This is a genomic window from Saprospiraceae bacterium (genome assembly GCA_026129545.1).
In the GTDB taxonomy this organism is placed as follows: Bacteria; Bacteroidota; Bacteroidia; order Chitinophagales; family Saprospiraceae; genus M3007.
Genome location: JAHCHX010000001.1, coordinates 3,543,358 through 3,601,028, shown reverse-complemented (window position 1 = coordinate 3,601,028; position 57,671 = coordinate 3,543,358). Strand labels below are relative to the sequence as shown.

General features: G+C 54.5%; 49 protein-coding genes and 1 riboswitch (2 of these 50 only partly in view). Of the genes, 26 read left to right on the top strand and 23 right to left on the bottom strand.

Going from position 1 to position 57,671, the window contains the following annotated elements; translation table 11 throughout:
• Positions 1-794: the end of a sodium:solute symporter gene (locus KIS77_14045; protein ID MCW5923462.1), read on the top strand. The gene continues 958 nt to the left of window position 1, outside the view; 794 of the gene's 1,752 nt are visible here — the last part of the coding sequence; the start codon falls outside the window, past its left edge; it ends in the stop codon at positions 792-794.
• Between the two features lie 710 nt (positions 795-1,504).
• Positions 1,505-2,197, top strand: a complete 693-nt coding sequence (locus KIS77_14040; GenBank protein MCW5923461.1) for an NAD-dependent deacylase — start codon at positions 1,505-1,507, stop codon at positions 2,195-2,197.
• Here the strand turns inward: KIS77_14040 and KIS77_14035 are convergent.
• Positions 2,194-5,001 carry a TonB-dependent receptor gene (locus KIS77_14035; protein MCW5923460.1) on the bottom strand — a complete coding sequence of 936 codons (2,808 nt, stop codon included), beginning with the start codon at positions 4,999-5,001 and terminating at the stop codon, positions 2,194-2,196. The two genes, KIS77_14040 and KIS77_14035, sit on opposite strands and share 4 nt — an antisense overlap.
• Positions 5,002-5,070: 69 nt before the next feature.
• Between KIS77_14035 and KIS77_14030 the strand changes: the two genes are divergently transcribed.
• Positions 5,071-6,168, top strand: a complete 1,098-nt coding sequence (locus KIS77_14030; GenBank protein MCW5923459.1) for a 3-dehydroquinate synthase — start codon at positions 5,071-5,073, stop codon at positions 6,166-6,168.
• A gap of 176 nt (positions 6,169-6,344) precedes the next feature.
• Positions 6,345-6,950 carry a riboflavin synthase gene (locus KIS77_14025; GenBank protein MCW5923458.1) on the top strand — a complete coding sequence of 202 codons (606 nt, stop codon included), beginning with the start codon at positions 6,345-6,347 and terminating at the stop codon, positions 6,948-6,950.
• Between the two features lie 36 nt (positions 6,951-6,986).
• Here KIS77_14025 and KIS77_14020 read toward each other — a convergent pair whose 3' ends face one another.
• The 8 genes from KIS77_14020 to KIS77_13985 form a co-directional block, all read right to left on the bottom strand.
• Entirely contained in the window at positions 6,987-7,967 is a 981-nt protein-coding gene (locus KIS77_14020; protein MCW5923457.1) for a hypothetical protein, read from the bottom strand.
• A gap of 60 nt (positions 7,968-8,027) precedes the next feature.
• Complete coding sequence (locus KIS77_14015) at positions 8,028-8,540, bottom strand: GNAT family N-acetyltransferase (protein MCW5923456.1); 513 nt, start codon at positions 8,538-8,540, stop codon at positions 8,028-8,030.
• A 23-nt stretch (positions 8,541-8,563) separates the two neighbouring features.
• On the bottom strand, positions 8,564-9,136 hold the full coding sequence (locus tag KIS77_14010; protein ID MCW5923455.1) for a D-sedoheptulose 7-phosphate isomerase: 573 nt from the start codon (positions 9,134-9,136) through the stop codon (positions 8,564-8,566).
• Positions 9,137-9,192: 56 nt separating this feature from the next.
• Positions 9,193-10,338 (bottom strand): hypothetical protein, encoded by a 1,146-nt coding sequence (locus KIS77_14005; GenBank protein MCW5923454.1) that lies wholly within the window; start codon positions 10,336-10,338, stop codon positions 9,193-9,195.
• A 134-nt stretch (positions 10,339-10,472) separates the two neighbouring features.
• On the bottom strand, positions 10,473-11,558 hold the full coding sequence (locus KIS77_14000) for an acyltransferase family protein (protein ID MCW5923453.1): 1,086 nt from the start codon (positions 11,556-11,558) through the stop codon (positions 10,473-10,475).
• 12 nt (positions 11,559-11,570) lie between these two features.
• On the bottom strand, positions 11,571-12,452 hold the full coding sequence (locus tag KIS77_13995) for a PhzF family phenazine biosynthesis protein (GenBank protein ID MCW5923452.1): 882 nt from the start codon (positions 12,450-12,452) through the stop codon (positions 11,571-11,573).
• A complete protein-coding gene (locus KIS77_13990; protein ID MCW5923451.1) occupies positions 12,403-13,173 on the bottom strand; it encodes an MBL fold metallo-hydrolase in 771 nt (256 codons plus the stop codon). Before KIS77_13990 ends, KIS77_13995 begins: the two co-directional genes overlap by 50 nt.
• 33 nt (positions 13,174-13,206) lie before the next feature.
• Positions 13,207-13,371 carry a hypothetical protein gene (locus tag KIS77_13985; GenBank protein MCW5923450.1) on the bottom strand — a complete coding sequence of 55 codons (165 nt, stop codon included), beginning with the start codon at positions 13,369-13,371 and terminating at the stop codon, positions 13,207-13,209.
• 40 nt (positions 13,372-13,411) lie between these two features.
• Between KIS77_13985 and KIS77_13980 the strand changes: the two genes are divergently transcribed.
• Positions 13,412-13,690: a hypothetical protein gene (locus tag KIS77_13980; GenBank protein ID MCW5923449.1), complete on the top strand. Its 279-nt coding sequence runs from the start codon at positions 13,412-13,414 to the stop codon at positions 13,688-13,690.
• A 77-nt stretch (positions 13,691-13,767) separates the two neighbouring features.
• Here KIS77_13980 and KIS77_13975 read toward each other — a convergent pair whose 3' ends face one another.
• Both KIS77_13975 and KIS77_13970 read right to left on the bottom strand, forming a co-directional pair.
• Positions 13,768-14,760: a GNAT family N-acetyltransferase gene (locus tag KIS77_13975; GenBank protein ID MCW5923448.1), complete on the bottom strand. Its 993-nt coding sequence runs from the start codon at positions 14,758-14,760 to the stop codon at positions 13,768-13,770.
• A 73-nt stretch (positions 14,761-14,833) separates the two neighbouring features.
• Entirely contained in the window at positions 14,834-15,970 is a 1,137-nt protein-coding gene (locus KIS77_13970) for an ATP-binding protein (GenBank protein MCW5923447.1), read from the bottom strand.
• Between the two features lie 286 nt (positions 15,971-16,256).
• Between KIS77_13970 and KIS77_13965 the strand changes: the two genes are divergently transcribed.
• Together KIS77_13965 and lptC are read left to right on the top strand one after the other, a co-directional pair.
• Complete coding sequence (locus tag KIS77_13965) at positions 16,257-16,763, top strand: hypothetical protein (protein ID MCW5923446.1); 507 nt, start codon at positions 16,257-16,259, stop codon at positions 16,761-16,763.
• Complete coding sequence (lptC, locus tag KIS77_13960; GenBank protein MCW5923445.1) at positions 16,763-17,326, top strand: LPS export ABC transporter periplasmic protein LptC; 564 nt, start codon at positions 16,763-16,765, stop codon at positions 17,324-17,326. Before KIS77_13965 ends, lptC begins: the two co-directional genes overlap by 1 nt.
• A gap of 173 nt (positions 17,327-17,499) precedes the next feature.
• Here the strand turns inward: lptC and KIS77_13955 are convergent, their stop codons facing one another.
• On the bottom strand, positions 17,500-18,945 hold the full coding sequence (locus KIS77_13955; protein MCW5923444.1) for an HD domain-containing protein: 1,446 nt from the start codon (positions 18,943-18,945) through the stop codon (positions 17,500-17,502).
• Positions 18,946-19,045: 100 nt separating this feature from the next.
• Positions 19,046-20,362, bottom strand: coding sequence for a 30S ribosomal protein S12 methylthiotransferase RimO (gene rimO / locus KIS77_13950; protein ID MCW5923443.1), 1,317 nt, complete (start codon positions 20,360-20,362; stop codon positions 19,046-19,048).
• Between the two features lie 147 nt (positions 20,363-20,509).
• Here rimO and KIS77_13945 point away from each other — a divergent pair, with 147 nt between their 5' ends.
• The 4 genes from KIS77_13945 to KIS77_13930 all read left to right on the top strand — a co-directional run bounded on the left by KIS77_13945 (position 20,510) and on the right by KIS77_13930 (position 25,153).
• The gene (locus KIS77_13945; protein ID MCW5923442.1) at positions 20,510-20,995 is read left to right on the top strand and encodes a very short patch repair endonuclease; all 486 of its coding nucleotides are present in this window, start codon (positions 20,510-20,512) and stop codon (positions 20,993-20,995) included.
• 207 nt (positions 20,996-21,202) lie between these two features.
• The gene (locus tag KIS77_13940; GenBank protein MCW5923441.1) at positions 21,203-21,763 is read left to right on the top strand and encodes a DinB family protein; all 561 of its coding nucleotides are present in this window, start codon (positions 21,203-21,205) and stop codon (positions 21,761-21,763) included.
• Positions 21,764-21,843: 80 nt separating this feature from the next.
• Positions 21,844-22,040: riboswitch (cobalamin riboswitch) on the top strand.
• A gap of 99 nt (positions 22,041-22,139) precedes the next feature.
• Entirely contained in the window at positions 22,140-24,170 is a 2,031-nt protein-coding gene (locus tag KIS77_13935) for a TonB-dependent receptor (GenBank protein MCW5923440.1), read from the top strand.
• A gap of 11 nt (positions 24,171-24,181) precedes the next feature.
• The gene (locus KIS77_13930; protein ID MCW5923439.1) at positions 24,182-25,153 is read left to right on the top strand and encodes a DUF4465 domain-containing protein; all 972 of its coding nucleotides are present in this window, start codon (positions 24,182-24,184) and stop codon (positions 25,151-25,153) included.
• 179 nt (positions 25,154-25,332) lie between these two features.
• Here the strand turns inward: KIS77_13930 and KIS77_13925 are convergent, their stop codons facing one another.
• Genes KIS77_13925 through KIS77_13905 form a run of 5 tightly spaced genes read right to left on the bottom strand, consistent with a single transcriptional unit; the run spans position 25,333 to position 30,478 of the window.
• On the bottom strand, positions 25,333-25,488 hold the full coding sequence (locus KIS77_13925; protein ID MCW5923438.1) for a hypothetical protein: 156 nt from the start codon (positions 25,486-25,488) through the stop codon (positions 25,333-25,335).
• Entirely contained in the window at positions 25,485-26,642 is a 1,158-nt protein-coding gene (locus tag KIS77_13920; GenBank protein MCW5923437.1) for an outer membrane beta-barrel protein, read from the bottom strand. The genes KIS77_13925 and KIS77_13920 overlap by 4 nt, the downstream gene beginning before the upstream one ends.
• A gap of 21 nt (positions 26,643-26,663) precedes the next feature.
• Complete coding sequence (locus tag KIS77_13915) at positions 26,664-28,613, bottom strand: KUP/HAK/KT family potassium transporter (protein MCW5923436.1); 1,950 nt, start codon at positions 28,611-28,613, stop codon at positions 26,664-26,666.
• A 48-nt stretch (positions 28,614-28,661) separates the two neighbouring features.
• The gene (locus KIS77_13910; GenBank protein ID MCW5923435.1) at positions 28,662-29,348 is read right to left on the bottom strand and encodes a response regulator; all 687 of its coding nucleotides are present in this window, start codon (positions 29,346-29,348) and stop codon (positions 28,662-28,664) included.
• Positions 29,345-30,478, bottom strand: a complete 1,134-nt coding sequence (locus tag KIS77_13905; protein ID MCW5923434.1) for a PAS domain-containing sensor histidine kinase — start codon at positions 30,476-30,478, stop codon at positions 29,345-29,347. The genes KIS77_13910 and KIS77_13905 overlap by 4 nt, the downstream gene beginning before the upstream one ends.
• A gap of 141 nt (positions 30,479-30,619) precedes the next feature.
• Between KIS77_13905 and KIS77_13900 the strand changes: the two genes are divergently transcribed.
• Both KIS77_13900 and KIS77_13895 read left to right on the top strand, forming a co-directional pair.
• Positions 30,620-30,919, top strand: coding sequence for a hypothetical protein (locus KIS77_13900; protein MCW5923433.1), 300 nt, complete (start codon positions 30,620-30,622; stop codon positions 30,917-30,919).
• Positions 30,920-31,061: 142 nt separating this feature from the next.
• On the top strand, positions 31,062-32,063 hold the full coding sequence (locus KIS77_13895; GenBank protein MCW5923432.1) for a Gfo/Idh/MocA family oxidoreductase: 1,002 nt from the start codon (positions 31,062-31,064) through the stop codon (positions 32,061-32,063).
• 18 nt (positions 32,064-32,081) lie between these two features.
• On the opposite strand, the gene KIS77_13890 is transcribed toward KIS77_13895, so the two are convergent.
• On the bottom strand, positions 32,082-34,820 hold the full coding sequence (locus tag KIS77_13890; protein ID MCW5923431.1) for a gliding motility-associated C-terminal domain-containing protein: 2,739 nt from the start codon (positions 34,818-34,820) through the stop codon (positions 32,082-32,084).
• A 286-nt stretch (positions 34,821-35,106) separates the two neighbouring features.
• On the opposite strand from KIS77_13890, the gene KIS77_13885 reads away from it, so the two are divergent.
• The 4 genes from KIS77_13885 (at position 35,107) to KIS77_13870 (ending at position 37,737) form a co-directional block, all read left to right on the top strand.
• Complete coding sequence (locus tag KIS77_13885) at positions 35,107-35,853, top strand: CDP-alcohol phosphatidyltransferase family protein (GenBank protein MCW5923430.1); 747 nt, start codon at positions 35,107-35,109, stop codon at positions 35,851-35,853.
• Positions 35,854-35,912: 59 nt separating this feature from the next.
• The gene (gene purS, locus KIS77_13880) at positions 35,913-36,164 is read left to right on the top strand and encodes a phosphoribosylformylglycinamidine synthase subunit PurS (GenBank protein MCW5923429.1); all 252 of its coding nucleotides are present in this window, start codon (positions 35,913-35,915) and stop codon (positions 36,162-36,164) included.
• 19 nt (positions 36,165-36,183) lie between these two features.
• Positions 36,184-36,849: a 16S rRNA (cytidine(1402)-2'-O)-methyltransferase gene (gene rsmI, locus KIS77_13875; protein ID MCW5923428.1), complete on the top strand. Its 666-nt coding sequence runs from the start codon at positions 36,184-36,186 to the stop codon at positions 36,847-36,849.
• Between the two features lie 168 nt (positions 36,850-37,017).
• Positions 37,018-37,737 carry a pyridoxine 5'-phosphate synthase gene (locus KIS77_13870; protein ID MCW5923427.1) on the top strand — a complete coding sequence of 240 codons (720 nt, stop codon included), beginning with the start codon at positions 37,018-37,020 and terminating at the stop codon, positions 37,735-37,737.
• 45 nt (positions 37,738-37,782) lie between these two features.
• Here the strand turns inward: KIS77_13870 and KIS77_13865 are convergent, their stop codons facing one another.
• Positions 37,783-38,544, bottom strand: a complete 762-nt coding sequence (locus KIS77_13865) for an RluA family pseudouridine synthase (protein MCW5923426.1) — start codon at positions 38,542-38,544, stop codon at positions 37,783-37,785.
• Here KIS77_13865 and KIS77_13860 point away from each other — a divergent pair.
• The 3 genes from KIS77_13860 to KIS77_13850 are packed head-to-tail and all read left to right on the top strand — an operon-like array spanning position 38,543 to position 45,604.
• Positions 38,543-40,510, top strand: a complete 1,968-nt coding sequence (locus KIS77_13860) for a glycoside hydrolase family 97 protein (GenBank protein ID MCW5923425.1) — start codon at positions 38,543-38,545, stop codon at positions 40,508-40,510. The two genes, KIS77_13865 and KIS77_13860, sit on opposite strands and share 2 nt — an antisense overlap.
• 17 nt (positions 40,511-40,527) lie before the next feature.
• The gene (locus tag KIS77_13855) at positions 40,528-43,449 is read left to right on the top strand and encodes a DEAD/DEAH box helicase (protein ID MCW5923424.1); all 2,922 of its coding nucleotides are present in this window, start codon (positions 40,528-40,530) and stop codon (positions 43,447-43,449) included.
• Between the two features lie 58 nt (positions 43,450-43,507).
• On the top strand, positions 43,508-45,604 hold the full coding sequence (locus KIS77_13850) for a tetratricopeptide repeat protein (GenBank protein ID MCW5923423.1): 2,097 nt from the start codon (positions 43,508-43,510) through the stop codon (positions 45,602-45,604).
• 14 nt (positions 45,605-45,618) lie between these two features.
• Here the strand turns inward: KIS77_13850 and KIS77_13845 are convergent, their stop codons facing one another.
• Positions 45,619-46,242 carry a DUF4294 domain-containing protein gene (locus KIS77_13845; GenBank protein ID MCW5923422.1) on the bottom strand — a complete coding sequence of 208 codons (624 nt, stop codon included), beginning with the start codon at positions 46,240-46,242 and terminating at the stop codon, positions 45,619-45,621.
• Positions 46,243-46,490: 248 nt separating this feature from the next.
• Here KIS77_13845 and KIS77_13840 point away from each other — a divergent pair, with 248 nt between their 5' ends.
• Both KIS77_13840 and KIS77_13835 read left to right on the top strand, forming a co-directional pair.
• Complete coding sequence (locus tag KIS77_13840; protein ID MCW5923421.1) at positions 46,491-48,269, top strand: T9SS type A sorting domain-containing protein; 1,779 nt, start codon at positions 46,491-46,493, stop codon at positions 48,267-48,269.
• Between the two features lie 193 nt (positions 48,270-48,462).
• Complete coding sequence (locus KIS77_13835) at positions 48,463-49,527, top strand: undecaprenyl/decaprenyl-phosphate alpha-N-acetylglucosaminyl 1-phosphate transferase (GenBank protein ID MCW5923420.1); 1,065 nt, start codon at positions 48,463-48,465, stop codon at positions 49,525-49,527.
• Positions 49,528-49,536: 9 nt separating this feature from the next.
• On the opposite strand, the gene upp is transcribed toward KIS77_13835, so the two are convergent.
• Positions 49,537-50,184, bottom strand: coding sequence for a uracil phosphoribosyltransferase (gene upp, locus KIS77_13830; GenBank protein ID MCW5923419.1), 648 nt, complete (start codon positions 50,182-50,184; stop codon positions 49,537-49,539).
• 262 nt (positions 50,185-50,446) lie between these two features.
• Here upp and KIS77_13825 point away from each other — a divergent pair, with 262 nt between their 5' ends.
• The 4 genes from KIS77_13825 (at position 50,447) to KIS77_13810 (ending at position 56,888) form a co-directional block, all read left to right on the top strand.
• Positions 50,447-51,499: a sugar phosphate isomerase/epimerase gene (locus KIS77_13825; GenBank protein ID MCW5923418.1), complete on the top strand. Its 1,053-nt coding sequence runs from the start codon at positions 50,447-50,449 to the stop codon at positions 51,497-51,499.
• Between the two features lie 219 nt (positions 51,500-51,718).
• Positions 51,719-53,581, top strand: a complete 1,863-nt coding sequence (locus KIS77_13820; GenBank protein ID MCW5923417.1) for a BamA/TamA family outer membrane protein — start codon at positions 51,719-51,721, stop codon at positions 53,579-53,581.
• Between the two features lie 279 nt (positions 53,582-53,860).
• On the top strand, positions 53,861-55,219 hold the full coding sequence (locus KIS77_13815; protein MCW5923416.1) for a hypothetical protein: 1,359 nt from the start codon (positions 53,861-53,863) through the stop codon (positions 55,217-55,219).
• A 187-nt stretch (positions 55,220-55,406) separates the two neighbouring features.
• Complete coding sequence (locus tag KIS77_13810) at positions 55,407-56,888, top strand: hypothetical protein (protein ID MCW5923415.1); 1,482 nt, start codon at positions 55,407-55,409, stop codon at positions 56,886-56,888.
• A 127-nt stretch (positions 56,889-57,015) separates the two neighbouring features.
• Here KIS77_13810 and hutH read toward each other — a convergent pair whose 3' ends face one another.
• On the bottom strand, positions 57,016-57,671 hold the final stretch of the coding sequence (gene hutH, locus KIS77_13805) for a histidine ammonia-lyase (protein ID MCW5923414.1). It continues 838 nt past the right edge of the window; 656 of the gene's 1,494 nt are visible here — the last part of the coding sequence; the start codon falls outside the window, past its right edge; the stop codon is at positions 57,016-57,018.

Below are 57,671 nucleotides of genomic sequence, written 5' to 3'. Positions count from 1 at the left end.
CATCGTTTCGGAGATTGGAACAAGCGAACGACAGCCTTTTTGCCGAAAAACAATCGGTCTTGGACGGGCTGAACGAAGCTATTCAGCGCGGCGACGAACAGGCTCGCTCTGCCCACGAGGAGATGCTGAGGCAACTCGAAAAATCGCGCGAATCGCTGCGTTTCCAAGCCAAAGAACTCATCTACCGCGCCGATAAAAAAGGCGACCCCGGTCTGGATTCGTTGAAAACAAGCAAGCCCCAGAAATACGCCCAAGAACTGAACACCAAGTACAAAGACACCGACTATGTGTTCATCAATTTTATCCTGAGAAACATCCCGGTCGGTATCATAGGGTTGATGATTGCGGTGATTTTTTGTGCGTCGTGGAGCTCGACGGCCTCCGAACTCAGCGCCCTGACGGCCACCAGTGTTTCCGACATTTATCGGCGCTCCTTCGCGCCGGGGCGCGACGACCACCACTATTTCCGGGTGTCGAAATGGGCGACGGTGCTTTGGGGCGGCATCATCACTGTTTTTGCCATTTATTTCGACTTGTTCGACAATCTGATTCAGGCGGTGAACATGGTCGGCTCGCTGTTTTACGGCACGATTCTTGGCATTTTTTTCACGGCTTTTTTCTTGAAAAAAGTCGGTGGGCAGGCGGTTTTTTGGGCGGCGGTGGCGACGCAGGCAGTGATTGCCTACTTGTTTTTCGGCGTGAGCAAAGACCCGTTTTTGTGGTACAATCCTTTGGGCTGCGGGTTGGTGATGGGCTTGAGTTGGATTTTGCAGCACACCTTGTTTAAGAAGTAGTTAAATGCCGATAAAACGGCGTTAATAAACGACGACGGCGCATTTTGGCGGAAACGAAACAGCATGCTTGGCCGTTATCAATCTCGAATCGTATATTCCCATTCAGTCACCTTTAAAACTGTTTAATCCGATGATTATCCTCACAGTTCTTTTGCTCGGCCTCCTCATTTTTGGCAATAAAATGCTGAAACAAGCGTGAGGCGCTCGGCGGCCAACTCGACAGACAAACACTCTCGGTTTTCCGCCCCCCCCCAATGTGTGATAGGTTCGTGGTCTCTACCCCATCTCAACAGGTCAGCAGAGAACCTTTGTCACCAAAATGTGAAGCGGGTAGGTCGTAAGTTAAAAGAAGTCATTGAGGGGTCATTAAGGGTCATTTTTTAAAAGCAATGCAGACATGGTTGTCTGTTTTTTAAAATGACCCCTAATCGATGGTTCGTGAAAAATTTAATCAACCAAAAGCATTTGAAATCAATGAGCTGCATTTTTTAGCGTCTTCAGGATTTATTTTTTGGTAGGGTTGTCAGCCAACCCAACTTGGTCAAAAATGCCAAAATCATAGAGCCGGATTGAAAATTCTTCACGAACCATTGCTAATGACCCCTAATGACCTCTAATGACCTTCTAATGACCCTCAATGACCCCTAATGACCCTCAATGACCCTCAATGATTTCTTTTAACTTACGACCTACCCGCTTATTTTTACCCCATGAAGAAAATAGTCGTTCTCACGGGTGCTGGCATCTCCGCCGAGAGCGGCATCAAAACTTTCCGCGATTCAGATGGTCTTTGGGAGAATCGCCGCATCGAGGATGTGGCCACGCCTGAGGCATGGGCCATCAACCCCGCGCTGGTGCTTGATTTCTACAACCAACGCCGCGCTCAGCTCCTTGGGGTGCAACCCAACGACGGGCACAAGGCGCTCGTGGATTTGGAGAAAAACTACGACGTGCATATCGTGACCCAAAATGTGGACGACTTGCACGAACGCGCTGGCAGCACCCAAGTGCTGCACTTGCACGGCGAATTGCGCAAGGTTCGTTCGGAGCGCCACCCCGACCTCGTTTTTCAATGGGATAAGGACTTGCATCTAGGCGACCAATGCCCGCGCGGTGCCCAATTGCGCCCCCACATTGTGTGGTTTGGCGAGGCGGTGCCCATGCTGGAACCAGCAGCGGGATTAGCCTCCGAGGCCGACATTTTTATCATAGTCGGCACTTCTTTGCAAGTCTATCCCGCTGCCAGTCTGATGATTTATGCCAGCCCGCACATCCCTTTCTACTATGTGGACCCGCGTCCGCAGGTCAACTTCGAATTGTCGCGGATGCCCAACCTGACCATTGTGGCCGAGCCTGCCTCCACAGGGGTGAGGAAGGTGGTGAGCCAGCTGTTGGACGCTTAGAAATTCACCGACAAGCGCGTGAACGCTCGCAGCCCGTTGCCGCCCATTTGCACCGCATCCCAGGGGCCTCCGGTCTCGTTGTTGAATGCCCAGCCGCTGGCAATCGGCACAAAGCCCAAATCGGGATGCACGTTGGCGAAGTTGTCCACGCCGACGTGCAGCGTGAAATTTTTGTTGAATTTCCAACCCGCATACACGTCTGGCACCAGTTTGCCGCCATAGATGTATTTGTCAGCCACAAACTCATTGGGGTCGCTGTCGGTGGGCACCATTGGGTTGATGCCAAGCCCGTCTTCACCATAGCCGAGCAGGGTGACTTTTCCAAAATAAGTGAAGCGAGTGCCGAGTGTGAGCCGGCCCCGGCTGTATTCAAAGTTGGCAGCCACTTTTGTGTTGGGTGCCGATGCGAGGATGAAGGCTTGTTCGCGGTCGCTCAGGAAGGTTTCGCTGTTGCCAATCAATTGACTTGGCACATTGATTTTGTCAATGGTCATGTCCTGAAAATTAGCCGTGAGCAATCCTCGGAAGTTGCCATTGCCAATGGGCGTGTTGTAGTCCAACACGATGTCAATGCCCTTGTTGGTGGTGTTCACCGCGTTGGCAAAAAACTGCGCATAGCTGACGTTCAGGCTTTGCAAAGCGCCAGTAAAGTTCGGGTTGAGCGAGGGGTCGTCGGCACCGAACTGTCCCGAAAGCACCACGCGGTCTTTCACCTGAACCCAATAGCCGTCAAGGGTCAGTGTCAGTGCGCGGGTGGGTTTCCACGAAAATCCCACGCTGCCGTTGAGCGATTTTTCTTCCTTTAGTTTGGAGATGCCTGCGGCTTGTGTGATGGTGCTGGCATTCGGCGCGATTTTGACTTCGGCGATTTGACCTGCCTGCACGGTGGTGAAGGTGCTGCTGAAATTGATTTGTTGCAACGACGGTGCGCGGAAGCCTGTGCTGGCCGAGCCGCGCAGATTGAAGTTGGGGGCGAGTTTGTAGCGCAAGGCCAATTTGCCATTGAGCGTGGAACCGAAGTCGCTGTAATTTTCAAAACGGCCAGCCAGTCCCACCAAGAATTTATTGGTCACGTCCAATTCCAAGTCTCCATAAACGCCGATGCAGGAGCGGTTGGCATTCACCTCGTCGGCGGGTTGGTAGCCGGGGAAGCCTTGTGCTCCGGCAGGGCGATAGATGGTGTCGAAGCCGATGAGCTCGCCGCCCTCGAAGATGGGCACTATGTCAAAAATTTCGGGGCCGTAGCGCAGATAGGAAGCTTCCTCGCCTGCGAAAAGTTGGTAGTTTTCGTAGCGGTACTCACCGCCAAACGCGACGTTCAGGCCTTCCATGACGTAGGGGAAAAGTTTGCTGAAATTCAGGTTGGTGGTGTTTTGTAGGAACCTGAACCCACCGTCGTCGAAGCTGGTTTGGCCTGCGCCCAAGCCAGCGTTGAAGGTTTTGTTTCCAAAAAAATGAAAGTTGTTGTAGCCTGTCGAGTTGCTTGCGTCCCAGTTCCAGTCGTCGCCGAAGGTACCGTTGAGGCCAGCGGCAAAAGAGATGTCCTGCACTTCGGTGCGAATGCGCGGATTGAAAAAAAACTCCCCTTCCAAGTCTTGTTTGATGATGCCGGGCACTTCTATCAACTCTACGCCGTCGGTGGGGAAACGTTCGGGGCGCTCGGAAAAATTGCGCGTGAAAGCATACGCATCCGACTCCTTGCGGTGGTATCCGCCGAACGAGTAGAAGACCAATTGGCCGTTCTCTTTTAGCGGCACTTCGGCATTGAACATTCCGCCAAAACGCTGCATGGAAGCATCGCCATGCGCCCGGCGCACGGTGTTGATGGGCAACACGTTGTCCATTTCTTGGCGGAAGGTTTTGCCTTGATTGGCGTAGTTGAGCGTCAGGTTGACCACGCCGCCTTTGTCGCCCACGGGTATGCCGTAGTTGGCACCCATGCTATAGAGCAGGCCATCGAGTTTTTTGCCGTCCTCTATTTCGTAAAAGCCAAAAGGATTGTCTTTAAAGGCGGGGTTGTACTGGTTGTCGTAGTGCCCCGACACGCCGATGTCGGCGCTGAACTGTCCCGGATTTTTTTTCAGAATGATATTCATCACGCCCGCTATGGCATCGGAGCCATACTGGGCGGAAGCGCCGTCGCGCAGGATTTCCACGCGGTCAATGGCCTGCACCGGAATGGCGCTGAGGTCGGTGCCGCTGTTGCCGCGCCCGCGGGTGCCAAACACTGACACGAAAGCGGTTTGGTGGCGGCGTTTGCCATTCACCAGCACGAGGGTTTGGTCGGGGCCAAGCCCTCGCAGGGTAGCCAAATCAATGTGGTCTGCGCCGTCCGCGCCGCTTTGTTTGTTGTAGTTGAACGATGGGGCCGCGTAGTTGAGCAAGTTGGTGATATCGGCTCGTGCGGTGGTCAGGATGGCTGGCCCGACGTTGATGACATCCACCGGGACAGGGGTTTCTGTCTGGGTTCGGTTGGCTCGACGCGAGCCGATGATGACAATTTGGCCCAATAAATTATCATCGTTTTCCATCACGATATTGACTTCGGAGCGGCCATCGGTGACGACTTCTTGGGTGGCAAATCCGGTGTAGGCAAACACGATGACGGCATCCACGCGGCTGTAGTTCAGGGAGAAAGAACCATCGGAGGCGGTCACGGTTCCGTTGGCGGTGCCGCGTTCGCTGACGGTGACACCTGCCAAAGGCTCGCCGTTTTCGTCGGTCACGCGGCCTTTGAGCACGTTTTGGGCGGAGAGACTGCCCAATGCGGCGAGGTAGAAAATGAGGAATGTGAGTTGCTTCATAATTCAGACAGGTTTGAGTGAATAGAGAAAAGGTTGGAATGACAGCAAGGCAAGGGGCGAGGCGAAGTTATGGCACATCAATCCTACCTTCGCCCCATGTCGCATATTTTCTATCTTGACGGCTGCCCAATTCTGCTTGGTGACTTGAAAGCGCATTTCCCCGCTTGGCTGCGCGAGCGCGGCTACTCTCACCTTTTTCTCGTTGCCGACACGAACACTCAGGAACTTTGCCTGCCTTGTTTTTTGGAAAAAACCAGCTTGCAGGAAGGATTTTCCATCGAGGTGATGCCCGCTGGCGAGCGTTTCAAAAACCTTGATACTTGCCAGCGCATCTGGCTGTCCATGCTTGATGCTCGGCTCGACCGTCGGGCGCTTGTCATCAATCTTGGTGGCGGGGTCGTCGGCGACCTCGGCGGGTTTTGTGCGGCTACTTGGAAGCGCGGCGTGGATTTCGTGCAGGTGCCGACCACTTTGTTGGCGATGACCGATGCCGCTATTGGCGGCAAACTCGGCATTGATTTTCAGGGCGTGAAAAATACGCTCGGCGTTTTTCAGAACCCCGCCGCTGTATTTGTTGACCCTGCGTTTTTGAAAACTTTGCCCGAACGGGAGTTGCGCAGCGGTTTGGCAGAAATCATCAAACACGCGCTGATTGGCGCACCTTCTTTGTTGGGAAAAATCATGGCAGAATGTGTTGGGGTGACTGCCAGCGACGCATTGTCGGGTGATGATGGGTGGGCTGGTGTGCTGCATGCCTCTATCGCCGTCAAAGTGCGCGTCGTGCAGGACGACCCCATAGAAAAAGGAGTGCGGGCGCTGCTCAATTTCGGCCACACCATCGGCCATGCGCTGGAGAGCTATTTTTTGGACACGGCGGAGCCACTCACTCACGGAGAGGCGATTGCGATTGGGATGATTTGCGAAAGCAGGATGGGGGGCGCCGTAAACTTGGAGGACATCATTGCGGTGAACAAGTGTTTTTTCACGCACCGCTACATTCCGGCATCGGCATTTTCGGCGTTGTGGGATTTGATGCGACAAGACAAAAAAAACGCGGCAGGCGTGGTGCGCATGACTTTGCCGGGCGACGAGCCGTTTTCAATGCGGGTGGTGGAGGTGAGGCGTGAAATGATGGAAGAGGGATTGGCATTTTACAACAGCATCTGAGTCTATTTTGGAGAAATACAAACCTCTTTCGGTGCTGAGGTGTTAAAGTGGGGCAAATCCCGATAGCGCCTCGTTTATACCTCGCGCCGCCGAGTTTTGGGCATGGCTAAAAGCGCAATCGGCTCAAAATCATGGTCATCTGACAAATCCTAACAAGTCAAGGCATATTTCTGAAAATGTTTACCGGAATCATTGAGACCTTAGGCAAGGTAGTGGCGGTGGAGCATGACCGCTCCAATGTGCATTTTACGCTTGAAAGCGGCATCTCGCACGAGTTGAAAATTGACCAGAGCGTGAGCCATAATGGGGCTTGCCTCACGGTGGTTGGCTTGGGCGCTCATTGGCACCGCGTCACGGCAGTGGAGGAAACGCTTCGCCGCACCAACCTTAGTCAGTGGGAAATAGGCGACTTGGTCAATCTCGAACGCTGTCTTCCCATGAACGGCCGGCTCGATGGGCACATCGTGCAGGGGCATGTGGACGACGTGGCGGAATGTGTGGAGGTGACGGAAACGGGCGGCTCGTGGCGGTTCGTGTTTCGCTACCGACCCTCGCCGGAGCATCTGCTCGTGGACAAAGGCTCGGTTTGTCTCAACGGGGTGAGCCTAACCGTGGTGGAGCCTCAGGGCGACTTGTTCTCGGTGGCTATCATTCCATACACTTGGGAATACACCAATTTCAAAACGCTGCGGCCCGGCGATGCGGTCAATGTCGAGTTCGACATCATCGGCAAATACATCGCACGGCATTTGGCGGCATACCAGTTCAATGCACGAATGTGAGCTTTGCCGAAAAGTGGCGATCTGGCTCGCATGTCGTCAGTTTCTCCCTTCCAGATAGATGATTGTTCTTTCCGCAAGAGCGTCGGCCACTTCGCCGGGGTACAGGAAGGCACGGTCGCGGAAGAGTTCGCGCAGTTCCGCCGAATCGAGGGCTGTCAGTTTGGACGCAAATTGTTCTGCTCGCTCGAAGCAGTATTGCAATCGGTCGAGCAAAAACTGAAAGTCTTTTGCCCAAATCACCGTGGTTGGGGGCAGTATGTGGAAGAGGGATACCTTTTGGTCTTGTCGGAAACGGGTGTTCAGGTTGGGCACGATGCTGACGGAGTCAAGGTTGCGCTGCGAGAGTTGGGTCAGCGGGTCGAACACGCGAATCGTCTCCACCTCGTCGTCGAAGCGCTCGATTCGATAAGGCAAATCGTTGCCATAAGAATACAAATCAACGATGCCGCCACGCACGGAGAATTGACCGGGCTCGTACACAAAATCGGTGCGCACGAAGCCATATTCCACCAACACTTCTATCATCCAGTCCGTGTCGAGTTTTTCGCCCTTTTGCACTTCGATGCGGCTTTGCGCAAGAATTTCGGGCTTCACGACTTTTTCAAACAAGGCTTCCGGGTAGGTGACTATCGTGCTTCCTTTTGCACCCTCCGATGAGAAGGAGGTTATTTTGTTGACCACCTCGCTTCGTTGCAAAATTTGCGCTGGGTTCAGGTCGTCGAAATATGCGGGTCGTTTGAAAGAGTCTGGGAAAAAAAACACGGCTTGGCTGGCCAGCAGTCCCTCCAAGTCATTGAATCGGTAAGCGGCCTCTTCCTTCGTGTTGGCAACGAGAAGGTGAATGTTGGAGGGCGGCATTTGGAGGGCGGTTGCCGCGATGACAAAGGACTCCTGCGCGCCGGCGAGTCCTTTTAGTTGGATACGCGCCGCCGATGGTTGGTTTTCGAGTGCTGTTGTGATTTTTTTGACCGCCGGATGACTGCGGTAGGCTGCGATGAGATGCGCTAAATTGCTCACGAGGGCAAAGGTAGTGGTTGGGCGGGAGAACGGCGCGGCGCGTCAAATGTTCGCGCTGCTTCAGCTTCTTTCCAACCAAAATTCTTTGCTCATGCCTTCATATATCTGCCTCATGCCTACCTCCCGGAACCCACTTTTGAGCAGCACCCGTATGGAGGCGGCGTTCTCCGGGTCGGTGAAGGCAACGATGCGCGGCGTGCCCGATTTTTCAAAAAGATATTGGCTTAGCGGCGGCACGATTTCGCTTGCCACGCCTTGGCCCCACCATTCGGGGGCGAATGTGTACCCGACCTCAAACTCGGTGTTCGTCGGGTTGAAATCAACATGGCGGGCAGTGACATAGCCGACAAAAGCGTTGTCCGATTTGTTTTCCAATATAAAAACGCCTAAGCCGGGGCATTTTTCGCGATAAGTTTCCCAAGCGGTTATGCGTTCGCGCACGACCTGTTCGTCCGTTGTGGGCGGGCGTATGTAGCGCATCGTGGCAGCGTCGCTTTGCATTCGGAAAATATGCGGAAAATCCGCTTCGAGCACGGTGCGCAGTCGCAGCCGGGGTGTTTCAAAAATCGTCATGAACAAATTGTTTTCGGGAAACTTCAAAACATCTCCCGTTCCACGATTTCACAAATGATGTGTCCGATGAGTATGTGCGCTTCTTGGATGCGCGGGGTGTCGGCAGAAGGGACATTCAGCAACACGTCGCACCGCCCGGCCATTTTGCCGCCTGACGCGCCCGTGAATCCGACGACGAGCATGCCCTGATGTTTGGCTTTTTCGATGGCTTTCAGAATGTTGGGCGAATTGCCAGAGGTGCTGAATGCCGACAGCACGTCGCCTCTGCGGCCTGCCGCTTCCACCATTCGGGCGAACACATCGTCGTAGCCATAGTCGTTGGCGACTGCCGTCATGTATGACGAGTTGACGTGCAAAGCCTCCGCGTAGAGCGGCGGGCGGTCTTTGTAGAATCGCCCGGAAAGTTCTGCTGCAAGGTGTTGGGCATCCGCCGCACTGCCGCCATTGCCACAGAATAAGACCTTGCCTCCGCTGCGAAAGGTTGCAAGAAAAGCCTGCGCGGCGTGTTCTATTTTTTGCAAAAAGGCATCGTCGTCCAAAATGGCTTGTTTGACGGCGATGCCTTCGCGGATGGATTTTAGAATCGAATCTTTCATTTTCAGAATTGTATGCCCAACCTCTGGATTGATTTCACAGTCAAGAGAGGTTGTCGTTACTTGGCCATTGCCAATGCTTTCGCCGCCCGCACCCGATTGCCCCACTTTTCCATATCCACCACCATGAGCGAGCGAGCGTCGAGCGGCAAAGTTCCGTGCTTTTTTTGCAAATCCTCATAATGCCGCAGGCAAACGCGGGTGATGCTGACGAGGAAATGCACCGCCGCGCTTGCCCCCAACTCGCGGGTCAGGTCGGGAGGCGAGGGCAAGCGCCTTGTAGCGGTGCGCGCCGAGCGTGTGCGCAGGGCGCTTTGCCTTCGTTGCGGAAGTGCGGGAGGTATCACCCATTTCATTTTTCGGCTTTTGCTTGTTGTTGGGCGAGCCATGTTCCCCGGCACCTCTGGCAGATTTGGAATTTCCAAGAATGCCGCCCGCACCACTGCCACTTGCTCTTCGAATATGTCGCGCAAACGGGTCACGTCATTTTGTTCTGCCAAAAAAGTGGCCAGTGTGACGGTGCCAGACTTTCGGTCGTGCCACAGGTCGAAAATGTCGTCGGAAAGTTGCACGAGATAGCCAAACTGATACAGCGCCTCTTGCTCCGGCGCAAAAAGCGGGTGTTCCAACACTTGCCGAAACAACAACACCGAATAGCCCCCTTTCTCTGCCGTTATGTTCTTCAAGTCTTCGACTTGCAAATGGGTATCTGCCCTTGCCTGCCTGCCCGCCGTTTCCACATTGAACACCCGATGCATGAACTCCTTGAACTGTGGCAACTCGCTCGGCGGCAATTCGCGGTGGATGTTGTCCAAAAAATGCAATGCCAGCCCGCGCGGGTCGGCGGTTTGGCCGAACAATTCGGGATTGTCCAGCCAAAGAATCCCCGAGTCATCGCGTCCGCGAAAGGAATCCACGAGGTCGTCAAAAAAATAAGCCAGCGCCGCGAGGTTCGTAAAAAGATGTTTTTCGCGGGCATTGCGCGGGTAGCCGCGCAACAGGCAAAAAACGGCGCTCAGATAGGTGGTGCCATAGAAATAGTGTTGAAGTCGTCGTTTTTCCTTGGAGGTCAGCGCCTCCGCGCGGGGCAACGCCAAATCGCGCAACGCCCGAAATCTGAAATACCAACCCGCCCGCGCAAAGGCAAGCGCTAGCCAGACGGTGGCACGCAAGAGATAGTAGCAATGCTGGAAAAAGCTCATCATTTAAATCAAGCTGTTCAGACGGATTTTTGGAACAAGCCATGCAAAGCCACAAGCCCTTCCCGAAAAAGCACCCTTTCGCTGACTATTGGCCCATTGTCACATTCTCCCATTATCAAAACAACGCATTAAGACTGTCAAGTTATCCTTTGCCCTCCCGGAAAAGCCCTTATCAGCAGTATGGCCGCAAAAGACATCAAGGCCGTCAGGCCGACCACGATGGGGATGCCTGCTGCCGGATGCGTTTTCGTTTGCCAGTGACCCGACACCGACCACCAGTCCATTGCCAACACATGGACAAAGTAGATTCCGAAACTGGCGGCAGCCAATTGTTTTTCAACGTCGAGCAATGGCAACTTGTGCCACGACCATCGGGCCAACAAAAACCAGCCGATGGCCGCCATGCCAACGTTGGGCGACAGATAATCGTAGAAAAAAGGATGGAAGGCGCCACCTTGCGCCTTGCTTGCCCACCAAGTGCCGACTGCGGTGATGGCTGTGCCCAACACAATGAGGCCAATGGCCAACACCCTGACGCGCCGTTCGGACAATCTCCATGGCATCGGCCCTCCGTCTTCTATCTCTGACCTTCCGCCCCCCACCTCTTTGTTCCCCAAATAATACCCCAGCACAAAATAGCCGCAGTTGTTGGTGAAGAGCTCGAAGTAAATGCCGATGTGGATGCCGAAAAACACCGATAGGACTTTGTAAACCCATGTGCCCAACACGACGCAGGCAAAAAAATACCGGTAGTCCTGCTCTTTGGCCGAGCGCACCCAAGGGCGCAGCACCGGATAGACCATGTAGAGGCCGACGATGAGATAGATAAACCACAAGTGATAATGCACCGGGCGCTCCACAATGCCCTGAATGCCCTCCGCAATAGTTGCAGGTATGCCTCTCGCCCGGTAATTGTAGTAACTGTATATGACCATCCAAAACAACGCGGGCACCACTACGCGACCAAATCTTTTTTTCAAAAAATCTCCCAGTGGATAGTCTTTCCCCAGCAACAAAAAACCACTCAACATCACGAACAACGGCACCGAAGGCCGCGCCAAGGACGCCCACAGATTGCCCGACCACCAAAAGAGGGAGTCACATTCGTGGTGTTCCTGAGCCACCGTGCCGGATGCATGAATCATGATAACCAACAACGTGGCGAGGTTGCGCAGGCGGTCGGCCCAATACAACGGCTGGCGATTGGCGAGCTCGGTACGCATCGGTTTGAAAGGTTAGTTTTTGTTCACGGCGATTAGCCCTTCCATGTATAGGACGGCCTGCCCCGAAATCAACACACGGTCGCCAGCCAAGGTACAGAGCAAGAAGCCGAGGCGCTCCGACACTTGGATGGCGCTAAGCGTGGTTTTGCCCAAAATGCCCGCCCAATAAGGAGTCAGGGTCGTGTGTGCCGAGCCTGTCACAGGGTCTTCGTCAATGCCGTAAGCAGGATAAAAGCACCGCGACACAAAATCAGACTGCTCACCGGGAGCCGTGCAAATGAAACCTCTGGCTGGCACGGTTGACAGAATGCGAAAATCAGGCTGGAGCGCCAACACATCGGCTTGCGAGTCGTAGATGCACAAATAATCCTCCCGGCCAAGCAAAACCATGGTGGGCAGAATGTTGAATCCCTTTTGAAGCGCGGCAGGCATTTCGATGGGTTGCAACAGGTCGCTCGGAAAATCCAAGGTGAGCCAGTCATCGTCACGCTGCACATGGAGCCAACCACTGCGACTTTGAAAGGAAAGTTTTTCCGAAACGTTGGTTTTCAGAAGATTGAACACAACGTGAGCCGAAGCCAGCGTCGCATGGCCACAGAGTTGTACCTCCGTGGCCGGGGTGAACCACCGAATGTGATATGTGTCGGGCTTGTCTGACGGAACAAAAAAGGCCGTCTCCGATAGGTTGTTCTCGCGTGCGATGAGTTGCATCATTTCGTCGGGCAACCAATTTTCGAGCGGCACCACAGCCGCGGGATTGCCCCCAAACAGTTCGGAGGTAAATGCGTCAACTTGAAAAATACGATACATGAGGAGGTTGATTATAGGGCGGCAAAAGTAGGTCTTACTGACCAAAGAACTCAATTTCCAATCCGTCGTGAGCCAATGCCACATTGGCGGGCAATTGGCCATTCATCTCGGCTGTCAGCCCCATTTGGTGGCTGACGTGGGTGAGCCAAGCCTGCTGCGGCGCAATGTCGGCCACAAAATCCAGCGCCTCTGAAAGGTTCATGTGCATAGGATGTTCGCGGTGGTGCAAGGCGCTTGTTATCAGGTATTTTGTCCCCGCGATTTTTGCTTTCTCATTTTCCGAAACCGCCTTCACATCGGTCATATAAGTCAAATCACCAAAACGAAAGCCCAGAATCATCAAGTGCCCGTGTATGATTTCGATGGGCTGCACCCACACCGAGCCAATGTGAAAAGAGGTATCCTTGTCTATTTCGACCAATCGAATGCGCGGCACTCCCGGCACCGGGTCGCCAAACACATACTCAAACCGACGGCGCACCTGCTCGGCCACTCGTGGCAAGGCATACACCGTCATCGGGTGGCCAGAGCGAAAGTTGAATGGGCGCACGTCGTCCAACCCGATGACGTGGTCGTTGTGCTCGTGCGTGAGGAGAACGCCGTCCAGATGATGCACACCGGTGCGGAGCATTTGTTGCCGAAAATCCGGCCCGACATCAATGACGATGTTGGTGGCGCCATCGGAAAGCCACGCCGAAGAGCGCAACCGATTGTCGCGAGGGTCAGTGGAAGCGCACACCTCGCAGCTGCACCCGATGACGGGGACGCCCTGCGAGGTGCCTGTGCCGAGGAGTGTAAGTTTCAAGGTGTGAAGAAAAATAAAAGCGCCGCAAACTTCTCAAAAAATAGTCCGACGCGCCAAAAGTTTTCCCAAAAGGGCAGAAAAAGCACCAAATACCCCGTTCGGGGCAATTTGTCGGATGAAAGACAAGACGTTATTCTGCTGCAAGAAAAATTGTCTTTCGCAAAACAAAACATCCTCAAAATCACGTTCTTTCGCCATTCCACCATTTTGTTCATTAACCGATTTTATTCCCGCCGTTATGATGAATTATTTCAGACTCATCGAACCTTATCTCTTTGGCAAACTTTGCGCCGAGGAACAACTGGCCTTCGAACGTCAATTGGTGCGCAACCCCGCGCTCGCCAATGAATTTACCATTCGTTTCTCACTCGTCCGGGTGTTGCTTGCCAACCCCGACCACCCCTTCCGCAAGCTACAGCAAAAAAAAGACGCTCGCCGCAATCCCTACCTCTGGATTTGGCTGGCTTGTGCTTTTTCGGCATTGGAAGGGCTTTTGTTGGGATTTGTCTTATCTTGAAACAGAAGAGGAGCCTCGCACGTCATCAAGGGTCACAAAGGGCCTTCGCGGGTCTTGTAGATGACCCTTGATGCCTTCTAACATCCCTTGACAATTCTGATAAGCCACTCCAACGGCTTGTTCCCCGCTTTCCAAATCTGATGATACGGGGTGAGTTGTGCCCCGAAAGCGCGAAATCCGCGCTCTATATCGCGCTCCATGCTTCCTTCAAAATCGAGGCTCAACCCCCTTTCCGAGCAAAATTCCATCGCTTTCCAAAACAACGCCCACGCGGCGCAGGAAGACTTGAACGTCGGGTCGGCACCGGCGAGCAGCACCGAGGCGCGGCGTTCGTCGAAGGCGAGACAAAGGCCGGCGTGGGGCACGCCTAAGTGTGGCACACCTCGAAGGTGTGCCACACTTTTGTTTTTGTCGCGGGCGATGAAAATGGCCAATTGCTGGCGTTCTGCCAAAGCCGAACAGAGGCGTTGGAAAGTTTCAAACGAGTAGGGCGGGCGGCGGTTTTTTCGGGAAAAAGACATTTCATGGAGTTGGAAAAGCAACTCCGCCGCGTCGTTTTCCTGCAAAATCTCGACGGCTTGCGCTGCTTTTTTCAAATCGGTGCGCAAGGTGTTTTTGAAACCCGCCCTTATTTTTTCCAAATCAGATAAATCATCGAAAAGGTAGGTGTAGCGCGTCGTTTGCCGAAAACCCGCCCAATGAAACGGCAGCCAGTTTTGCACGTCGGGGTGAAAATTTTGTTGAAAAAATGCCGTGCGCGGTAGTTGCCGAATCAAGTCGTCGAAGACTTTTTTTTCAAAATCGAGGCGTTTTTGGGGCTTTAAATTCAGGGGGTAATTCAGCCAAGGTCCCGCGTAAGAAGTCAAGGGCGGCTGTTGAATGACCGAAAGGCCGAGTCGCCGCGTTTTGTAGAAAGGCATTGCGCCCAAAATCTTCCCGCCGCCGTCGGTCGCCAGGCAAACATCCCAACGCCCTTCCGAGCACACGGCATCGAGCCACCACGGCTGCAAATGCATCGGCACATAATGGCTTTGACAGAAATCGGCGTAGCGGGCTTTGCGGTCAGGCATCGTTGGGTGGTTTGGGGAGCGAAGGTCGGGGAATAACTCAACGGGCAAGCGCGATTTGCGCGACAAAAGCGTTTCAGTCTCCGATAAAGCCCTCAAAATTGTCTTGGTGCACCACTTCGAAGGTGCTGTTGGGGTAGGCGTTGGCGAAGGCGGTGGGGACACGAGAGGCTTTGTCCTGCCATTTGAACTCGAAGGCATTCAACTGGCCGTCGCGTTCTTCCACATAGTCAATTTCGACCTGCTCGTGGGTGCGCCAAAAATAGCGGTTAGGCCGCCAGCCTAATGCTTGAAGTCGTTTGAGGCGTTCGGCCACAAGGAAGTTTTCCCACAATGCGCCTTTGTCGGTTCGCAAATCCATGGGCTGGTATTGCTGGATGATGCTGTTGCGGATACCTGTATCGTAGAAAAAAATCTTGTTTTTCTTGCCGATTTCGCTGCGCAGGTTGCGGCTGAACGGCGGCAGGCGGAACACGACGAAGGCTTTTTCCAGCAAATCAATGTATCGCTCCGCCGTGGGGTTGCTGATTTTGAGGGCGTTGGCCAGTTCGTGATACGACACCAACTGTCCCACTTGCAAAGCGAGGAGTTGCAGCAGGCGTAGCAACACATCGGCTCGTTTGAGGTTTTCAAATTCCAGCACGTCCTTGTAGAGGTAGCGACTGCTGAGGTTGTCGAGCAATGTGCGAGCATCTTCTTCGGGGGCGAATGCGATATCGGGGTAAAGCCCATAGCGCAGCACAAAATCAAGGTGTGCTCGTCGTTCGGCGGTGTTGAAGACTTGCCCCAACTCGGTGTACGAGAGCGGATACAGCTCAAAAGTCAGGGCGCGGCCAGTGAGCGGCTCTGCGGAGCGATTGGCCAGTTCGAAGCTTGAGGAGCCGGTGGCGATGATTTGAATGGTCGGAAAGGTGTCGGCCAGCAGTTTGAGCGTTTCGCCGATGCCCGGCACATATTGCGCTTCGTCGAGCACCACAAGTTTCTTGTTGCCCAAAAAACGTTGCAAAGCCAAAGGCTCGCGCACGGACAAGGCTGATTGCACCGATTGGATTTCGCAGTTCAGGTAGAGGCCGTCGTCGCCGAACGGCTCCAGAATTGCCTTGGAAAGGGTGGTCTTGCCTACTTGCCGCGCACCGTACAGAATTAGGATTTTGCCTTTGAAAAGCCAGCGCTCCATCTGGGCCTGTAAGTGCCGCTGAACGTTTTTTTGCATTCAACTTTAAATTTTCGGTATAATTTTTAAAAGTTAAGTTGCAAAAATAGGATGTTTTGGTGCATCTTGCTGTATTTGTCCCACAAAAACCTTGTCGGTATAGGCTGAGGAAGTGGGGAAAAACAGGCTCGCCGTTTGGGGGGGCGAGCCTGTTGTGGGTTTTGGAAAATAGGATTTTTAGCCGTCGTTGTTCTGACATTTAAGCACCAAAAGATGTGTCTTCCCACCTAATGAGAGGTTTTAAAACAGTTCCTTACCTTTCGCCGCGATTATTACTTGAAACACCATGACTTTAGGGCAATTTTTCGACTATCTCAATGCCAACCCAGCCGTCGTGCTAGCATTCTTCCTCTTTATTCCTTTCACCGCCCTGCTGGCAGGCATCATGGGCAAGGGCGAGGGGCATCTGTCTCCGTGGAAATACCTGTACTCGGCACTTGTTTATTTGGTGTGTGTGCCGGGCATCTTTGCGGCGGCGTTGGCCGTTTACTTGTTTTTGTTTCAGCGCGGCGGCAACATCTTCAATGTCAATCTGCTCACGCAGGTTTTGCCCATTGCGAGCATGATTGTCACGCTTGGCATCATTCGGCGCAACACGCCTTTCAACCGCATACCCGGCTTTGGCAAATTATCAGGTCTGATGACGATGATTTTCACCGTGTTCGTGCTCATGTATTTTCTCGACCGCCTGCATTTGGTGGCGTGGGTACATGTGCCAGTGCAATATCTTCTGCTCATAGTCGGTGGGCTGTTGCTGCTGTTCCGATTTGCCCTCAAAAGCTTTGTTTCGTGATGAATAGAATTGTTTATTGGTCATTGGCCGTTGTTTATTGGTCATTTTTAATTGCCTGCAACGACCTAAAAGTGGAGAAGCGTCAGGTGTTCACGCAGGACGATGTGGCGATAGAGGTCGGTCGAGATGTGGAGATTTTATATTCGGACAGCGCCATTGTGCGGGTGCGGGTGACGGGGCCGCTGCTCCACAATTACTCTGACCGCGAAAACCCTCGACAGGAATTTCCCGAAGGTGTCAAGATTGATTTTTTGGAACCCGACCTCTCTGTGCGCAGCGTGCTGACGGCCAAAACTGCCGTGCGAAATCAGGAAAAAGGTCAAATCATCGCTCGCGACAGCGTGGTGCTCGTGTCGTCGGAAGGTGAGAAGCTGGAGACCGAGGAATTGATTTGGGATGAGAAAACGGCAAAAATCTATACCGAGAAATTTGTGAAAGTGACCAAGCCAGGCGAGGTCATCTACGGCTACGGCCTTGAAGCCGAGCAGGATTTCTCCTATTGGAAAATCACGGTGCCAAAGGGGCGCATCAAGGTGGAACAGTTGGACGAGGTGCTGAAATGATTGCTTCCCGTTGGCATCACCTCACGATAGGTCAATGCTTGGGTTGTGCGGAAGCATCCTGTTTGATGAAGAGGTTGAGTGTCAAACGCCAAAAAATTTCAACCCCTTGTTTGCATTGACAACAATATGAGAAATCGAGTTGAAGGGGTGATTGGTTGCCTTCCTCCACGCCACTATGTGTTCAACTGAAAATCGCCCGCTTCTTTACTTGCTTCCAAGCCCATCTTCTTGCCTTCTTCGACCATGCGCCCAAACGCGGCCTCGAATTCGTTGGGGATTTCCCCATCCAGAATCGCCTCTCGCACAGCGGTCTTGATGATGCCTACCTCTTTCGAGGGCGAGATGCCGAAAGTTTTCATGATGACCTCGCCCGTGATGGGGGGCTGCCAAAGGCGCAGGCGGTCGGATTCGCTCACCAAGGCCATGCGCTCTTTCAGGTACTCGTAGCCTTCGAGGTATCGCGCCATCTTGCGCGGGTTTTTGGTGGTGATGTCCGATTCGCAAAGTTTCATCAAGTCATCAATTTCAGGCCCGGCATCGAAAAGCAGGCGGCGCACCGCGCTATCGGTCACTTGCTCTTTGGTCAGCGAGATAGGGCGAAGGTGAAGGCGCACCATTTTTTGCACATATTCGAGTTCGGCTCCGAGCGGTAAGCGGAGATTTCGGAAGATTTTGGGCACCATGTTCGCCCCCACCCACTCGTGGCCGTGGAAGGTCCAGCCGGTTTCCTTGTCGAAGCGTTTGGTGGCGGGTTTGGCGATGTCGTGGAGCAAGGCTGCCCAGCGCAGCCAAAGATTGTTGCTGCGGCGGCAGAGATTGTCGAGCACTTCGAGGGTGTGGTAAAAATTATCCTTGTGGGCGCGTCCGGCGCGGTCTTCCACCCCTTGCAGCGCAGCCACTTCTGGAAGGATTATTTTCAGCAAGCCGCTGTCGAACAACAAATTGAAACCTATGGAGGGTTGTTGCGTGAGCAGGATTTTCTCCAACTCGGCGGCGATGCGTTCTTTGGAGATGATGTGAATGCGAGTGCGGTGCCTTGCGATGCCCTCGAAGGTGTTTGGTTCTATGACGAAACCCAATTGGTTGGCAAACCGAATGGCGCGGAGCATTCGCAGGGGGTCGTCGGAGAAGGTTTTGCCGGGGTCGAGCGGGGTTTTGATGATTTTTTGCTCCAAGTGTTCCAACCCGTTGAAGGGGTCAATGATTTGCCCGAAGGTGCCGTCGTTGAGGCTGACCGCCAGCGCGTTGATGGTGAAGTCGCGGCGGTTTTGGTCGTCTTCGAGCGTGCCTTCTTCCACGTCGGGCTTGCGACTGTCTTCCCGGTAGCTCTCGCGCCGTGCGCCGACGAACTCTATTTCCATGCCTTCGTGTCGGAGCATGGCTGTCCCGAACCGACTGTAAAAAGCCACCTTGGGCCGAGGCGACAGCTTGGAAGCGACTTGCTCGGCAAGCCGGATGCCGCTGCCAACGCACACGATGTCAATGTCTTTCGTTGGGCGGCCCAACAATCGGTCGCGCACATAGCCCCCCACGACATAAGCAGGCGCGCCGATTTCGCGGGCGCAGCGACCGACGAGTTCAAAGATTTTTCGTTCGTAGGGAAGGATGGAGAAAAGCATCGTTTCTGGTTGCTTGTCCGCCGAGATTTATGGTTGAAGGCGGGTTGGTTCGCAGGGGCAGTCAGAAATCATATCAAACGAAAAAAGTGCCTCAATCAAATTATTTCTTCAAAAGTTCCCCATAAAGGTCATACTCCTCCGCGCCGGTGATTTGCACGTCGGCAAAATCGCCGAGCCGGACGTAATTGCCCTTTGCCGGCACCAACACTTCATTGTCCACTTCTGGCGAATCGGATTCGGTGCGCCCGACGTAGTATTTTCCTTCCTTGCGGTCGAAAAGGGTCTTGAGTACCTGTCCGATTTTAGCCTGATTTTTTTCAAAGGAAATTTCTTGCTGCACCTCCATGAGCCGATTGGCGCGTTCTTCCTTCACCGATGGAGGCACATCGTCGGCCATTTCGTGGGCGCGGGTGTTTTCCTCATGCGAGTATTGAAAAACGCCGACACGCTCGAATCGTTGTGTCTGCACGAAATCCATCAATTGCTCGAAATCGTCGGCAGTTTCGCCGGGATGCCCCACCAAAAAGGTGGTGCGCAGCGCCACGCCCGGCACCTTTGCCCTTATTTTATCCAGCAATTCCTCCGTCTCGGCGCGGGTGATTTGGCGGCGCATCAAGTTCAGCACGTTGTCGCTGGCGTGTTGGAGCGGTATGTCGAGGTAGTTGCAAATCTCCTTTCGCTCGGCCATCACGTCGAGTATTTCGAGGGGGAATTTCGAGGGGTATGCATAGTGCAGCCTAATCCATTCGATGCCCTCCACGTCGGCGAGCGCGTGGAGCAGGCGTGGCAACTCGCGGGTTTTGTAAATGTCAAGGCCGTAATAGGTGAGTTCCTGCGCGATGAGCAGGAGTTCTTTCACGCCGCGCCGTGCCAGATTTTTTGCCTCAAAAACCAGTTCTTCCACAGGGCGGCTGATGTGTTTGCCGCGCATGAGCGGAATGGCACAGAAGGAACAGGTGCGATTGCAACCCTCCGAAATTTTCAGGTAGGCGTAATGGGGTAGGGTGGTGATTTGGCGCTCGCCGAGCAACTCGTGTTTGTAATCGGCTTCGAGGCGGGCGAGCAGCGCGGGCATTTCGAGGGTGCCAAAAAAAGCGTCCACTTCGGGGATTTCTGTTTCAAGGTCGTCCTTGTAGCGTTGCGAGAGGCAGCCCGTGACGTAGAGTTTCTCGATACCGCCCGATTTTTTGATGTCGGCGTATTCCAAAATCGTGTCAATGCTCTCCTGCTTGGCCACGTCAATGAAGCCGCAAGTGTTCACAATCACCACGTTGGCTTCCAATTCGGGCGCATCGTGCGTCACCTCGAAATCGTTGCCGCGCAACTGGGTGATGAGATTTTCGCTGTCCACCAAGTTTTTGGAGCAGCCGAGCGTGACGACGTTGATTTTATCTTTGCGAATGGTTTTCGTTTTCATGCCTTGATGGAGCGATGCCCTTGATGACCAGTGTGCCGTTTGATGAACCAATGGGAGGGTGAATAGTGTGGGCGTGCGCTCGCTTGTGGGCACAAAATTACGAGAACACACCCGCTTGCAAGCGCGAGAAATCAAGAACGTTCAAAAATGTCGAAGCAGGAACCTATAAAAGTGCCCAAGTTCGAGGAAGCAGCCGGGTTTTACACCACCGCGAAACAGTCCGAGCTGATGCGGAAAATTCGCGCCGCCAACTCAAAGGTTGAGGTAGCTGTCCGCAAGGTGCTTTGGCACTTTGGGTATCGCTATCGGCTGCATTACAAGAGCCTACCCGGCAAGCCCGACATCGTTTTTGTGCGTTGGAAAATCGCCGTTTTCATTGATGGAGACTTTTGGCACGGTTACGGCTGGGAAGAAAACAAAGATAAAATCAAGAAAAATCGCGGCTTTTGGTTGCCTAAAATCGAGCGTAATATGCAACGCGACGGGGAGGTAAATGCGGCCTTACAGGCAATGGGCTGGAAAGTGCTCCGAATTTGGGAGCACGAGGTGGAAAAGGAATTTGGTGCCACCATCGTCAGGATAATGCGTTTCATCGAATATCACACGGGTGAGCCAGATGCTTTTCGGCAATGAGAAGCTTCCATGAAAATCTCACCTCTAAAATTCCGATGGGCGCTCCACATCTTGCTTGTTGGCGTTTACCTTTGCCGCCTTTCTACACTCAACGCAAATTGGTTTCGAGAGCCGATTCTTAACAATCATTTGATTTTTCAATCGAATCAATTGGTTTAATCTTCAAAATCGAATCATTCGACCGTAACACAACTGCCACACGCCTTCATGACACAGTACCAACTCCTCGAACGACTCGATGCCGACCTGAAAAGGCTCATGGAAACAGTGCGTACCCAACTCGCACTCGCCCCGCCCGAAGCGTTGCAGGTGCGCCCAAGCCCTGAGCAATGGAACGCGCTGGAATGTTTCGCCCACCTCAACGCACAATTCGACTACTTCCTGCCGCGCATCGAATTGGCCATTCACAAAGCCAAAGCCCGTTCGTGGTCGCCCGTGGAGGAGCGCAAGTCCAACGCGCTGGGACGAAAAGCCATCCGTCGGGCCGACCCACTCAACGCGGGCAAGATTCGCCGAAAAAGCCACAAACGCATCCATCCCAAGTATTTGGAAGTGCGGCAACACGAAGTCAAAGCCTTCCTCATCAACACCGAAATGTTGCTCCGCCTACTCCAACAAGCCCGCGAGGTGGATTTGAACAAGGCGCGGGTCGCGCACTTCCGCTGGCCGCATTTCAAATTTTTGCTCGGCGACTTGCTCGAATACATGGTGCTGCACGCGCACCGACACACCTTGCAAGCACAGGCCGCCACCCCTAAAATCGCTTGACGAAGGCATGGCATGACCGCTTTGAGCGCATGGGCAAAAAAATCAACCCTACCATGCAGCCACGCCACGCCTCAACAGAGTACATTTGCCACCGCTACGGTGCCGCTGTTCGAATGACAGAGGATAATAGGGAACCCGGTGCGAATCCGGGGCAGTCCCCGCTGCTGTAAGCCTCACAGTTGTTTTTGGCATGAAGCCACTGCCGCGCTCAAAGCGAGGCGGGAAGGCGCCCAAAACGAGGCGAGCCAGAAGACCTGCCGTTGCGACATACACATTCGGGCTTTCGGAGGAAAAGCCGGGTGATGATGCGATGTGCACAATGTGCCAATCGAAGGCGGGCATTCCACACAAAGGAATGCCCCCGTCAAATTGGCGCATGAAAGCTCCTCCCATTGCTGCCCGTCTTCTCCGTCGAAGACCCTCCATCTTAAAATCGGGCAGCGTGCATCGGATATTCCACACCATCTCGCGTACTTCAATTCGCAGCAAAACAGCCGCTGGCAATTTTTGCCTCCTCGCGCTCTGTGGGTTTGGGGTCAACTTCAACGGGCTGCACGCGCAGGCCGATACCTTGCTCGCGCTACCCTCCCCCGAAATCACCGCCCAACACTTGCGCCGCCAACCCGCCGGAGCACAATCAACCACCCTCGATAGCACCTGCCTTGCCCTCCACCAAACTGAAAACGTGGCTGACGCACTTTGGAAAAAAAGCGGGATGTATGTGAAAAGTTACGGCTTGGGCAGCTTGGCCACCACCTCTGCCCGGGGCGGCAGCGCGGGTCAAACTGCCATTGTTTGGAACGGTCTCCCGCTGCAAAGCCCCATGCTCGGCCAATTGGATTTTTCCCTGTTGCCCCTCGTTTTTGTGGATGAAATGACCCTGCAATATGGCGGCAACAGCGCGGGTTGGGGCAGCGGAGCCATTGGTGGAGCCGTGCTGCTCGAAAACAAATCACAGTTCACCACAGGCCTTTCCGCCCGCCTCAACGTGGCTGCGGGCAGTTTTGGCTGGCAGCACCACGCCGCCACCCTTCGCTACGGCAGTGGTCGCTGGGCTGGCTCCACGCGCATTTTTTTTGAAAAAGCCAACAACGATTTCACTTTTCAAATTCACCCCGACTTGCCGGAGAAAAAACAAGAACACGCCGCTTTGCAGCAACAGGGCGTGTTGCAGGAATTTTTTTTGAAAACAAGGCCCAACGAAGAATTTGCCCTCCGGGTTTGGCTCCAAGACATTGCTCGCCAAATCCCCCCGACCATCGTGCAAAACCGAAGCCAAGCCACACAAGCCGATGCCCTGCTCCGCACCACCTTGCACTGGAAAAAAACAAGCGGGCTGCTGACGTTGCAAACGCGGGCTGCTTTTTTCACCGAGACGCTGGACTACCGCGACCCGCTCATTGGACAAGCGTCGCTCAGCAAATTCCACACTTGGATGGGTGAGACAGAGGCGACACGATGGCTGGGGAGGCAATTGAGGTTGCAAGGCTCCGTCACGCAGACCTACACCCGCGCTTCGACCCCCGCCTACGAAGCCTCGCCCCGCCAAGCCCGCACCGCTGTATTTCTCGCCATGCGGCGGGAAGGCCATCGTTGGCAAGCACAATTGGACGGGCGCATGGAATGGGTGGATGGCCGCTGGGTGCCCTTCATGCCCAGCGTGGGCGCGGAAGCCGAGGCGCTGCGTTTTTTAAAAATCAAGGGAAAAATCGCTCGCAACTACCGCTTGCCCACTTTCAACGACCTCTACTGGCGCCCCGGCGGCAACCCCGAACTGCTGCCCGAAAGCGGTTGGGGCCAAGACGTGGGGTTGGTCTTTCACGGAAAAGCCCAGCAGTTGCGATGGTCTTATTCCGCCACAGGATTCCATCGCCGCATCCGCAACTGGCTCCTTTGGGCGCGTAAGGACGGTCAATTCTTTTTTTCGCCGCAAAACATCGCCGAAGTGTGGAGCCGAGGCATCGAGAGCCGCCTCGATGTGGCGAGCGCGTTTTCTTTTGGCGAAATAACCTTGACCGGAGGCCACGATTGGGTGCGCTCCACCAATGAATTGGCTGTGAGCAATCCGCGCATCGAGCAGGGGGCACAGTTGTTCTATGTGCCCATGCACCGTGTTTTTGCGGAGGTTTCCGTTCGGGTCAAACATTTCCAAATCACGGGTTTCCAACAATTTACGGAAAAAGTAACAGGCATCAACGAGGACGTGCCCAGCTTCAGCATTGGCAGCCTACGCATACAGTACGCCCGCCCTTTTGGCGGCTGGAACGGAGCCATTTTTCTGCACATAGAAAATTTGTGGGACGCGGATTACCAAGTCATCGAACGCCGCCCCATGCCGGGGCGACATTTCCGATTGGGCTTCAACGCGGGTTTTTCGACACGCAAGCACACCAATTCTTCATCATAAAATTCAAACAAATGCAACACCTTTTGACTTCTGTCGCACTATTGCTGGCCTTCGGCGCACACGCACAGACGGTGGCCGGTTTTGAAAATTTCAACCTCCCGCCCAATACTTTTGTCAACAATGCCGGAGCGGCGGGCGCGTTCACCAGCGCCGATATCGAGTTGCCCAACAATTACAACGCGCAGTGGATGAGTTGGGACGGTTGGGCTATCTCCAACCGAACGGACAGCACAACCCCCGGTTTTCTCAACGAATCGAGTGCCGCTGCGGGCAAAGGAGCCAACGGCTCTGCCACCTACGCGGTCAGCTATGTGTTCGGTGCCTCCATCATGCGGCTGACGGGCGCGGCGGCGGGCGGAAAGGTGCTCGGTTTGTACGTCACGAACAACACCTACGCCTATTTCAGCATGAAGGACGGCGATGCTTTCGCCAAAAAATTCGGCGGTATCACGGGCAATGACCCCGATTTCTTCCTGCTCACGGTGAAAAAATACCTCAACGGCCAACTTGGCACCGATAGCGTCAATTTTTATCTGGCCGACTATCGCTTCGCCAACAACGCGCAGGACTACATCGTGAAAGATTGGGTCTGGCTCGACCTCGGCAGCCTGGGCAAAGCGGACAGCCTGCAATTCACGCTCTCATCCAGCGACGTGGGTGCCTTTGGCATGAACACGCCCGCCTACCTCTGCGTGGACGATGTGACGACGGAGGGTGTGCTTTCGCAGGACGACGTTGTTCCGAATACCCTGTCGCTCGATGTCTTTCCCAATCCGGCCAGTGATTTTCTGAACATTCGGCTGCCGGGAAATAACGAGGTCGCGCTGGTACAGGTCTTTGACTTGCAGGGAAAAATCGTGTTGGAAAAGAACGGTTTGGGTGCTCAAAATCGCTTCGATGTTCGCTCCTTGACTACCGGGCACTATATGCTTCGGGTGTGGCAGAAGGGGGAAATCAGGAGCAAGCAGTTTGTGAAAAAATAAGGTTTTGAGTTAGGGGCTTTTTTGGGGGCAAACCAAGAGAATGCCTCACAAGTTTAATTTTGGACAGAATTGACAAGATTTACATGGCTTTTCCCCGAAAAATGGCGCGAGTCACGCAAGCCTTGTCAATCCTGTCAACGAATATCACTTGTGTGAGACCACTTCTTGCGAAGGCAAGCTCAGAACCTAAAAATCATCGAAGCAATCAGCCGCGTTTCGTTTTTCACCAAATCTGCTTGGAAGCCCGTCGGGTCGCCGATGGGTGCGTTCCAGCCGTTGGGCGAGGTAAGGCCGCCACGCCCCGAAAAATAAGGGACGTTTGCGTGGCGAGTCACCAATTCCAGCCCCCAGTGATGTGCTCGTTGGGCATATATTGCAAACAGGTCGAAACGTCCCACGCCTCGAACGGGTCGCCCGGATTTTGTGTCAGCACACCCGCCCCGGTGGGAAGCAGCGAGAGATAACGACCGGGGTTGTTGATAAAACCACCGCCCAATGTCCAAGCCAGCTTGTCGTGGCAAAACCACAGCCGATGATAGACCATCCCACTGACGAAGTGCTGTGCCGGGCCGCCGCTGCCGCCAAAAGGCGAGACCCCCGCGCCATTTTCAAAGCCCAAGTCCGCCGTCACGGAAAATGCGGCCTTGCACAAGCCCCGACCGGGGCGGTCGAGGTAGCGGATTACCGCCGAGTTGTCTGTATGAAAGCGGAAACGACCGGGCGCGTTGGGCGTGTCGAAACCGCCATATGCCGAGGCGAGTATTGAGACCGACTCTTGTGGCCGCCAGAGGAGCTGGAAGCCAAGACCGGGGGCTTCGTTGAACATCCCATAAGTCTGCCAGCCATTCACCAGCCAGTATTCAAGTTTCAGGCGGTCGGTCGGGAAAGTTTGCACCCGCACCCCAGTAAAAAACCAGGGCGTATTGTCGGAGGTGAACGAGGGCTGGTAGTTCCAGTTCTCGAAATTGTTGTAAGATAGCAACCCGACGTAGGATTTGAAAATGCCCACGTCCACATTTATGCCGTGTCGCCAGTTGAAGCGGTGACCCGCGTAGGCTTCGGTCACGAAGCGCAGGGCGGTGTAGAGGTCAAACTGACCGCGCAGCGGCGTGTTGTCGTTGCGCGGGATGCCTGTGGCGCGGGTGCCGAACTGCAACATGAGCCGCCCGCGAGCGTTTTTGTGGTGAAAATCGCCGCCTGCTTCGATATACGACACGTTGAACTCGTTGCTGCGAAACGTGGCAGTAGAGCCAGCGTTGGTGTGGTCAACCGGCCGATTGAACGAGTAGTTGTAGTTGCAGTCGAGCGTGAAGCCGCCGGTAAAATGCTTATAGTTTAGGACGGCGGATTTCTGGCGATTGTTGCCTTGCGCCCAAGAGAAGTCGCCCCAAGCAAACGGCTCGGATCGGGTTGTGGAATCGTTTTCAGGCGATTGGGCAAAGAGCAGTTGAGTTATTGCAAGAAGGGTTGCGAACAATAGATTTTTCATGTTTTAAAAAATTGGTTAGGGTCACGCTGGGAGTTTGCGCAGCAAATCCACGTTGCCAATGGGCTGATAAACCAGCGGCACATCTTCCACCACTACGTCGCTTTTGTCCAAGCCGAAGGCTTTTTCGTCCGACTGTCCGAGGCGCTTGAGGAAGAAGTAGGAATTGAGCAGCACACCTTCGCGCAGTGCGAACTCGTTTTCGACTGAGAGGAACTTTTCAATGACCACGAATTTGAAATCCGGTTCCGGATTGTAGCGTGTCGAGCCATCGGGCCGGACGTGGAGTTGCAGCTCGCGCTGTGCCACCAAGTCTTGCACGATTTTTTTGAAGTACAGCTCTGCGCGCGGCTGCACGCGGAAGCCGATGTTGAGGTCAATACGAATCACCTTATCGTCCAGCAACTCATTCACTTCGTAGTTTAGGGCGTAGGGGTCGTCGGTGCGGTTGATGTGCAAAAACCAATAGATGTCGGCACGCTTCGGCTTTTTTGAAAAAATGGACTTGACGATTTTATCCTCGATTTCGTGACGGCGGTTAGCCTTTGTCAGGTAAATCAAGTGGGTCGAGAACTTGGGTATCTCGTCGTCTTGGCTGAGGTCGTTCAGCAGGGTTTTGTACTGGTTCAAGTTCACAAAATGAACAAAGCGGTTGTTGATTTTTCGGGCGTAGTGCCAGACGTACATGACCAAAAAGATGAACAACTCAAAGAAAAGGAACATCCACCGCTCCTTGATTTTGGCGATGTTGGTGATGAAAAACGAGGCTTCTACCAGTGCAAGCATCAGCAAGATGCCCGTCACGAGCACCGGGTGCCAGCGTTTCACATAAATCAGGAAATAGCCCAGCAGGATTGAGGTCATCATCATCGCTACGGTGATGGAAAAACCATAGGCTGCCTCCATGTGGGTGGAGGAGCGGAAGTACAAAATCATCAAGATGCAGCCCATCCACAGGATATTGTTGACAGAAGGGATATAAATCTGTCCTTTCAGCTCGGTTGGCTGGCGCACCGCCACACGGGGCCAAAAGTTGAGACTCATGGCCTCGTTGATGAGGGTGTATGAGCCACTGATGAGCGCCTGCGAAGCGATGATGGTGGCCGCTGTGGCGATGACGATGCCCGGTATCAAAAACCATGTAGGCATGATTTCGTAGAACGGATTGCGACCACCAAGCGTCGGGCCAGCGTGGTTCAGCACCCAAGCTGCTTGGCCTATGTAGTTGATGAGCAGCGCGGTTTTGACAAATATCCAAGTGATGCGAATGTTTCGGCGACCGCAGTGTCCGAGGTCAGAGTAGAGTGCCTCCGCGCCAGTGGCACAAAGAAATACCGCCCCTAAGAGCCAAAAGCCTTGTGGGTATTTGACCAATAAATCGTAGGCGTAGTGTGGGCTGAGTGCTTTCAAAATGCCCGGCTCCTGAACGATTTGCGACAGCCCCAGCACAGTGAGCATGGAAAACCAAACGACCATGACAGGACCGAATGCGCCACCCACTTTTTGGGTGCCGAAGCGTTGGAAAAAAAACAGCAAGGAGAGTATGACGATGACAATCGGTACCGTCGGCAAGTGCGGCAGCACCATTTCCAGACCTTCCACCGCCGAAGCCACCGAAATGGGCGGCGTGATGATGCCGTCGGCCAACAGTGTGGTCGCGCCCAGAATGGTAGGGATGACCAAGCGACCCTTGCCAAAACGACGCACCAATGCGTAGAGCGAAAAAATGCCGCCTTCGCCGTGATTGTCGGCCATAAGCGTCAGGAAGATATACTTGAACGTGGTCTGGAAAGCCAGCGTCCAGAAGATACACGAGATGCCGCCATACACCAGTGTCTCTGAGATGGGGCGGTTGCCGACGATGGCCTTCAGCACATAAAGCGGGCTGGTGCCGATGTCGCCGTAGATGATGCCAAGTGCGACCAAAAGTGTGGCTGCGGTCACGCGCTGCGTGCCGTTGAGTGTAGGTTTCATAAATCTGAAAAGTGTTGTAAGGTGGGGGTTGATTGGGGATTGCGGTGATTAGCCGCTGCCGACAAACCGATACCCAATGCCGGATTCAGTGAGTATTAGTCGGGGTTGTTTTGGGTCTTTCTCTATTTTTTTGCGCAACTGCCCCACGAACACGCGCGGGTACTCCGTGCGCTCCACATAGCCCGGCCCCCAGATTTCGCGGAGAAGGAAAGGATGGGTCAGCACCCGACCTTCGTTGCGCACAAAGAGCGCGAGTAGGGCATACTCCGTGCTGGTGAGTTTGAGCATTTCGCCATTTTTCCACACCGAACGCGATGCAAAATCAATTTTCAAGCTGCCGAAAACACGGATTGGCTCGTTTTCTTCTGCCAACGAAAGGCGCATGGCCGCACGGATACGCGCCAGCAGCTCTCCCGTTCTGAAAGGTTTGGTAAGATAATCGTTGGCACCGCTGTCAAGAGCCTTCACGATTTCCTTTTCTTCGTCGCGGGCAGAAAGGACCACGATAGGCTTGGCATACCACTCGCGCAGTCGGCGGAGCAAATTTTGGCCGTCGTCGTCAGGCAGGCCGAGGTCGAGCAGCACAAGGTCGGGCGGACGAAGGGCGGCGGCGGCCTCGCCCTCGCGGGCAGTGGCGGCCTGTTGCACCGCGTAGCCAGCGGCTTGGAGCGTGATGTCGAGCAGTTTGCGAATGCTCGCCTCGTCGTCAATGACTAGAATGTTGCCGTTTTTCATGGCGAAATGCTGTTCGATTTGACCACTTTGACGGGCAGTTCGATGATGAACCTTGCGCCGCCATTGGCTCGGTTGCTCACCGAGACAGTGCCACCTTGTGCTTCCACAAAACCTTTCACGATGAAAAGCCCTAAGCCCGTGCCACCGCTTTGGGTGTTTTTCAAGCGGTAAAATTTTCCAAAAACCTCTTGAATCTCGTCGGGGGGAAAACCCGGACCGTTGTCAGATACCTCTATGACCAACGTGTGTGTCACCGAATCTGTGACGATGCCCAAATCTTCCGGTAGTGTTTGTTCCCCGAAATGCCCCCTGTGTTCGGAAGCAATTTGCGCGTTGAGCCAAATTTTCGAGCCGGGCGGAGTGTGGAGCGCTGCATTGTTGAGCAAGTTGAATAAAACCTGTTCGGTAAGCCCGTAGTCCAACTGTACCAAAGGGAGGTCTTCCGGTATGGTTGCCTCTAACGAATGATTTGCGAGCTGCTTTTTCATTTTTCCCAAAACATTGTAAATCAGCTCGCTCACGTCGTTCCAATCGGCCTTGGAGCGAATAGAGCCAGATTCTATGCGGGAAGTGTTGAGCAGATTTTCCACCTGCTGGTGCAGCCGCAACGAAGTGGTCGAAATTTCCGCAATCAGCTCGTTTCGCTGCGCGGGTTTGAGTTGTGCCGCATTTTCTTGCAATGCATCTGCCGCACCCACAATAGTTGCGATAGGCGTACGCAGTTCGTGCGAAAGCGAACTAAACAGCACGTTGTAGAGCCGGATAGCGGCTTCTTTCTCCTCTTTTTGCCGTGCTATTTGCTCCAACTGCCGGAGGCGGTGGTTGAAAATGCCGTTGAGCAAAGCCACGATAAAATACATCGTCAACAGCAGCACGTCTTCGCCGATGCCAATGTGAAAAGTAAAAATGGGCGGGATGAAAAAGAAATTCCACACCAACGCGCTCATGGCTGCTGCCACCAACACAGGCCAAAGACTCAAGCGCATGGCCAACACAGAGACCGCAAGCAACAACAGCAAAGCGACCGAGCGGTAGCCGATGAAATCAGCCAACGGAAAACAAACAGCCGCCACAGCCGCCACGCTGGCGAAAGCGACAAAAAAATCTCGAAATCGTGTTGAGCCAGTCACTTTGTGCGTTTATGCTGCAAAGGTGAGGCGCAAGCCGTAAAGAAAAAGTAAGAGAGGAAAGCAACGCATAAAAATTTTGTAAAGACGCTTCTTACAACTTGATTTCAGACCTTCGCCCCTGAATCAGCACATTCTAAAAAAATGTACACTCTCCTCCTTTCCATCCTCATCGGCCTATTCGTGGCCATGCTGTTTCTGAACCTTTATTTCCGCGCCAAGGTGTTCAAAGTCTATGGTGTGCTGGTGCGCAACAAGGTTGAGTTCGGCGCGGCGCACATTTTTAATCGGCAAAAACTGGAAGAGGAAATCCTGCCGAAATACCCGCAGTTCCGCAACGAAATCGAATCTTTCATCCGCCACATGCGATATTCCATCAAAATGGCAACGGTGCTGATTGCGCTGATTACGGCGTTCGGGGCGGTGTTGATGTACTACAGGTAGAGCGAACTTTCCAGTTCGCCTTTTTTTATCGTTTTGCGCTGATTACGGCGTTTTACGGCCCTGCTTGGTGTTTTCACCAAGCAGCCTCACACTCGGATGCAAATGACTTCCCTTCCCTACCTTTGCCCCGCAACCAGCAACAATGAACGAACAACAAACAACTAAACGCATCGCCCTGCTCGGCGCCGGCCACCTCGGCAAAATCCACCTGAAATGTATCCTCGCCACCGAGTGCTGGGAGCTCGCCGGGTTCTACGACCCCGACGACAAGAACGCCGCCTCCGCCATCGCCCAATATGGCGTGAAACGCTACAAATCTTTGGACAAACTTTTGGCCGATGTGGACGCGGTGGACATCGTGACACCCACGCCGTCGCATTACAAACTCGCCGCCAAAGCCATGCGTGCGAGCAAACACGTTTTTATCGAAAAACCCGTCACGGAGACCGTCGCCGAAGGTCGAAAATTGCTGCAACTCGCTGAACAGCAGGGCGTTAAAGTGCAAGTCGGCCACGTCGAGCGGTTCAATCCCGCCTACCTCGGCATCAAAGACATGGTGCTCAATCCGATGTTTATCGAGAGCCACCGACTGGCGGCATTCCAGCCGCGTGGCACGGAAGTGTCGGTCATTCTCGACCTGATGATTCACGACCTCGACCTCGTGTTGCATTTGGTGAAATCGCCCGTCGAGAGGGTCAGCGCCAGCGGCGTGGCGGTGCTGAGCCACACGCCCGACATCGCCAACGTGCGCCTCGAATTTGCCAACGGCGCGGTGGCGAACCTCACGGCCAGCCGCATTTCCATGAAGCAAATGCGCAAAATGCGCCTCTTCCAGCCCGACCACTACCTGAGTCTCGATTTTTTGGAAAAAAATGCCCAAATCGTGCGCCTTTTCGCGCAAGACGCTTCCAACCTCCCGCCGCAGGAACAACTCATGGAATTCGAGACCAACGCGGGCAAAAAATGGCTCCACCTCTCCATGCCCGAAACCCCGCCCGTGAATGCGATTCAGCGCGAGTTGGAAACCTTTCACGAAGCCATTGCCACAGGCACCGAGCCTGTGGTGACGCTGCGCGACGGCTTCGAGGCGTTGAGAGTGGCGCATCGAATTTTGAAAGAAATAAAGGCGCGGCAAGAAAGATAGGGGGGGCGGCCCGCCATCTCACCGCACCACCGTCACGCTACCCTCATACTGCAACTCCCTTTGGTCCACAAATCGCACGAGTGCGTACCATGTGAACACCCCCGTCATTTTTTGGCCTTTGTAGGTGCCGTCCCAGCCCAGAATGGGTTCGTTGAGCGGGAAATCCCTGCGCTCAAACACGAGGCTGCCCCAGCGGTCGAAGACACGCAGCAGCGAGAGTTGCTCCGCTGCGGGGCCAGAGAAGCCGGTGAAATAGTCGTTGGGGTAGTTCTTGTCGGGTGCGAACACGTTGGGGAAATAGACGGGACGCTTGTTGTTGACGCGGATATTGACCGTGTCGTAGGCGACGCAGCCATCTTGGTCGGTGATTTTCACCACATAAATCTGGCTGCTGATAGCTGTGGCGCTCGGGTTGGGCGATGTGGGGTCGCTCAGTCCGAGCGGCGGTGTCCATTCAAAAACGACGGGTCGGAAGGGCGGTGCGGTCACGGTGTTGATATTGACGGTGAAGCCGAGGTCGAGCAAGGTGTCGGACGGCTCGGCGGCGACGAGGAGTGCCGGCGGCTGACCGACGGTGGCAAAAACGGAGTCAACACAGCCCGCCGAATCCTTCACCTTCACCCAATAATTGCCCGCAGGCAAATTGGTGAGCGGGCTGGCAGAGAAATAATTGATGCCATCCGTGCTGTATGAATAGGCAGGTCGTCCGCCCACGCCTGCCACATCTATTTGGCCTGTGGGCACTCCGTTGCAGAGCAAATCCACCACCCGCAGCAAGTTGATGCCCACATCGCCCGGCTCTTCTATGAACACGCTGCCCGTAATGGAGCAGCCGTTGCCGTCGGTGACGGTGACACCGTATTGCCCCGGCTCCAGCCCATCCACTTCTGGGTCTGACCGGCTGTTCGACCACTGGTAAGTGTAGCTGCCCACACCTCCCGAAGGCGCCACGATGGCAGCGCCGTCGTCGGCGCCAAAGCAAGAAACGTCTATGGTGTCAATCACCAATTGAAGCGGCGGGTTGTCGGTCACTGTCACGTTGAAAACACCCTGACACAGCACGTCGTCCACGGCGGTGATGGTGTAAATGCCTGCGGCGTAGCCTCCTTGCGAATTGTTGGGCACGTTGCCGCTGCCCCAATTGAAGAGAATGGGGGGCTTTCCATTCGTGATGTTGAGCGTAATCACGCCGTTGGCATCGCCCGTGCAGAGCGGCTTGGTCACGATGGCATCGGCGGTCAGCACCCGTTCGCTCACGTCAATGCTGAAATCCGATTCGCAGTTGTTGGCATCGCGGATGCGCAACGTGTAGGTGCCCACGCCGAGGTTGTCGAGGAAATTGCTGGAAGAAAAAGGCCCGCTGTTCCAACTGTATTGGTAAGGTGGTGTGCCGCTGGTGATGTTGCTGATGGTGACTCGCCCGTTGGTGGCACCGTTGCAGTCGGGCGCGGCGATGAGTTTGTCAATTTCCACATCTGGGAAAATGGTGGCGTTCAGGATTTTGGTCACTTTACAGCCGAGGTTGGTCTCCAAGGTCAACACGATGGGATTTTGGCCGGGGTTGTTGAACGTCACGTTGTGTGGGCCTGGGCCAGAGGCGGTTTGGGGCGATGCGTTCGCGCCAAAGCTCCAGCTCCAGCTGGTGATGCTGCCGATGGGGAAAGAGGAAGCGTCAATGACTTGCACTGGCACACCGAGACAGACTGCCGACGGGATGGTGTTGAAATCAGCGGTGGGGCCAAGAAATTGACCTGAACCGCCAAACTCAATGGAGAATCCGTTGCCTGTGGAGGTGAAATTGTTGACGACCAAGGCGTATGTCTCTCCCACCTGCATTTGAAGGGGAGCGAGGAAATTGTCTTTTCCCGGCCCGCAGCCGGCGTTTTCCGCCAAATCGGTGGAGCCGGCTCGAAGGCCCGTTGGCCCCATGCAAGGGCTGGGATAGAAGAAGTCGCCTGCAGCCATACATCGCACCACTTGTTTGTTTTGGCAGTTGCCGATACCATTGGGCAAGCGATAAACCACAAAATCGAGGTCGTCGGTGATGTTGAGCGGGGTGAGGGTGAATTCTAGGGTGCCGGGTTGGGCACAAGTCCACACGAACCAAGTAGAGTTGGTTTCGTAGTTGCCCGGCCCGCCGTTGGAGAAGCAGGTTGCGTCGTTCAGCTCGGCGATATTCTGTCCGGCGCCCACCACGCTTTGCACCACGAAAGGCGATTTGTCGCACAAGATGGCGGCTTGTGGGCAGTCAGATTGGGGGTCAACAGGTGGGTTGTAGTTGTTGATGCAAATTTGGAAAGTACCCGTTTGCCCATTCGCCCCCTGAATCCGCACCAAATAAGTAGAACCCACGAACAAGCCGCCCTGATAACCTTCCACTACGTTGACCCCGGCAGGAGTGGTCTGACATTCAAGTTGATTGATGGTGCCGCCGCAATTGCCAAAATAGATGGCCAGTTGGGGCCGCTGCAAAGTGCCGCCGGGGGCTTGAGGGGTGGCGCCGCGCACCGTGATGGTCACATCGGTTGCCAATGCCGTGAAGGCAAACCACACATCGTTTTGTGTGTTGCCAAAGCAGGTGGCAGGCCCATAAGCCGATGGCGTGGCTCCCACATTGGTGTAAGCGCCCACCGGGCTGCAATAATTAAGTACGTTGGGAATGATGATGGGGTTGGTACATTCGTCGTTGGCAGGCTGTGCCCATGCCAGCGTGGAAAAGGTCAGAAAAGTGATTATCGAAAGTGCAAGTTCTCTCATGGTGTGTCGTGTGTTTACTCGGTTGACAACAATGGCCCGAGCAGAGCCGAAAAAAGATGACAGAAAAACGCTTGCAAGACATTAATGCTTGCCCATGCGCGTGCGGTTCGTCTGCGCATAGACGCTTTGAGTGTCTTTTTTGTTGGCTGGGAAATGTGTCAAAATTTTCTTAAAAAACTGTCAATCAGGCATTATCCCTTCCAAAACGCCTAAATGAAACGCCAAAACGCCGCAAATTAGCAAAATACTGTTCCCGGCAAAAATTCTACTTTTGCCGCGCTACATCATGCGACACATTCCCAACCTCCTCACGCTTAGCAATTTGTTTTGCGGCTGTTGTGCGTTGATGTTCACGCTCAATCAAGAACCCGTCATCGCGGCTTGGTTCGTGTTGGGTTGTTTCATCTTCGACTATGCCGATGGCATGACGGCGCGTGCGCTGGGCATTACCTCGCCTTTGGGCAAGCAGCTCGACTCGCTGGCCGATGTGATAAGTTTTGGGGTAGTGCCGGGGGCTATGCTGCACCAATTGCTGGTAGCGGGCGGAGCTTGCAAACTGATGGAGGATGTGCCGGATGGGTTCCTGCCAGCTGGGTGGTCGTACCATACTTGTTTGGCTGCTTTGCCAGCGTTCGTCCTGGCTATGTTTGCCGCCATGCGTTTGGGCAGGTTCAACATTGACCCCCGTCAGACCAAGTATTTCGTCGGCCTCAGCACGCCCGCCTGCGCGGTTTTTGTGCTCGGGCTGGCACTGGCGGCTTACCACGACCGATTTGGCCTGCGAGAGATTATCCGAAATCAGTGGCTGATTTACGGCCTCATTGCCTTGCTTTCATGGCTGATGAATTCCAACATTCCCATGTTCGGCATGAAAATCAAGTCATTCGATATGCGCAGCAATGCCTTTTCCTTAGTCTTTCTGGCGGTGTTCCTGCTCCTCGTGTTTTTTCTAAAAGAACTGGCGCTTTCTGCGGTCATCGTATTTTATGTGCTGAGTTCCATCGCGCTGAAAAACAAAGTTTTGTCCACATAAAAGGGGTTGTCCGGCCAAAGTCATTTAACACCCTTCAATACCCTTCAACTTTATTTTCCATGAAATTCATCGCCGAAATAGACATCATGCCTCACAAAGAACTGCTTGACCCACAAGGCAAAGCAGTCGTGAACAACCTCACTCACCTCGAACTCTCGGGTGTCACCGACGTGCGCATCGGCCGTCACGTCACCATGCTCCTCGATGCCGCTTCGGAAGAGCAAGCCCGCCAGACCGTGGAAACCGCCTGCCAAAAGCTGTTGGCCAACCTGATTGTGGAGACTTATCACTACGAACTCAAGCCTGCTTAACCGTCGGCAAGCAACCGATATGCTCCACGTCGTACCCACGCCCATCGGCAACCTCGAAGACATCACCCTGCGGGCATTGCGGGTGCTGAAAGAGGTGTCCGTCGTGTTGGCCGAGGATACGCGCACCAGCCGCCGCTTGCTCGACCATTTCGACATCAAAACACCGCTGCGTGCTTTTCACGCTTTCAACGAACACGCGGTGGTGGAGCGGGTGGTGGATGAATTGGCCTCTGGCGTGGACATGGCGCTCGTGTCGGATGCGGGCACGCCAGGCATTAGCGACCCCGGTTTCCTGTTGGTGCGTGCCTGCGTGCGTCGTGGGGTGAAAGTAGAGTGCCTGCCCGGCCCAACGGCTTTCGTACCCGCCTTGGTGGCGAGCGGACTGCCTTGCGACACGTTTCACTTCGAGGGTTTTTTGCCGCACAAAAAGGGTCGCCAGACACGATTGAAGTTTCTGGCCGACTTGCCCCATACCTTCGTGCTTTACGAGTCGCCGTTTCGCTTGTTGAAATGCCTCGACGAGCTCATCGCCATATGTGGGGCCGAGCGTCCGGCCTGCGTGGCGCGAGAGTTGAGCAAGATGCATGAAGAGGTGAAAACAGCTCCGCTCGCGGAGTTGAAAGCGCATTTTTCTCAAAAAGAAGTGAAAGGAGAAATTGTCGTGGTGGTGGGAGGGAAAGGATAAATTTGAACGCTATGATGTTGTTTTTTCACATTTCGCGCCATCAAGTTTTCAGCATGATTGAATTTGCAATCCATGTAACGACTTAGATATGGGCAGCGCCCTGGAATATCTCTCCCGGTGTTGCCCCTGGATTTTTCAAAAGTGTTAACTCCGAACTCACGTCCATCCATGACTCGACTGAGCGTCAACATCAACAAAGTAGCCTTGCTGCGCAATGCACGCGGCGGCAATTTGCCCAATTTAGTGCAAGTCGCTCAAGATTGCGAAGCCTTCGGCGCGGAGGGCATCACCGTGCATCCTCGCCCCGACCAGCGCCATATTCGCTACGACGATGTGCCTGCCTTGCGGGCAGTCGTGACAACGGAATTCAACATCGAGGGCAACCCCACCCCTGAGTTTCTCGACCTCGTGTTGGCGCACCCCCCCCATCAATGCACCCTCGTGCCAGACATACCCAGCCAACTGACTTCGGATGCTGGCTGGGACACGGTGGCCAACAAGTCTTTTTTGCAGGAAGTAATCGCCGAGTTTCACAAAGAAAACATTCGCGTCTCGGTTTTTGTGGACCCGGTGGCAAAAATGGTAGAGGGCGCCAAAGCCGTTGGCGCAGACCGCATTGAGTTTTATACTGGCCCTTTTGCGCAGCATTTTCCCGAAAACCCGCAACAAGCAGTAGCGCCTTACACCGCTGCCGCAGCGGTGGCCAACGCAATTGGCATCGGCATCAACGCAGGGCATGACTTGAATCTGGACAACTTGAAGTTTTTCCGCGCTCACTGCCCCCAATTGCTGGAGGTCAGCATCGGCCACGCGCTTATTTCCGATGCCCTTTACTATGGCTTGGCGAACACGATTCGGATGTATTTGCGGCAGTTGAGTGCAAAGTGACAATGTGTGTGTGGGCTGCCGTGCCTGACGCTACCCACTCGGACACTACCAATCCTCCGGGGGGGCCACTTCCAAAGTCATCCACTCCCCCGTCTTTGGATGCTTGAACCGAAGACTGCGGGCGTGCAACTTGATTTCATGTTCCTTCCAAGGATGCCCGCCATAGAGCGTATCGCCCACAATCGGGCAGCCGATATGCGCCAATTGTACCCGTATCTGATGGAAGCGCCCGGTGAGTGGCTTTATTTCCAACAGCCAGTGCTTGCCCTTCGCGTTCAGTATTTTATATTCCAATTCGCAATGTTGGCTATCGCGCGTTTGTTTTTCCTGAATGATGGCCTTGCGCCCTGCTTCGTCTCTTTTTAGCCAGTTCGACAAACGCCCTGCTTCGGCGGCGGGCTTGTTTTCCACGATGGCCCAGTAGGTTTTCTCCACGGTCTTGTTTTCAAACTGTTCCATGAGTTGGGTGAGCGCGTTTTTTGTTTTGGCAAAAAGCAGCACGCCACTCGCAGCCCGGTCGAGCCGATGCGCCACGCGGAGGTAGGGCGTAGCTTTGAGGCGCTCGGAACTCGATTTTTGCTGCAGCTGTGCGGTGAAATAAAACAATGCCTCGCGTTCGGCGGAGGGGTGGCGCTCTCGGCCGCTTTCAGAAGAGAGGCCTGCGGGCTTGTTGATGGCAAGGAGGTAATAGTCCTCGAAAAGGATGTTCATGCGGCAAAGGTAGGTGGCCGTGCGCGAAAGGCAGACATTGCCCCCGATTTGAGGCAAGCCATTATTTTTACCCCCGAAAAAAACAAGAATCAGCATGATGCTCCGACGTTTGTCTTTCTTCATCTACTTTTTCACTCCTTTTGCACTCTCTGCCCAATCGCCATACTCCGTTGTCTCGCCCAATGGAACCGTCATGGCAGTCGTGGAGACCTCGCCCAGCCTGAGTTGGCAAATTTTCCTGCGCAATCGCCCCCTCACGACACTTGCGCCGCTCTCCATGTCGCTAGCCGAACACGGTATCTTGGGAGCCAACCCAGAGGTGAAAATGACGGATTGGGCCTCAACCGACATCGTGCGCCGACCCGACGTGCGTCAGAAAAGCGCCACGATACCCGACCAGTTCAATGAGCTGACCCTGACCTTCAAAGACGACTGGGGGGTAGTGTTTCGGGCCTACAACGAAGGAGTGGCCTATCGTTTTTTCACCAATTTCAAAGGCAAGGCAACAGTGTTGGACGAAACGTTCGCTTTCCGCCCCATCCTTTGCAACACTATTTTTTTCCCGGAAGAAGAAAGCTTCTACTCTCACAACGAACGCATCGCCAAACGCCTTGCCCCTGCCGACTTGAATGAACACCGCCTCGCCAGTTTGCCCGCCTTGGCGGAGCTGGACGGCGGCGTGAAAATACTGCTCACCGAAACCGACCTGCAACATTATCCCGGCCTGTGGGTGCTGGGCACCGCCGGCAAAAACGGCTCCCTGCGCGGCACTTTCCCCCGGCTTCCCAAACACACGGTCGAACTGACCGACCGCGACATTCAGCCCACCGACCGAACACCTTTTCTGGCCATCACCGATGGCACCCGCCAATACCCTTGGCGCCTGATGCTCATTGCCGAAAAAGACCAACAACTGCTGACCAACCAACTCCCGTGGCTGCTCGCCGCGCCCAGTCGGCTCAAAGATGCCTCTTGGATACGCCCCGGCAAGGTCGCGTGGGATTGGTGGAACAACCTGAACGTGCACGGCGTGGATTTCCGGGCTGGCTTGAACACCGCCACTTATCGCCATTTTGTGGATTTTGCCGCCGAAAACGGCCTCGACTACATCATCCTCGACGAAGGGTGGTCGGAGCCCGGCGACCTCCGCCGCATCAACCCGGCACTCGACATGGATGGTCTGGCCGCATATTCCAAGACCAAAAATGTCGGCCTCATCCTTTGGGTCACCTGGACTACGATTGACCGCCAGTTCGACGAACTGTTGCCCAATTTGAAAAAATGGGACATCAAAGGGCTGAAAATTGACTTCATGCAGCGCGACGACCAGCAGGCCGTCAATTTCTATTGGCGCATGGCTGAAAAATGCGCGGCCAACAAACTCCTCGTGGATTTCCACGGGGCGCACAAACCTGCGGGCTTGCAACGCACATGGCCCAACGTGCTCACCTTCGAGGGCGTGTATGGGCTGGAGCAGGCCAAATGGGACGACAAAAAGCAAATTGACCCAGAACACGACGTCACCCTCCCTTTCCTTCGCCAAGTGGCAGGCCCGATGGACTACACCCCCGGCGCGATGCTCAATTATCAGAAAAACGATTGGGCGCCTTCGTGGAACCGCCCCGCCTCGCTCGGCACACGCTGCCACGAACTGGCGAAATACATCGTGTTTGAAAGCCCCTTGCAAATGCTTGCCGACAGCCCGACGAATTACCGGAAAGAACCAGAATGTCTGCGCTTCCTCTCCAAAGTACCGGTGGTGTGGGAAAAGACCGTCGCCTTGGACGGGAAAATAGGCGACTTCGTGGCGGTGGCCCGGCAAGCCGCCGATAGCCTTTGGTATATTGGCGCAATGACCGACTGGAGCGCCCGCGAGCTGACACTCGAAACCGACTTCTTGCCGAAGGGCGACTATGAAGTGGAAATCTATCAGGATGGCCCCAACGCAGACCGATGTGCCCAAGACTACCTGCGCGTCATCAAGCGCATGAAAAGCGGCGACAAACTTGGGGTGAAAATGGCGCCAGGCGGTGGTTTTGTGGCGGTGCTAAGGAAGATGTAGCGCCTTACCTTTGCCCCATGACCCACCAAATCGTTTTCAACCTCCAATCATTCAACGAATCGCTTTGCCTGCCATCTGCCTACATTGTCGAGGCGGATGCGGATGGGCAGTTGAGATATTTTGTCAAACAAGCCACATCGGCCACCCTTGCATCATACGGCATCGAAATCACCGTTCCAGCCGCTCGGCTGCTGGGCATCATAGAGGCGCTGGAGCCTAAATCGCTGGAAGCAAAATACAAACCACCCAAGGCCAAAACCACTGTGCCGCTCGCTCGGCTGTTGGCCGACACTGACACCAAACAAGTGGTCGAGCGATTCATCTTCAACCAGTTGGATGATTTCTTCACCCAAATCACCCAACACCAACTGCCGCTCACACTCGACCTCCAACGCAAATCGTGGGCGAAGGATGTGCAAATCGTCCTCGCTCGCGAGCCACTCGTTCCCCACCTTTTTTTCAAAAAAACAAGCGCAGGCATCGAATACCGCCTGCAACTCGGCACGGAGGAAAAAACTTGGAATCTCCGCGAGCACAACGTGTTGCCACTCACCAATACTGACCCCGCTTGGCTGCTCATAGACTATGCCCTATTCCGGGTGCCGGGCATCAATGGCAACATGGTGAGGCCTTTTCGGCAAAAAGACGCGGTGCAAATCCCGCCCGACAAAGAGCGGGCATATTTCAAGTTTATTGAAAAAAGCATCCGCCGCAGCCGCGTGGAAGCCGAGGGTTTTGAAATAAAAAAGACAGACAACCTGCGTGTCACGCGCCTCGAGGCAGTAGAAAATGTATTGGAAAATCGCTGGCTGCTGCGCCCTGTTTTTGAATACGGCGGCGCTGAGTTTGTCCATGGCGACCGCCGCGACCGCGTCACCTCGCTCGACATTCCGCAAGGAGAGCAAGGCGAAGTCGCGGTGCATCTTATTACCCGAAATGAAAAGGCCGAGGGCGAGCAAATTGATTTTTTGAAAAAAACGGGGCTGAATGCGGAGGGTGCCCTGTTTGCCACACCGGAGGCGACCAGAGGCGGCCTCGCTTCCATATTGGATTTTCTGGTGCGCCACCGCCCGATGCTCGAAGCCGCTGGTTTTTCAATCAGCGCCCCGCAAACAGCGGGCAAAACGCTCGCCCTCGCCACCTCCGATATAAGTGTGCGCTCCGAAGCGGCGGGCGATTGGTTCGACGTGCATGGCCGCGTCACGGTGGGCGACTACTCGTTTCCTTTCCAAAAACTGCTGCCCAACCTGCGCCGCGCCGACCCCTATTTCCCCCTGCCCGACGGCACTTTTTTTCTCATCCCCGACGAATGGTTTGCCCGCTACGCCGACCTTGCCGGAGCGGTGCAGGAACAGGGCGAACAGCTGCGTTTGCCAAAGGCGCTCTATACCGTCCTGCAAGAAAGCCTGCCCGAAACGGACGGGGTGCAACTGCCCGATATTGACCCTGAAAAAATTGACTACCAACCTTCAGACAGCCTTAAAGCAGATTTGCGCCCCTATCAAATGGCGGGCGTGAAATGGCTCATCGGGCACTATCAACATGGTTTTGGCGCTTGTCTCGCCGACGACATGGGGCTGGGCAAAACCCTGCAGACGCTTGCGGTCTTGCTGTATGCCAAAGAAAACAGGAACGCATCGGCTGATGCCGCGCCAGAAGCCACCCATCGCCAGTTGGACATTTTTACCCCCCATCACGCCGAATTGCGACCGCTCCGCGCACTCATCATACTACCTGCTTCACTGGTGTTCAACTGGCAGCGAGAGCTCATAAAGTTTGCCCCCTCGCTTTTTGCGTACGCACACGTCGGCCCCAAACGACTCAAGGATGCCCGCGCACTCGCCAGCCACGACGTGGTGCTCACCACCTACCATACGGCCCGACAGGATTTGGCCTTATTAGGGAAAATAGAGTGGCAGTTCATCATTCTGGACGAAAGCCAGCAAATCAAAAACAGAGAATCGGAAGTCTCCAAAGTGGTGCGCAGCCTGCGCGGGCGCCACAAAATATCGCTGTCCGGCACGCCCATCGAGAATTCGTTAGCCGATTTATGGACACAGATGGAGTTCATCAACCCCGACACGTTGGGCAGCTACAAGGTATTCCGGGAACAGTTCCAAACACCCATCGAAAAACAAAATGACGAACAGGCAAAGGCGCGGTTGTTCAGCCGGGTGAAGCCGTTTTTTTTGAGAAGGACCAAAGAAGAGGTCGCACCAGACTTGCCCGAACTGACGCAGCAGATTTTTTTCTCCGAAATGCCCGACGCGCAGCGCACGCTGTACGAGCAGGTGAAATCCGCCGCCCGCAACGAAATCCTCTCTTTGTTCGACGACCCCAAAACCCGGCTCATGGCCTTGCAGGCGCTCACCCGGCTGCGCCAGTTGGCCAATCACCCCCTGCTCACCGATGCGGACTATGCCGGCCCCAGCGGCAAAATGGACGACGTGCTGGCCCAATGGGATGTGGTTCGCAAGGCTGGCCACAAGGTGCTGTTCTTCAGCTCCTTTGAGCAACATTTGTCCATATTCAGGAAAAAGATGGAAGCCGACAAGCAGCCGCTGGCTTGGCTTACGGGCGATGTGCCGGTGCCAGAACGCGCCCGCGAAGTGGAGCGTTTTCAGACCGACACTTCGGTGCAAGCCTTCTTGATGACCCTCGGCGCCGGTGGCGTTGGCCTCAATCTCACGGCAACCGATTATGTCTTTATGCTCGACCCCTGGTGGAACCCCGCCAAAGAAGACCAAGCCATCGCCCGCGCCCACCGCATCGGGCGCAAGCATCCGGTGACGGCGATACGGTTCATCGCCCGCGACACCATCGAGGAGAAAATCGTGCAGATGCAGGAACGCAAGCGGGCGCTTGGCAAGGATTTGTTCGCGTCGGGAGCCGAGTATCCTTCCTTGGACCGAGAGGATGTGGTCATGCTGTTGGATTGAGGCGAATATCGGAGTCTCTTTAACCCCTCCATTGCCACAAACTCCGTAGTTTGCACCCATGAAAAAATGGTTTTGGAAAAACGCCTTCCTCGCAGCGCTTTTCGCGCTGCCTGCTGGTTTTTTCGCCCAAAACCCCGTGGCGGACTCGCTCGCCCGCCTGTTGGAAAAAGCCAAACAGGACACTCATCGCGTCAACCTCCTGATTGACTTGGCTTGGGAAATCAATGAGACACACACCGACGAAGCCGCCAACAAACTGAACGAGGCGATTGCGCTGGCGCAACGATTGAAGTTCCCAAAAGGCGAGGCCGCCGCGTGGAACGGGCTTGGTGTGGTGGAAGAGTTTCGAAGCGACTATGCGCAAGCAGAAATTTGCTATCGCAAGGCGCTTGACATTCGCCGCCGTTTGGGCGACAAACGCGACATCGGCTCATCCTACAACAATCTGGGCGTACTGTATGAGTATATGGGGCGGTTCGACTCGGCATTGGCGTTCCACAATCGGAATCTTGACATTCAGAAGACCCTTCAAGACACCGCCAAAATCGCGCGGGCGTTTGTCAATATCGCAGGCGTCTACATAGAGACTGGCTCTTACCCAGAGGCACAAAGCCAGATTCTGGATGCCCTCTTTTATTTGGAGCGGCTCAACGACCAAGATGGCATCGCCAAGGCTTTCACGCAATTGGGGCACATCCAGCTCGAATTGGACCGCTACGCCGAAGCAATCCCGTGGTACGAAAAGGCGCTCAAACTGCGAGAACAGCTCAACGACGAAGGCCGCTTGGCTGAAGCCCTCACCGACTACGCCAACGCGCTCGACGAACTGAAAAACAAGGATTCGTCGAACGCAGCCATTCCCTACTACATGCGGGCATTGGATATCTGGAAAAAAATGGACAACCAATCGGGCATCGCGCAAGTTTACACCAATTTGGCAGATGCCCACAAAAAACTCGGCAACTACCAGACAAGCCTTGATTATTTGCGAGAGGCCGAAAAGATATGCCTTGAATCGGGCGACACGCAAGCTCTGATGGAGGTGTACAACGTATTCGGCGATACTTATGGCCGCATGAAGCAATTCGACAAGGCACTGAAATACACAAAAACCTATCACGACATAGCGCGGGAGAGCGGCGATTTGAAATACCTGCAAAGAGCGTTCAAAGACTTTTCGGAAGTGTATTCGGGCATGGGTGATTTTGCAACTGCCTACAAGTGGAGGGTGCGCTATGACAGCTTGCGCTACACGCTCCTCAACGAAAAACTCACGGGAGACTATGCCCGAAAAGAGGCGTTTTTTACCGATAGAAAAAAACAAGAGCAAATAGAGAAACAGGAGCAGGCATTGCGTGTGCAGGAAGCCGAAATCGCCACCGCCCGCATTCGCCAATACGCCCTGTTGGGCGGTGCCGTCGCACTCATGCTACTCGCTGGTCTGCTATTCAACCGCAACCGCATCCGCGCCCGCGCCAACCGCGAGCTAGCTGCCAAAAACGCCGCCATTCAGCGCGAGCGCGAGCGCGCCGATGGTTTGCTCAAAAACATCTTGCCTGAAAAAACGGCGGAGGAGTTGAAATTGCACAACGCCGTGCAGCCCGTGCGCTACGAGTCCGTCACCGTGATGTTCACCGATTTCAAAGGCTTCACCAAAATAGCGGAGCAAGTGTCGCCGGAGTCGCTCATCGCGCTGCTCGACGACTGTTTTCGCCTTTTCGATGCCATTGTGGTCAAATATGGTTTGGAAAAAATCAAGACCATCGGCGATGCCTATATGTGCGCGGGCGGCCTGCCTACTCCCAACGACACGCACCCGGTGGATACCGTGAAAGCCGCCCTCGAAATGCTGCATGGCCTCAATACGCTCATGCAAAAAAACGCTGTCGCCGGCAAGCCCGTCTTTGAGATGCGGGTCGGCATACATACTGGCCCGGTGGTGGCGGGCGTGGTGGGCAGCCACAAATTTGCCTACGATATCTGGGGCGACACGGTGAACACCGCGGCACGGCTGGAGCAAAACAGCGAACCGGGCAAAATCAACATCTCGGAAACGACGCATCAGCAGGTGAAGCACCTGTTCGACTGCACGTTTCGGGGGAAATTGGTCGCAAAAAACAAAGGGGAAATAGCGATGTATTTCGTCAATGGCTAAGCGCCTCAACGAGTCTAATAGTGCTGGAGCGGGTTGCCAAAATCGTAGTCAAGCAGCGCATCGTCGAGCAGCGGCTCCTCGCCAAGTTTGTAAGGCTTTTTCAGGTCGTAGCCATACAGCTTGCCCATCGTGTTCCAGTAAGTTGCCGTTGTGCCGCCGCGTGTTTCTTTGATGATGTCGAAGAAGGGTTTTTCCAGCTCGCGCTCTATCATTTTTATCAGCACCTTGCCTTCCGTCTTGGAGAGGTTTTTCATTTGCTCTTTAAAATCCTCCTTCAGTTCCTTGTGCTCGCGGCGAATGTGCCTGCGACGCTTGCCCTTGTTCATGTCCTGCGTTTCTTCCTGAATCTGTTCGTACAACTCAATGGCTTGCAGCGCGTAAGGGTAAACTTTCCGACAAGCGCGGAGGTAGCGATAGTATTGGCGCTGCTCGTCGAGGTCTTTGAAGTTGCGCTTGGCCGCGATGCGCACGGGCCACAGCGACATGACAAAAGTGGTGTCGCCATTTTCCACCTCCATGCGCGCCCAAGCACCGCCGCTCCGGGAGAGGGTGTCGTCGGTGCGAGGAAAGGAGGATTGCGCCGACAAGGGCACGGTGAGCAAGAGCGCGATAAAGGGAAGTAAATGGTGGGTGCTCATGTTAAGATTTGGGCTTGTGTGCCTTCTTCGTCGCTATAAACGTTTGGGAAGGCATTTCATCATTTCGTCGCCGCTGTTTTTTATCAAACACGTTGCGATAAATGCGCGGTAGAGACGTATCGCCGCCCCAAATGTAACGACAACCAGCAGTTCAAAAAAATCGCGGTTTGTCGTTCGATATGCACAAATGGGCGTGTTTTCCAGTTGCACATGGATTTACCTTTATCCGTTTTTAAACCATATCTACTATGAGAAACTTCCTTCGTTACCTACCTTTTGTTCTATTTTTTCTCTCCAACCATCTCTCGGCCACTTCGGTCATTCCCTTCAAACATCTGGGCGAAGCGGCCCAAAGCAGCGAGGCGGTGGTGTTGGCAACGGTGGAAAGCGACTTCACGACCACTGCTGGCCCCCTTGCTTTTTTCGACTGTAGGCTGCGGGTGGAAGAGGCCGCAAAAGGCGCGTTGCGCCCGGGCGAAGCTTTCACGCTGCGCCAGCACTCTCACCGAATGGGGGATTATTTCGTGGATATTGCGGGCGATTTTGTGCCGGAAGTGGGCAGCACTTATTTGCTCTTCTTGCACCGTGTGGGCGATGCTTGGCGCCCTATCACCTTTTCCTACTATGTTTTTGAGAAAAAAATCATTGGCGACCAGGAGTTTTTGGCACCGCTGGCGGAAGGCTTGAGTATCGCGCTCGTGTCGCGCCCTGATGGCGTGCGGCCCGAGCCAGTTGGCGTGTATCGCGCTCAAGAGCTCATGCACTTGCTGCGGGAATATGCAAGCGGCGGCGCGCTTCCTTGGAATGCCTCCTCGGCGCTGACCGGGCTTTCGCTCAGCGACTTTCCACAATCACGCGCCCTCCCTGCTGGCTGCGATTTTATCCTGCCCGGAAGCGGAAGTCTTTGCCGTTGGCAAAACCAGAGCGTCGAGGTCTATTACGAACAAACCGACGCGCCTGCCGGCTTCAATGCCACGCTGAGCACGGTGCTGGGCACAATGGTCGCCAACTATCCCGGCATAGACCCAAGCAATGCTGGACAAACCTCCTTTTCCCCCAACTGCGCGGATGGTACCGTGACGGGTGCCGACTTCGTGAGTTTTTTGAACGGGCTGAATGGCTTCCAGACCACCTTGATTTTTCTGAATGACCCTTGCAACCAGATTGCCAACCTGAACAATTGCGCCGGCGTGTTGGCCATCGGGGGGAGCTATCTTTCCTCTGCCACGCACCAATATAAAGGAGATACCTGGAACAATGCCCTCTTGGGTTTTGTGGTGGTAAACAATGGCACCTTCGAGTGCCTGTCGGCAGGCGATTATGAGCTCATGCTCATCCACGAGATGACGCACACTTACCGAATGGACCACCTCAACCCCGCCGCTTACCCCAACCAAAACATGAACCCCGCTTGCTGCAACCCCATCGGGGTCAAGGACATGGAGTGCATGAACTATGTGTATGAATTCGCCGCCCCGGTGACGCTGACCAGATTTGACGTGCAGCCCTATCAGCAACGCCAAGTGCTGGTGACTTGGGAGACCGCCAACGAAAAAGACAACGACTACTTCATGGTGGAGCGCTCGGCAGACGGCAAACGCTTTGAAATGGTGCAAAAAGTGTCGGGCCGCCAATTCTCCACCGACATCACTCGCTATGAATGGCTCGACCTTCGACCCTACCCCGGCCTCAACTACTACCGCTTGAGCCAAGTGGATTTCGACGGGCAAACGACCAACTTCGGCGTGAAGGCCGTGAAGGTGGGGGAGGCAAGTGGCGCTTTCCAGCTCTTCCCCAACCCGGTGAGCCATTCCACCTTGTCATTGATGGCAGATTTGTCAGCCCCTTTCAATGGGTTCATGGACATCATTGACCAGAACGGGCGGGTGCTTGGCACACAGACACTTGTCTGGGACAAAGGACGCAACCGATTGGAAGAGCCCGTGGAACACCTCGCGCCAGGCATTTACTGGCTTCGCCTGCGGGAGGCTGACCAAGTGCAGGTGTTGAAGTTTTTCAAAAAATAAAATCACTGTAACTACTCAGGCGAGGGGAACGCCCTCGTCTTGGTGGCTGTGGTGAGTCAAGGAATAAAAAAGCCTCGCAATTGCTCGAAACAGGCAGTTGTGGGGCTTTTTGTTTAAATTAAGTCTATCAAATTACGGTATGTGGGGGAACTTCCCGAAAGTTGCACCGCCAAATCATCCCGGCTCCCCTCCCATGTACGCCATTATTTTGGGTTTCATAACAGCCTTCACGCTCACGTTCTCGATTATCCCGGTCATCATTCGGGTAGCACGAGAGCGCCGCATCTACGACCGGCCCAACGAGCGAAGCTCCCATGAGGAGCCGACGCCATCCTTGGGAGGCATCGGGATATTTGCGGGCACGATTTGCGCCGTGGTGCTGTGGACGCCTTTGGATTCGTTCAGCGTGTTGCAATACATTCTCGCTGCGTTTGTGTTGATTTTTCTTATCGGCGCCCTCGATGATTTGCTTCCACTCTCCCCTTACAAAAAATTTTCCGCGCAGTTGTTGGTGGCCGTTATTCTCGCCTACAAGGCGGATGTGCGCATCAGCAGTCTCTACGGGGTGTTTGGGGTGCACGATCTTCCCGAGTTGACGAGTTTTGTGCTTTCCGTGCTCGTCATTATCGCGATTATCAATTCTTTCAACCTGATTGACGGCATCAACGGTTTGGCTGGCTCCATCGGCTTGTTAGCCTGCGTGAGTTTGGGAATTTGGTTCTATGCGATTCATTCGCCAGCCCTGGCAGTTGTGGCATTCTCCTTGGCAGGAGCGATTACCGCGTTTTTGAAATATAATTTCACGCCCGCTCAGATATTCATGGGCGACACGGGGTCGCTGCTCATCGGCACTGTTTGCGCCATTTTGTCTATCCATTTCATCGAGATGAACCATCTCGCCTCGGTGCAATCCGCTCGCACCTTCCATTCTTCCCCCGCCATCGCCGTCAGCATCCTGATTTTGCCCCTCTACGACACCGTGCGGGTGTTCGTGCAGCGCATTCTCCAAGGGCGCTCGCCCTTTTCGCCGGACAAGACTCACATCCACCACATCATGCTCGATTTGGGATGCAGCCACACACAAGCAACGGCCATTTTACTTGCCATCAACATTTTGTTCGTGGTGTTCACTATCATGCTCGACTGGCTGGGTACACCTACCTTGCTGGTGCTCGATATCGTGTTGATATTCCTGCTCATGTTCGCACTTCAGCAATTTTCCAGAAACCGCAAAACCAACGAGCCGCCTCTTCTCTGAGGCAATTCGTCACGGTTGCTTGTTCCCGTAAGCCAAATCCCCCGCGTCGCCCAAGCCTGGGACGATGTATGACTTTGCGGTCAATTCCTCATCTATGGCGCCTGCCCAAATAGTGGCTCTGGGATAGCGCCTGCGAACGGTATCAAGACCTGCCGTGCTAGCAATGACAGTGGCAACGTGGATGACGGCGGGTGTGCCAAAGCGCAGGAGCTCCTGCAAGGCCACGTTCACGGAAGCCCCCGTAGCCAACATGGGGTCGCTGAGGATGAGCACACAGTCGGTGAGGTCGGGGGTGGTCACATAGTCGAGTTGGATATCGAATGAGCCGTCTTTGTGAAGCCTCCGAAAGGCCGAGATGAAAGCGTTGTCCGCCGAGTCGAAATAGTTCAGCATCCCTTGGTGCATGGGCAGGCCGGCACGCAATACCGTGCCCAACACGATGCGCTGCGCGGGCAACATGACGGGCGACACGCCGAGGGGAGTTTCCACTTCGTACAATTCATATTGCAGCGTTTGAGAAATTTCGTAGGCCAGCACTTCGCCCACGCGCTCCAAATTGCGGCGAAAACGCTGCCGGTCTTTTTGAATTTCCACGTTCCGCAATTCGGCGATGAACTGGTTGGCAATAGAGTTTTTTTCGGAAAGATTGAAAACCATGACGAGTGCGATTGTTGGTTGAGCAAAACTTTCGACACGTCCCATTCAGAAAGGGGCCTCGGTGAAAGCACTTTTTTTGAGGGGTGAAAGGTAGGTTGTTCGAGAGAAAAACAGGGCTTGCCGCATTGGATATTGGCGGCCACACCTTCATACACCAACGTTGGCACGGCGATGCCTCTTGCCTTTTTTGCCCAAATTTATTCGTCGGTGAAGGCAACAGATTCCCTTTCTTTGCTCGACGTATCAAACACATCTTTCTTGCATGAAAACGATAAAAGGTCCTGCTATTTTCTTGGCCCAGTTCATGGGCGACAAAGCACCGTTCAACGCGCTCGAACCCATTTGCAAATGGGCCGCCTCGCTTGGCTACGTCGGCGTGCAGATACCCACTTGGGAAAGCCGACTGATTGACCTCGAAAAGGCTGCCGAATCCAAGACGTACTGCGACGACCTCAAAGGTCGCGTCGAGGCGTGCGGCGTGCAAATCACCGAGCTCTCCACCCACCTACAAGGCCAGCTCGTGGCGGTGCATCCCGCTTACGACCTCATGTTCGATGCCTTCGCGCCGCCGCACCTGCACGGCCACCCGAAAGCCCGCACCGAGTGGGCTATCCAAACCTTGAAAAACGCCGCTCGCGCCAGCCGCAATCTTGGGCTGAACGCCCACGTCACTTTTTCGGGCGCGTTGATATGGCACACCGTCTATCCTTGGCCGCAACGCCCCGCGGGCTTGGTGGAGGCCGCCTTCAAGGAATTGGCCAACCGCTGGAGACCCATCCTCGACGTGTTCGATGAATGTGGCGTTGACCTTTGCTACGAAATCCACCCCGGCGAAGACCTCCACGACGGGGTCACGTTCGAGCGATTCTTGGAGGCCACTGGCAATCACCCGCGTTGCCACATTCTCTACGACCCTTCACATTTTGTGCTGCAACAACTTGACTATTTGCAATATATTGATTTCTATCACGAGCGCATCAAGATGTTCCACGTCAAGGATGCAGAGTTCAACCCAACGGGCAAAAGCGGCGTGTATGGCGGCTATCAGGGCTGGGTGGACCGCCCCGGGCGCTTCCGCTCGCTCGGCGACGGTCAAGTGGATTTTGCCTCTATTTTCTCCAAGCTTGCCCAATACGACTACGACGGTTGGGCAGTGTTGGAATGGGAATGTTGCATCAAGGACTCGGAGCAAGGTGCCCGCGAAGGAGCCCCATTCATCGCCGACCACATCATCAAAGTCACCGAGCGGGCTTTCGACGACTTCGCCGGCGCGGCGGTGGACGAGGCGCTGTTGAAGAAAATCATTGGTCTGTGATTGACAAGGCATCATTGAGCCATGCGCCCCTACGCTCGACGCAACCATCGGCGCTTCGTGTGCGTCATAGCGGGCGATATGATGCGAACTTGGTCATTTTGTAAAAATCCGTCCACGCTGCGAAGGCGCAAGCGGGTGGCAACTCGCCGTGGCGCGGATGGATTTTTACAAAAAAGCAAAAAAAAGCGAACAAGAACCGCATTTCTATCCCTCTCTTTTTTGCTTTGCCCCCTTTGTTTTCTTCTTTCCCAAACCACGCTCAGCCTGCATATTGCCGCTACCGAGCAGGCTGTTTTTTCTGAAAAAATAAATGATTTTCGCCTCAAACCAGTAGAAGAGTTTCCGGGTGTCGCGGTGTTTGAACTACCCGACGATTCAGTTTCCGTTGTCCCGCTTTGCCGCGACTTGCTCCAGCATTTTCGACAACAATCCTTCCTCGCCGCTTCCATTGATACTTTGCGCCAACCCACGGGCGACGATACCGCTCGTCTTTTTGTGGCGACGCTGCACCTTGGCCCCGAAATGCGCTGGTTGACGCTTCGGCCTGTTTTGTTTGACAACAAGGAATGGCTTCGCGCCGCAGGCTTTCGGGAAAAATCCTTCGAGGGAAAGCCTTTGCGCCACGACGCGGTGCTGCGACTACAGGAAGACATTTTGAAACAGGCCGAAAACAACGGCTACCCATTCGCCCGCGTCTGGCTCGATAGTATCGAGATAGCACCCGACGGCGGCGTATCGGCGATGTTGCAAATCGAGCGCGGGCGCTTTTTTGTTTTTAAACAAATCAACATCAACGGCGACGTGAAATTGCCAGCCGCTTACTTGCCCAACTATTTGGGCTTGAAACCCGGCAGCCCTTACAGCCGTGCCCAAGTGTTGCGCCTCCGCGAACAAATGCGCACCCTGTTGTTTTTGGAAACAACGGGCAATCCTACCGTGACTTTTTCGGGCAAGCCTACCACCTCTACTGGAACAACCAGCCCATCGGAAGTAGGGGAGGCAACCGTGAATCTCTTCTTGCAGAAAAAAAAAGCCAGCCGCTTCGACTTCATCATAGGCTTGTTGCCTCAACCCGACGCGACGGACGGCAGGCTTTTGCTCACAGGCTCGCTCAACGCGGCCTTTCAAAATGCGCTCAACTTCGGCGAACGATTTGCCGCAGAGTTCGAGCGGCTGCGGCCAGAAACTCAAGAGCTCGACGTGCAAGCGGGCGTGCCCTATTTGCTCGGTTCGCCATTTGGCGTGGATGGGCGACTCAACATTTTTCGCCGCGACAGCACATGGGTGGACGCGCAAGGGGAGCTGGGCGTGTCCTATCTATTCGTCGGGGGCGATTATGTGAAGTTGCTTTGGGAAAACAAAACCTCTTCGCTCCAAAAAGTGGACACAAGCGCGGTGTTGCGCAGCCGCCTGCTTCCACCCAATCTCGACTTTCGGCAGAATGGCTATGGTTTTGAGGTCGGGTTGACTCGTCTGGACTATCGTTTCAACCCGCGACAAGGTTGGGCGGCGCAAGTGCGTTCGTTGGCAGGCTTCAATACCGTGCGCCGCAACAGCCAAATCGAGAATTTGCGCGACCCCGACGACCCTCTATTTAGTTTCGCAAGCCTTTACGACACGGTGGCCGTCAGGCAAGCACGATACCGCGTGGAAGGGAGAGCAGAGGCTTATGTCCCGTTTTTTCAACGCACCACTTTAAAACTGGCCGTGCGCGGCGGCGGCATCTTTTCAAAAAGACCAGTGTACAACAATGAACAATATCGGCTTGGCGGGAACAAATTGCTGCGTGGCTTCGATGAGGAGAGCATTTTCGCTTCGCGCTTTGTGGTGACTACGGCGGAACTGCGCTTGCTGCTCGGACTCAACTCGTACCTCGCCGCCTTTGGCGATTATGGCTATGTGGAAAACGTGACCAACAGCGCCCGCGTGTTCCTGCGCCCATTGGGCATGGGCGGAGGGCTGACATTCGAGACACCGGCCGGCATCTTCGGAATCAGCCTCGCCGTAGGCAAAAGAGACAACGCCGACCCACTGGATTTTCGGGCAGTGAAATTTCACATTGGGTATGTCAGCCTCTTTTAAGAAGATTGACCTAACTTCGCCAGTGAAGCAAGTTCATGCGGGCAAACGCCGTTAAATCTCGGTTAAACACTTGTTTAAAAAGTAACCGCCGACACCCAATTTTGTCTGAAAGCAAAGTTTTTAACAATTGCCTTTTGCGGTTCGGTGGGTTTAAGCGAACTTTAACGGACTAAAGTCGTTCACTTTAAATCGGTTTTAACCAAAAAAAGTACGCAAACCTTCTAATTTTGACCCTGCAAATCATGGCGCAACAGAACGCGCACAAAAAATTTTCACACCATGAAAGGAAATAAAAAGTCATTGATTTGGATGTTCGTCGCGCTGTTCGCGCTGGCACTCTCCATGCCGGCCCAAGCACAAGACGACCTCTACTACGACCCGTCAACCGACACAAGGCGTTCGACTACGACGTACAGAGAGACTTACGAAGAGCCAAACAACGTCACTCGCCGCTACAATGGCGACGACTATTACTATGAAGAAGACGATTATGCGTACGAGTACTCGTCGCGTATCCGCCGATTCCATCGCCCGGTGCGTGCCATTGACTACTACGACCCTTTCTTCGTTGACCTCTACTATTACGACCCGTTCTTTTTGCCGGGCGCTTCCATCTACACTTTCGGCTACAACGACTATTGGAGATGGCGCCGCTGGCAACGCTGGAACGCTTGGAACGCTTGGAATCCGTGGAACCCCTGGGGCGGTTTCGGCTTTGGCTGGAATAGCTGGACGGGCTGGAACGCAGGCTGGGGCTGGGGCGGCTACAATGCGTGGAACAACCCGTTCGTGTGGAACAACTATTTCTACGACCCTTACTGGACGTGGAATGGTTGCAACCCCTACTACGGCAACGTGTGGGTCAACAACAATTACTACTACAACAATAACAACAACTGGAACAACAATGGCTACCGCCCGCAGACCTACACAGGCCCGCGTCGCGGAGGCACGGGTGTCAACTCGTCGGGCTTTGCCCGCATAGCCAGCAACACCGGCTCCAACGGACGCTTGGCTACTGCCGAGAAAGATGTTCCGGTAGTGGAGATGCGGCCACGAACCAATGGCCGCGAATCGGTGAGAACGCCTGCCGACCAGCAAGTGGAGCGTGTGTCGCCATCCGCCACGGAACGCAGACCCACTTCCGATGCGGTGAGCAGAAACCCTGCCTCCACGAGTGGTCGTGAAAGCGTGCAGCAAGGCAGAAACGACCGTCCGAGCCGTGAAGGAGTCTCTGGCAACGAGACCCCCAGCCGTCGCCCGGCGGCAGAGACGCGCCCTTCGCGCGAGCCTTCGCAAGAGACGCGCCCTTCGCGCCAGCAGCCATCACAACAAGAAACCCGGCCTTCGCGCCCAAGCGGTTCTGACACTCGTCCGAGTGGTTCCGACGCTCGCCCAAGCCGTCCTTCCACGCAAGACCGCCCATCGGTGCAAGAGCGCCCGTCGCGCCCCAGCGGTGGTGGTTCTGATGCTCGGCCCAGCCGCAGCAGCGGTGGCTCTGATGGTGGTGGCCGTTCGTTCAGCCCGAGCTCTTCGGGCGGCAGCCGGGGCAGCAGCGGTGGCTCGAGCGGTGGCAGTTCTGGCGGTGGTAGCCGAGGCGGCGGCGGTGGCGGTAGCCGAGGCGGTGGCCGCAACTGATATTCCTTTCGCCAACAATTTTTTTGTGAATGGGTGGAAATTGGTACCAACACCTTCTTCCACCCATTTTCTTTGCCCTTCAAAAAGGCCGAAGCGGGTGCTCTCGAAAAAAACACGATATTTGGATGCGTTTCCTTGAACAACTTCCCCTTTCGGCTTATTTTAACTACTGCTAAATCAACGAACTATGAAACGGTACCTAATGCCGACATTCCTTTTGTTGATGTCGGCCACACTGTTGGCGCAAACAGCCAGCGATGTCCTCAAATATTCTTTCCTGCAACCCAGCGGAACGGCCCGATACATGGGCGTAGGCGGCGCTATGGGTGCTTTGGGCGCGGATTTCGGCACGATAAGCAGCAATCCGGCAGGCTTGGCCCTTTTCCGTGCCAATGAATTTACCGCGACACCCAGCCTTCGCTTTGCCAATACCGATGCCCGTTTGCCGGGCAATCCGGCAGTGGACGAAAGCAGGAGCGCCTTTGGCTTCGACAATTTGGGCTTGGTGTTCAACACCACTCCTCGCACGGGTCGTTGGAAGACCTTCAACGTAGGCATCGGCTTCAACCGAATGAACAACTACAATCAAGCGATTTACTACTTTGGCGATGCGCCGGGCACCATTATGAAAGGTTTCTTCGACGACGCACAAGCAGTGTTCAACAACGGAGGCACCGACGACGACCTCAACCCCTTTGGGTCGCAACTTGCCTGGGACGCGCAAGCCTTGTATTTTCAGGACGGCAGATTCACTTATGATTTTGAAGGATACGAGAATGCGACGATTGAACATTCGCAGACCGTCACCACCTTCGGCAGCATGAACGAGATGGCGCTTTCTTTTGCCGGAAACTACGATGAAAGACTCATGGTGGGGGTGACGGTGGGCGTACCGTTTGTGAACTATCGCCTCGAAAGTGAGTACGTTGAGAGAGACCCCGGCGGCGATGTGGAGGGCAATGTCCCTTATTTTGGTCGGTTGGTTTACACCGATTATCTGCGGACGGAAGGCATCGGCATCAACCTCAAGATGGGCATGATTTATCGCGTGAATCAAATGATGCGGCTTGGCGTTGCCTTTCACACCCCCACCGCGTTGGGCTTGACTGACAACTACAGCAACACGTTTGCCTACGACTATGGCGATGGAAGCGGCTCTTACAAAGGGCAAACACTTCTTTCGCCCGATGGGGTTTTTGACTACAAATTGCGCACGCCGTGGAGATTTATCGGCAGCACTGCTTTTGTATTCAAAAAATACGGCTTCATCAGCGCCGATGTGGAGTGGGTGGATTACACCGCAAACCGATACAATTTTACTTCCAATGTGTCCAACAACGAGAACAAAACACTTGAGCGGCAACTGAACAACGAAATCCGGCGCAACTACCAAACGGCTGCCAACATCCGTTTGGGGGGAGAGCTGGCGCTCGAACAGTTTCGTTTTCGCGCAGGCTTGAATCTGTTGGGCAATCCCGAAAAAGGAGAGTCAGGCTTCACCACGGCCTTTTCGCTGGGGGCAGGCATCAGGGCGCAATCGTTTTTCATAGACGTGGCATATCGCCGATTCACGGGCGACGGCATCGTGAACCCAGGTGTAGGTGCCCCCACCGTGCTGACTGACAACGCCTTCAATGATGTGGCTTTGACCTTGGGGTTCAGGTTTTAGGGGGGATTGAACATTGGCGATTTGAGGATTTGGGGAGGCCGTCGGTGGCAAGTGCAATGTAAAAAACATGTCAAGCCTCCCCAAGCCCCCAAACAAACAAATCTTCCCCATTCTTTTGCTCCCAGCATCAAGCGTGTGCATCCAACATCGCTTTTCGCAAAAACACCACCGTGGCCTCTATGTCGTCGTGCAAAACGCGGTCGTGCCCCAGACGAGGCACCACCGCCCGATAGCGGGCGTGCATTGACTCAATGGCTGGCGACGAGCGCAACGGTCGCCGATACTCCAGCGCCTGCATGGCCACCATAAACTCGATGGCTAAAAGCCTTTCCAAGTTAAGCACAATGCGCCGAGCCTTTGTGGCAGCATTCGCCGCCATGCTAACATGGTCTTCTTGACCATTGCAACTTATGATGCTATCCACCGAGGCGGGTGTGCAAAGCCCCTTGTTTTGGTTGACGATGGAAGCCGCCGTGTATTGTGCAATCATCATCCCGGAATGGAGGCCGGGGTCGTCGGTCAAGAATGGGGGGAGGCCGCGCTGACCACCTATCAATTGATAGACGCGGCGCTCGGAGATACTCCCCAACTCGGCCAATGCGATGCCCAGATAATCGAGCGGCAACGCAAGCGGCTGCGCGTGAAAGTTTCCGCCAGAAAGAATCAAGTCATCATCGGGGAAGATGTTGGGGTTGTCCGTCACGGCATTGATTTCGGTGAGGAGCATTTGTTCGATATGCGCCAGCGCGTCGAGGCTGGCACCATGCACTTGGGGCACACATC

Coding starts and splice junctions, on each gene's coding strand:
- rsmI (MCW5923428.1), top strand. CDS start 36,184: ATGCTCCACGTCGTACCCACGCCCATCGGCAACCTCGAAGACATCACC.
- KIS77_13900 (MCW5923433.1), top strand. CDS start 30,620: ATGTACACTCTCCTCCTTTCCATCCTCATCGGCCTATTCGTGGCCATG.
- KIS77_13895 (MCW5923432.1), top strand. CDS start 31,062: ATGAACGAACAACAAACAACTAAACGCATCGCCCTGCTCGGCGCCGGC.
- KIS77_13915 (MCW5923436.1), bottom strand. CDS start 28,613: ATGAAACCTACACTCAACGGCACGCAGCGCGTGACCGCAGCCACACTT.
- KIS77_13995 (MCW5923452.1), bottom strand. CDS start 12,452: ATGTGGCATTGGCTCACGACGGATTGGAAATTGAGTTCTTTGGTCAGT.
- upp (MCW5923419.1), bottom strand. CDS start 50,184: ATGGTTTTCAATCTTTCCGAAAAAAACTCTATTGCCAACCAGTTCATC.
- KIS77_14025 (MCW5923458.1), top strand. CDS start 6,345: ATGTTTACCGGAATCATTGAGACCTTAGGCAAGGTAGTGGCGGTGGAG.
- rimO (MCW5923443.1), bottom strand. CDS start 20,362: ATGAAAACGAAAACCATTCGCAAAGATAAAATCAACGTCGTCACGCTC.
- KIS77_14040 (MCW5923461.1), top strand. CDS start 1,505: ATGAAGAAAATAGTCGTTCTCACGGGTGCTGGCATCTCCGCCGAGAGC.
- KIS77_14010 (MCW5923455.1), bottom strand. CDS start 9,136: ATGAAAGATTCGATTCTAAAATCCATCCGCGAAGGCATCGCCGTCAAA.
- KIS77_14000 (MCW5923453.1), bottom strand. CDS start 11,558: ATGCGTACCGAGCTCGCCAATCGCCAGCCGTTGTATTGGGCCGACCGC.
- KIS77_13910 (MCW5923435.1), bottom strand. CDS start 29,348: ATGAAAAACGGCAACATTCTAGTCATTGACGACGAGGCGAGCATTCGC.
- KIS77_14005 (MCW5923454.1), bottom strand. CDS start 10,338: ATGATGAGCTTTTTCCAGCATTGCTACTATCTCTTGCGTGCCACCGTC.
- KIS77_13865 (MCW5923426.1), bottom strand. CDS start 38,544: ATGCTGATTCTTGTTTTTTTCGGGGGTAAAAATAATGGCTTGCCTCAA.
- KIS77_13955 (MCW5923444.1), bottom strand. CDS start 18,945: ATGCTTTTCTCCATCCTTCCCTACGAACGAAAAATCTTTGAACTCGTC.
- KIS77_13940 (MCW5923441.1), top strand. CDS start 21,203: ATGACACAGTACCAACTCCTCGAACGACTCGATGCCGACCTGAAAAGG.
- KIS77_13980 (MCW5923449.1), top strand. CDS start 13,412: ATGATGAATTATTTCAGACTCATCGAACCTTATCTCTTTGGCAAACTT.
- KIS77_14035 (MCW5923460.1), bottom strand. CDS start 5,001: ATGAAGCAACTCACATTCCTCATTTTCTACCTCGCCGCATTGGGCAGT.
- KIS77_13850 (MCW5923423.1), top strand. CDS start 43,508: ATGAAAAAATGGTTTTGGAAAAACGCCTTCCTCGCAGCGCTTTTCGCG.
- KIS77_13985 (MCW5923450.1), bottom strand. CDS start 13,371: ATGGCGAAAGAACGTGATTTTGAGGATGTTTTGTTTTGCGAAAGACAA.
- KIS77_14015 (MCW5923456.1), bottom strand. CDS start 8,540: ATGACGATTTTTGAAACACCCCGGCTGCGACTGCGCACCGTGCTCGAA.
- KIS77_13815 (MCW5923416.1), top strand. CDS start 53,861: ATGAAAGGAAATAAAAAGTCATTGATTTGGATGTTCGTCGCGCTGTTC.
- KIS77_13890 (MCW5923431.1), bottom strand. CDS start 34,820: ATGAGAGAACTTGCACTTTCGATAATCACTTTTCTGACCTTTTCCACG.
- KIS77_14030 (MCW5923459.1), top strand. CDS start 5,071: ATGGCACATCAATCCTACCTTCGCCCCATGTCGCATATTTTCTATCTT.
- KIS77_13855 (MCW5923424.1), top strand. CDS start 40,528: ATGACCCACCAAATCGTTTTCAACCTCCAATCATTCAACGAATCGCTT.
- KIS77_13945 (MCW5923442.1), top strand. CDS start 20,510: ATGTCGAAGCAGGAACCTATAAAAGTGCCCAAGTTCGAGGAAGCAGCC.
- purS (MCW5923429.1), top strand. CDS start 35,913: ATGAAATTCATCGCCGAAATAGACATCATGCCTCACAAAGAACTGCTT.
- KIS77_13870 (MCW5923427.1), top strand. CDS start 37,018: ATGACTCGACTGAGCGTCAACATCAACAAAGTAGCCTTGCTGCGCAAT.
- KIS77_13885 (MCW5923430.1), top strand. CDS start 35,107: ATGCGACACATTCCCAACCTCCTCACGCTTAGCAATTTGTTTTGCGGC.
- KIS77_13930 (MCW5923439.1), top strand. CDS start 24,182: ATGCAACACCTTTTGACTTCTGTCGCACTATTGCTGGCCTTCGGCGCA.
- KIS77_13835 (MCW5923420.1), top strand. CDS start 48,463: ATGTACGCCATTATTTTGGGTTTCATAACAGCCTTCACGCTCACGTTC.
- KIS77_13860 (MCW5923425.1), top strand. CDS start 38,543: ATGATGCTCCGACGTTTGTCTTTCTTCATCTACTTTTTCACTCCTTTT.
- KIS77_13845 (MCW5923422.1), bottom strand. CDS start 46,242: ATGAGCACCCACCATTTACTTCCCTTTATCGCGCTCTTGCTCACCGTG.
- KIS77_13840 (MCW5923421.1), top strand. CDS start 46,491: ATGAGAAACTTCCTTCGTTACCTACCTTTTGTTCTATTTTTTCTCTCC.
- lptC (MCW5923445.1), top strand. CDS start 16,763: ATGAATAGAATTGTTTATTGGTCATTGGCCGTTGTTTATTGGTCATTT.
- KIS77_13975 (MCW5923448.1), bottom strand. CDS start 14,760: ATGCCTGACCGCAAAGCCCGCTACGCCGATTTCTGTCAAAGCCATTAT.
- KIS77_13810 (MCW5923415.1), top strand. CDS start 55,407: ATGAAACGGTACCTAATGCCGACATTCCTTTTGTTGATGTCGGCCACA.
- KIS77_13935 (MCW5923440.1), top strand. CDS start 22,140: ATGAAAGCTCCTCCCATTGCTGCCCGTCTTCTCCGTCGAAGACCCTCC.
- KIS77_13965 (MCW5923446.1), top strand. CDS start 16,257: ATGACTTTAGGGCAATTTTTCGACTATCTCAATGCCAACCCAGCCGTC.
- KIS77_13825 (MCW5923418.1), top strand. CDS start 50,447: ATGAAAACGATAAAAGGTCCTGCTATTTTCTTGGCCCAGTTCATGGGC.
- KIS77_13970 (MCW5923447.1), bottom strand. CDS start 15,970: ATGCAAAAAAACGTTCAGCGGCACTTACAGGCCCAGATGGAGCGCTGG.
- KIS77_13920 (MCW5923437.1), bottom strand. CDS start 26,642: ATGAAAAATCTATTGTTCGCAACCCTTCTTGCAATAACTCAACTGCTC.